Origin of the sequence: Paenibacillus agricola (assembly GCF_011440305.1) — a bacterium.
Classification (GTDB): Bacteria; Bacillota; Bacilli; order Paenibacillales; family NBRC-103111; genus Paenibacillus_S; species Paenibacillus_S agricola.
This window is the reverse complement of record NZ_JAAOIW010000030.1, coordinates 1-45,148: the sequence shown is the minus strand read 5'-3', so window position 1 is coordinate 45,148 and position 45,148 is coordinate 1. Positions and strand designations below refer to the sequence as shown.

The 45,148-nt window shown below is 46.0% G+C and carries 42 protein-coding genes, 1 pseudogene and 1 other annotated feature; of the genes and pseudogenes, 26 read left to right on the top strand and 17 right to left on the bottom strand.

The window, feature by feature from the left end; genetic code table 11:
- Positions 1-292 precede the first annotated feature (292 nt).
- The 3 genes from G9U52_RS36975 to G9U52_RS41165 all read right to left on the bottom strand — a co-directional run bounded on the left by G9U52_RS36975 (position 293) and on the right by G9U52_RS41165 (position 1,351).
- The gene (locus G9U52_RS36975) at positions 293-697 is read right to left on the bottom strand and encodes a CBS domain-containing protein (protein WP_166157897.1); all 405 of its coding nucleotides are present in this window, start codon (positions 695-697) and stop codon (positions 293-295) included.
- 97 nt (positions 698-794) lie between these two features.
- Positions 795-1,151, bottom strand: coding sequence for a DUF6891 domain-containing protein (locus G9U52_RS39585; protein ID WP_375790322.1), 357 nt, complete (start codon positions 1,149-1,151; stop codon positions 795-797).
- A 74-nt stretch (positions 1,152-1,225) separates the two neighbouring features.
- Positions 1,226-1,351, bottom strand: coding sequence for a hypothetical protein (locus tag G9U52_RS41165; RefSeq protein ID WP_279538835.1), 126 nt, complete (start codon positions 1,349-1,351; stop codon positions 1,226-1,228).
- 167 nt (positions 1,352-1,518) lie between these two features.
- Positions 1,519-1,777: a binding site (T-box leader), on the top strand.
- 61 nt (positions 1,778-1,838) lie between these two features.
- Between G9U52_RS41165 and ileS the strand changes: the two genes are divergently transcribed.
- Complete coding sequence (ileS, locus tag G9U52_RS36965) at positions 1,839-4,919, top strand: isoleucine--tRNA ligase (protein WP_166157894.1); 3,081 nt, start codon at positions 1,839-1,841, stop codon at positions 4,917-4,919.
- Positions 4,920-5,078: 159 nt separating this feature from the next.
- On the opposite strand, the gene G9U52_RS36960 is transcribed toward ileS, so the two are convergent.
- Positions 5,079-6,803 (bottom strand): ABC-F family ATP-binding cassette domain-containing protein, encoded by a 1,725-nt coding sequence (locus tag G9U52_RS36960; RefSeq protein ID WP_166157892.1) that lies wholly within the window; start codon positions 6,801-6,803, stop codon positions 5,079-5,081.
- Between the two features lie 319 nt (positions 6,804-7,122).
- On the opposite strand from G9U52_RS36960, the gene G9U52_RS36955 reads away from it, so the two are divergent.
- The 5 genes from G9U52_RS36955 to G9U52_RS36940 all read left to right on the top strand — a co-directional run bounded on the left by G9U52_RS36955 (position 7,123) and on the right by G9U52_RS36940 (position 9,535).
- Positions 7,123-7,887 (top strand): AAA family ATPase, encoded by a 765-nt coding sequence (locus tag G9U52_RS36955; RefSeq protein ID WP_166157889.1) that lies wholly within the window; start codon positions 7,123-7,125, stop codon positions 7,885-7,887.
- Complete coding sequence (locus G9U52_RS40590) at positions 7,884-8,123, top strand: hypothetical protein (RefSeq protein ID WP_243767784.1); 240 nt, start codon at positions 7,884-7,886, stop codon at positions 8,121-8,123. Before G9U52_RS36955 ends, G9U52_RS40590 begins: the two co-directional genes overlap by 4 nt.
- Positions 8,092-8,253, top strand: a complete 162-nt coding sequence (locus tag G9U52_RS40585; RefSeq protein WP_311764986.1) for an HAD family hydrolase — start codon at positions 8,092-8,094, stop codon at positions 8,251-8,253. The genes G9U52_RS40590 and G9U52_RS40585 overlap by 32 nt, the downstream gene beginning before the upstream one ends.
- A gap of 71 nt (positions 8,254-8,324) precedes the next feature.
- Entirely contained in the window at positions 8,325-8,906 is a 582-nt protein-coding gene (locus G9U52_RS36945) for a GNAT family N-acetyltransferase (protein WP_166157886.1), read from the top strand.
- 227 nt (positions 8,907-9,133) lie between these two features.
- Entirely contained in the window at positions 9,134-9,535 is a 402-nt protein-coding gene (locus tag G9U52_RS36940) for a CHRD domain-containing protein (RefSeq protein WP_166157915.1), read from the top strand.
- 85 nt (positions 9,536-9,620) lie between these two features.
- Here the strand turns inward: G9U52_RS36940 and G9U52_RS36935 are convergent, their stop codons facing one another.
- The gene (locus G9U52_RS36935) at positions 9,621-9,938 is read right to left on the bottom strand and encodes a DUF2653 family protein (RefSeq protein WP_166157883.1); all 318 of its coding nucleotides are present in this window, start codon (positions 9,936-9,938) and stop codon (positions 9,621-9,623) included.
- Positions 9,935-10,393 (bottom strand): hypothetical protein, encoded by a 459-nt coding sequence (locus tag G9U52_RS36930; protein WP_166157880.1) that lies wholly within the window; start codon positions 10,391-10,393, stop codon positions 9,935-9,937. The genes G9U52_RS36935 and G9U52_RS36930 overlap by 4 nt, the downstream gene beginning before the upstream one ends.
- Before the next feature lie 211 nt (positions 10,394-10,604).
- On the opposite strand from G9U52_RS36930, the gene G9U52_RS36925 reads away from it, so the two are divergent.
- The 5 genes from G9U52_RS36925 (at position 10,605) to G9U52_RS36905 (ending at position 14,075) form a co-directional block, all read left to right on the top strand.
- Positions 10,605-11,276 carry a YdeI/OmpD-associated family protein gene (locus G9U52_RS36925; protein WP_166157877.1) on the top strand — a complete coding sequence of 224 codons (672 nt, stop codon included), beginning with the start codon at positions 10,605-10,607 and terminating at the stop codon, positions 11,274-11,276.
- A gap of 79 nt (positions 11,277-11,355) precedes the next feature.
- Entirely contained in the window at positions 11,356-11,916 is a 561-nt protein-coding gene (locus G9U52_RS36920) for an adenylate kinase (protein WP_166157874.1), read from the top strand.
- Between the two features lie 154 nt (positions 11,917-12,070).
- Positions 12,071-12,532 (top strand): GNAT family N-acetyltransferase, encoded by a 462-nt coding sequence (locus G9U52_RS36915; protein ID WP_375790321.1) that lies wholly within the window; start codon positions 12,071-12,073, stop codon positions 12,530-12,532.
- 27 nt (positions 12,533-12,559) lie between these two features.
- Positions 12,560-13,600 (top strand): S66 family peptidase, encoded by a 1,041-nt coding sequence (locus G9U52_RS36910; RefSeq protein ID WP_166157868.1) that lies wholly within the window; start codon positions 12,560-12,562, stop codon positions 13,598-13,600.
- Positions 13,601-13,652: 52 nt separating this feature from the next.
- Complete coding sequence (locus G9U52_RS36905; protein WP_166157865.1) at positions 13,653-14,075, top strand: VOC family protein; 423 nt, start codon at positions 13,653-13,655, stop codon at positions 14,073-14,075.
- 83 nt (positions 14,076-14,158) lie between these two features.
- Here G9U52_RS36905 and G9U52_RS36900 read toward each other — a convergent pair whose 3' ends face one another.
- The 3 genes from G9U52_RS36900 to G9U52_RS36890 form a co-directional block, all read right to left on the bottom strand.
- On the bottom strand, positions 14,159-15,211 hold the full coding sequence (locus G9U52_RS36900; RefSeq protein WP_166157912.1) for an LLM class flavin-dependent oxidoreductase: 1,053 nt from the start codon (positions 15,209-15,211) through the stop codon (positions 14,159-14,161).
- A 154-nt stretch (positions 15,212-15,365) separates the two neighbouring features.
- Positions 15,366-15,743: a hypothetical protein gene (locus G9U52_RS36895; protein ID WP_166157862.1), complete on the bottom strand. Its 378-nt coding sequence runs from the start codon at positions 15,741-15,743 to the stop codon at positions 15,366-15,368.
- Between the two features lie 412 nt (positions 15,744-16,155).
- Positions 16,156-17,850: a histidine kinase N-terminal 7TM domain-containing diguanylate cyclase gene (locus G9U52_RS36890; protein ID WP_166157909.1), complete on the bottom strand. Its 1,695-nt coding sequence runs from the start codon at positions 17,848-17,850 to the stop codon at positions 16,156-16,158.
- Between the two features lie 305 nt (positions 17,851-18,155).
- On the opposite strand from G9U52_RS36890, the gene G9U52_RS36885 reads away from it, so the two are divergent.
- Positions 18,156-18,401, top strand: a complete 246-nt coding sequence (locus G9U52_RS36885) for a GlsB/YeaQ/YmgE family stress response membrane protein (RefSeq protein ID WP_166157859.1) — start codon at positions 18,156-18,158, stop codon at positions 18,399-18,401.
- A gap of 84 nt (positions 18,402-18,485) precedes the next feature.
- On the opposite strand, the gene G9U52_RS36880 is transcribed toward G9U52_RS36885, so the two are convergent.
- Together G9U52_RS36880 and G9U52_RS36875 are read right to left on the bottom strand one after the other, a co-directional pair.
- Positions 18,486-19,481: a cation diffusion facilitator family transporter gene (locus G9U52_RS36880; protein WP_166157856.1), complete on the bottom strand. Its 996-nt coding sequence runs from the start codon at positions 19,479-19,481 to the stop codon at positions 18,486-18,488.
- An 82-nt stretch (positions 19,482-19,563) separates the two neighbouring features.
- Positions 19,564-20,361: an undecaprenyl-diphosphate phosphatase gene (locus G9U52_RS36875; protein ID WP_243767780.1), complete on the bottom strand. Its 798-nt coding sequence runs from the start codon at positions 20,359-20,361 to the stop codon at positions 19,564-19,566.
- Positions 20,362-20,669: 308 nt separating this feature from the next.
- On the opposite strand from G9U52_RS36875, the gene G9U52_RS36870 reads away from it, so the two are divergent.
- On the top strand, positions 20,670-21,461 hold the full coding sequence (locus G9U52_RS36870; protein WP_166157851.1) for a sugar phosphate isomerase/epimerase family protein: 792 nt from the start codon (positions 20,670-20,672) through the stop codon (positions 21,459-21,461).
- A gap of 24 nt (positions 21,462-21,485) precedes the next feature.
- Positions 21,486-22,556: a Gfo/Idh/MocA family protein gene (locus G9U52_RS36865; RefSeq protein WP_166157847.1), complete on the top strand. Its 1,071-nt coding sequence runs from the start codon at positions 21,486-21,488 to the stop codon at positions 22,554-22,556.
- Between the two features lie 231 nt (positions 22,557-22,787).
- On the opposite strand, the gene G9U52_RS36860 is transcribed toward G9U52_RS36865, so the two are convergent.
- Positions 22,788-23,192, bottom strand: coding sequence for a VOC family protein (locus G9U52_RS36860; RefSeq protein ID WP_166157844.1), 405 nt, complete (start codon positions 23,190-23,192; stop codon positions 22,788-22,790).
- Between the two features lie 537 nt (positions 23,193-23,729).
- Between G9U52_RS36860 and G9U52_RS36855 the strand changes: the two genes are divergently transcribed.
- The 6 genes from G9U52_RS36855 (at position 23,730) to G9U52_RS36830 (ending at position 30,440) form a co-directional block, all read left to right on the top strand.
- The gene (locus G9U52_RS36855) at positions 23,730-25,109 is read left to right on the top strand and encodes an NAD(P)-dependent oxidoreductase (RefSeq protein ID WP_243767779.1); all 1,380 of its coding nucleotides are present in this window, start codon (positions 23,730-23,732) and stop codon (positions 25,107-25,109) included.
- Between the two features lie 21 nt (positions 25,110-25,130).
- Positions 25,131-26,411, top strand: a complete 1,281-nt coding sequence (gene preA, locus G9U52_RS36850) for an NAD-dependent dihydropyrimidine dehydrogenase subunit PreA (protein WP_166157841.1) — start codon at positions 25,131-25,133, stop codon at positions 26,409-26,411.
- 2 nt (positions 26,412-26,413) lie between these two features.
- On the top strand, positions 26,414-27,841 hold the full coding sequence (hydA, locus tag G9U52_RS36845) for a dihydropyrimidinase (RefSeq protein ID WP_166157838.1): 1,428 nt from the start codon (positions 26,414-26,416) through the stop codon (positions 27,839-27,841).
- Entirely contained in the window at positions 27,841-28,059 is a 219-nt protein-coding gene (locus G9U52_RS36840; protein WP_166157835.1) for a hypothetical protein, read from the top strand. Before hydA ends, G9U52_RS36840 begins: the two co-directional genes overlap by 1 nt.
- Before the next feature lie 88 nt (positions 28,060-28,147).
- Complete coding sequence (locus G9U52_RS36835) at positions 28,148-29,371, top strand: Zn-dependent hydrolase (protein ID WP_166157832.1); 1,224 nt, start codon at positions 28,148-28,150, stop codon at positions 29,369-29,371.
- A 169-nt stretch (positions 29,372-29,540) separates the two neighbouring features.
- Positions 29,541-30,440: an SDR family oxidoreductase gene (locus tag G9U52_RS36830; protein WP_166157903.1), complete on the top strand. Its 900-nt coding sequence runs from the start codon at positions 29,541-29,543 to the stop codon at positions 30,438-30,440.
- A gap of 24 nt (positions 30,441-30,464) precedes the next feature.
- Here G9U52_RS36830 and shc read toward each other — a convergent pair whose 3' ends face one another.
- A complete protein-coding gene (shc, locus tag G9U52_RS36825; protein ID WP_166157829.1) occupies positions 30,465-32,369 on the bottom strand; it encodes a squalene--hopene cyclase in 1,905 nt (634 codons plus the stop codon).
- 267 nt (positions 32,370-32,636) lie between these two features.
- On the opposite strand from shc, the gene G9U52_RS36820 reads away from it, so the two are divergent.
- The 4 genes from G9U52_RS36820 (at position 32,637) to G9U52_RS36805 (ending at position 35,482) form a co-directional block, all read left to right on the top strand.
- On the top strand, positions 32,637-32,852 hold the full coding sequence (locus G9U52_RS36820) for a multidrug efflux MFS transporter (protein ID WP_166157825.1): 216 nt from the start codon (positions 32,637-32,639) through the stop codon (positions 32,850-32,852).
- A gap of 19 nt (positions 32,853-32,871) precedes the next feature.
- Entirely contained in the window at positions 32,872-33,918 is a 1,047-nt protein-coding gene (locus G9U52_RS36815) for an MFS transporter (RefSeq protein ID WP_166157822.1), read from the top strand.
- A gap of 212 nt (positions 33,919-34,130) precedes the next feature.
- Positions 34,131-34,757: a DUF2238 domain-containing protein gene (locus G9U52_RS36810; protein ID WP_166157818.1), complete on the top strand. Its 627-nt coding sequence runs from the start codon at positions 34,131-34,133 to the stop codon at positions 34,755-34,757.
- A 71-nt stretch (positions 34,758-34,828) separates the two neighbouring features.
- Positions 34,829-35,482, top strand: a complete 654-nt coding sequence (locus tag G9U52_RS36805) for a M48 family metallopeptidase (RefSeq protein ID WP_166157900.1) — start codon at positions 34,829-34,831, stop codon at positions 35,480-35,482.
- A gap of 68 nt (positions 35,483-35,550) precedes the next feature.
- Here the strand turns inward: G9U52_RS36805 and G9U52_RS36800 are convergent, their stop codons facing one another.
- The gene (locus tag G9U52_RS36800; RefSeq protein ID WP_166157816.1) at positions 35,551-36,222 is read right to left on the bottom strand and encodes an SOS response-associated peptidase; all 672 of its coding nucleotides are present in this window, start codon (positions 36,220-36,222) and stop codon (positions 35,551-35,553) included.
- A 209-nt stretch (positions 36,223-36,431) separates the two neighbouring features.
- Between G9U52_RS36800 and G9U52_RS36795 the strand changes: the two genes are divergently transcribed.
- Both G9U52_RS36795 and G9U52_RS36790 read left to right on the top strand, forming a co-directional pair.
- Positions 36,432-38,180, top strand: a complete 1,749-nt coding sequence (locus G9U52_RS36795; protein WP_166157813.1) for an ABC transporter ATP-binding protein — start codon at positions 36,432-36,434, stop codon at positions 38,178-38,180.
- Between the two features lie 114 nt (positions 38,181-38,294).
- Positions 38,295-38,969 carry a tetratricopeptide repeat protein gene (locus G9U52_RS36790; protein ID WP_166157810.1) on the top strand — a complete coding sequence of 225 codons (675 nt, stop codon included), beginning with the start codon at positions 38,295-38,297 and terminating at the stop codon, positions 38,967-38,969.
- A 30-nt stretch (positions 38,970-38,999) separates the two neighbouring features.
- Here G9U52_RS36790 and G9U52_RS36785 read toward each other — a convergent pair whose 3' ends face one another.
- The 3 genes and pseudogenes from G9U52_RS36785 to G9U52_RS36775 all read right to left on the bottom strand — a co-directional run.
- A complete protein-coding gene (locus tag G9U52_RS36785) occupies positions 39,000-41,954 on the bottom strand; it encodes a DEAD/DEAH box helicase (RefSeq protein ID WP_166157807.1) in 2,955 nt (984 codons plus the stop codon).
- Positions 41,951-43,510, bottom strand: a complete 1,560-nt coding sequence (locus tag G9U52_RS36780; RefSeq protein WP_166157805.1) for an SWIM zinc finger family protein — start codon at positions 43,508-43,510, stop codon at positions 41,951-41,953. The genes G9U52_RS36785 and G9U52_RS36780 overlap by 4 nt, the downstream gene beginning before the upstream one ends.
- 559 nt (positions 43,511-44,069) lie before the next feature.
- Positions 44,070-44,466 (bottom strand): annotated as a pseudogene (locus tag G9U52_RS36775) (DUF3231 family protein); the annotation flags it as partial.
- Positions 44,467-45,148 lie beyond the last annotated feature (682 nt).

Sequence of the window (45,148 nt, the reverse complement as noted above, 5' to 3'; positions counted from 1 at the left end):
TGCATAACTCTCAGAATTGCTTAAATAACGTTGAACAGCTGATAATTTTTCATCTGAAGTATACTTAGCCATTAAAAAACTGCACCTCCAACTGTTAGATGATGTCTAACAATTGGGGTGCAGTTCAAGCTCTTCGGGCGGTTCTTCATTTAGGCTAAAAAAAGGCTGGTCTTATTGCCTAGTCGTTATCGGCTGAATCAAATCCAAAGTGAAAATGAGGGGTGGAATGTGGAAAATCAAGCTGTTTTTTTAGGCATGAGGGTACAGAGGGATGTTCTGGCTGCGGTATGTGTCAATCAGTTATGTTTCTTATATAGTAAGCAATAATATCTTTTCGACGAATAATACCTATAAAAAGACCTTCTTCATCTACAACCGGAACAAAGTTTTGGTCAGCCGCTAATGCGAGCATATCCTCCATATGTGCATGAATCGAAACCGACTCATTATGAAAACGGTTCTTAATTTCGCTGATCGGCACTTGGTGCATATTATCAAAATTCATGCCAGGGGTATTTTTTAATTTCCATAACAGATCCCCTTCGGACATGGTTCCAACATATTTCCCATTATCATTAATAATCGGAAGTGCCGTGTAGGAGTGGTGCTCCATTTGATCCAAGGCTTCACGCATGGTAGCGGTCGATTTGATAAAGGTGACCTCATTTTTGGGGAACAGAAAAGAGGTAATGTCCATAGTAGTATGCTCCTTTTCTCTAGACGTTTATGTAATCGTATAGCGGACTGCGATTGGCGGTCAGATGTTCTGCTTATGTACAAGGCGGAAGGCGGCGTTATGCAAAGGGTGAGCGTTTACGCCACTGCCCCAGTTCAACCTCGATGCGCGAATGTATATCGCCGTCCCATTCGGCCACAAAGCCCGAGGCACGCAACAGCTCAAGGATGCGTAATGCCACGTTTCGGGTGTTGGCTTCACGCTGCTCAGCCTCAGGAATCATACCGCCGCTGAAGGCGAGTAATAGACGGCCGGTATGGACGACAGTGTCGACGTCCTGGGAGTGGTAAAAGCAGCAGCCACGGATGCTAGAATCGAAGCTGCCTGCTTCCCTCCATAATTCCTGCACATCTTGGTGCCCATCCGTGATTGTGTTGCCAGCGCGATGCAAGGCGATGAATTGCTCGTTCCGCAGTGGGCGAACACAGCTTCAAGCCGATCGTACTCGTCCACACAAATTCGTGGATTCGTTCGCGCGTATCTTCCGGATCAATCGTCAAAGTCATGTTGCTTCATCCCTTGTTTAGTATTTGTTGAATAATAAGAAGCCATCCCCATTAATACCCAAAACTTGTCTAATCCAATCACTTTTTTGCTAAAAAGCGTCCAAAGCATGATTTCTGGCTTCTCCTTCCATTACTGACCGAAAGATGATATTAGAGACAACACAAAATTCGTAAAGCTCATAGAGCTCTAGGATCCTGCTGTCAAATCTTAATGGAGCAGACATTTTGTTGACTTTTTACTGGATCTGGTGTAAAAATGTATTAACTGAATGCTCTACAAATTCATTGACGAGAAAGAGTACGCTAATTTCCTTGATCCCCAGAGAGTTGGGCATGTGCTGAAACCCAACGTTCAAGACCTAGCAGAAAATCCTCTCCGAGAAGGAAAGCTGAAGGATGCAAGTAAGCTGACCCGGGATCCGGCCGTTACCAAGGATGCGTATGATGGTACGTAGTAAGAGGTGTCGTAAGACCATGACTTTCATGGTCGTTATGGAACTAGGGTGGTATCGCGAGATGTAATCTCGTCCCTTATGGGGCGGGATTTTTTTGTTGTTTTGTTCAATTTTATTATCAGAAAAGGGTGGATGAAAGCGATGAGAAAAGTGGATGTCAAAGAAAAAGCAAGAACCCGTGAGCTTCGTGTATTGGAGAAGTGGAACCAACAGAATACCTTCCGCCAATCCATTGAAAACCGCGAGGGCAAGCCCAATTTTGTCTTCTATGAGGGCCCACCGACCGCCAATGGAGAGCCACATATCGGGCATGTGCTAGGACGCGTTATTAAAGATTTTATCGGCCGTTACAAAACGATGTCGGGTTACCGTGTCGTCCGTAAAGCCGGCTGGGATACACATGGCCTTCCCGTTGAGCTGGGTGTTGAGAAAATGCTGGGTATTTCCGGTAAACAGGAGATCGAAAAATACGGTATTGCCGAATTCGTGGAAAAGTGTAAAACCAGCGTGTTCGTCTATGAGAAGCAGTGGCGGGAAATGACGGAGGCGATCGCTTACTGGACAGATATGGAGCACCCTTATGTCACGCTTACCAACAATTACATCGAGAGTGTGTGGCATATTTTATCAACTATTCATAAAAAAGGACTGCTCTACAAAGGTCATCGTGTCAGCCCTTATTGCCCGGATTGCCAGACCACACTAAGCTCCCACGAGGTGGCCCAAGGCTATGAGGATGTCAAGGATTTGAGCGCCACGGTAAAATTCAAAAGCAAAAGCGCTAATGAATATTTTCTGGCTTGGACGACAACCCCATGGACGCTGCCAGCTAATGTAGCCTTAGCGGTAAATAAAGAATTGGAATATGTTAAAGTTAAGCAAAATGGTGAGGTCTACATCGTCGCAGCCAATCTGGTTGAAAAGCTAATGAAAGAAAACTACGAGATTGTATCCACTCATAAGGGCTCAGAATTTCTAGGCACAGCCTATGAAGCACCTTTTGGCTATATCAGCGTAGATAAAGGGCATATCGTTGTAGATGCAGATTACGTCAGCGATACCAGTGGTACGGGTATTGTCCATATTGCTCCTGCCCATGGTGAGGACGATTACCGCACGGCTCGTCAGCACAAGCTGGATTTTGTCAATGTGGTAGACACCGCAGGCCGTTACACGGAGCAGATTACTGATTTTGCAGGACGCTTCGTCAAGGATTGCGATATCGATATGGTGAAAAGCTTGTCAGAGCGCGGCCTACTGTTTGCCAAAGAGCGTTATGAGCACAGCTACCCTTTTTGCTGGCGCTGCAAATCGCCACTGCTCTATTATGCAACGGAAAGCTGGTTCATCCAAACAACAGCGGTCAAGGACCAGCTCATTGAGAACAACAGCAAGATCGATTGGTACCCTGCACATATCCGGGAAGGGCGCTTCGGCAAGTTTCTGGAGGAGCTTGTTGACTGGAACATTAGCCGGAACCGCTATTGGGGCACACCGCTTAATGTGTGGGAATGCCAGGATTGCGACGCTGAATTTGCACCGGGGAGCCATCAGGAGATGCGGGAGAGGTCAGTGCAGCCGATCGACGAAAGTCTGGAGCTGCATAAGCCTTATGTGGATCAAGTCCAGCTCCGCTGCACCTGCGGCGGTACGATGGACAGAACCTCAGAGGTGATCGACGTCTGGTTTGATAGCGGCTCGATGCCGTTTGCCCAATACCATCATCCTTTTGAAAATGAAGCCTTATTTGAGGAGCAATATCCTGCTGATATGATCTGTGAAGGGATTGACCAAACAAGAGGCTGGTTTTTTAGCCTGCTGGCAGTTTCCACCTTATATAACGGCAAATCGCCATATAAAGCTGTGATATCGACCGGGCATGTGCTTGATGAAAAAGGGCAAAAGATGTCCAAAAGTAAAGGCAACGGCATCGACCCTTGGGAAATTATCAATGAGTTTGGAACGGATGCGTTCCGTTGGGCCTTGTTATCGGATAGTGCGCCATGGAACAGCAAGCGATTCTCCAAGCAAATCGTAGCAGAAGCCAAATCGAAGCTAGTGGATACGATCAATAATACGCATGCTTTTTATGCATTGTACGCGACCATTGACCAATATCAACAAGAAGAGCATCCACAGCAGGCTGCTGAGAACCTATTAGACCGCTGGATATTGTCGAGATTAAATAGCACCTTGCAGCAGGTAGAGAAGGGTCTGGAGGTCAATGATTTCCTGAACCCTGCGAAGCAAATCGAGGCATTTGTTGATGAAATGAGCAATTGGTATATCCGCCGCTCTCGCGACCGGTTTTGGGGCAGTGAAATGACCTCGGATAAAATATCGGCATACCAAACGTTGCGGGAAGTCCTGCTGACGCTAGCACGCATGATTGCCCCTTATGCTCCGTTAATTGCGGATGACCTGTACGATAACCTGAGTGGTGAAGGAAGTGTTCATCTTACGGATTATCCAAGGATGAATGTGGCTGCGATCGATAAGACGCTTGAGGACGACATGGAAGCAGCGAGGCAAATTGTTGAATTAGCCCGTAACATCCGTAATGAAACGGGAATCAAGACCCGGATGCCACTGTCCGAGCTGCTCCTTTCGCTTGACCGCGAGTTTAACCTAGGCTCGTTCGAGGACATCATCAAAGATGAAATCAACGTCAAGGAAATCAAGATCGTCCAGAACGATAGCGGCTTTTTACGCTTCAGCTTAAAGCTAAACCTGAAGGTAGCAGGCAAAAAATATGGTAAATTCGTGGGACCTGTACAAAGCCACTTAAAGCAATTGTCCGCATTCGAAACGAAATCCGTTGTCGATAACGGCTTCCTGGATATTACGCTTGACGGTGAATCCCTGCACATCCCATTAGATGAGCTGCTTGTGGAGACACAAGCGAATGCAGGCTTCGCTTCTGCCTCAGGCTATCAAATGACCGTTGCCTTAAATACGGCCATTACCGAAGAGCTGGAGCAGGAAGGGGCTGTGAGGGAGGTCATCCGTGCCATCCAGGATTACCGTAAAAAGCTGGAGCTGCCGATTGAGCGGCGCGTCGATCTTGTGCTCGACGTGGATGCGCAGCTGCAAGCAGCTTTAAGCCGGTTTGACCATGTGCTCCAGGAAAATGTGCTGCTGTCCAGCGTTAGATATGCTAAAGCTCCAGATATGGAGCAAGCTTCGTTTGGGGAGCACCACTTCGGTCTGCTTATCGAATAACCAGTTCAACTATTCGCAGCGAGCTCACTGAACAAAAATAGCAGATAACTCAATAAAAGCCGGCTACCGATTGAAAGGGTAGCCGGCTTAAGCTATTTATGGATAACCGTTTACAATAAACACTCTTGCCAAACGCTGCTGTCAAGCTTGGAGGACAAGCTATTCCTCACGTAATTGGTGCAAGCTTATAATTTGTGCGCTCAACGTCTTGAAACGTTGGTCCAGCTCAGCGATATTGTCGTGTTTCTGTGGGATGGACAATCGCGCAAGAACCGTATTACGTTCAAGCTCCAGCCGTAAAAGCTCCTCTTCGTTGAACACCGTAAGCCGCCTGTATGGTACTTCGGAGCCGCTGTTACTTGCTTGGGCTTTAGCTATTGTTTTAGCGGTCTGTGCTGCCAGAGCCTGTGTATATGCCTCATAGGTGCCGTCAAACCAAACATGCCGCTCGCCATCCAAGCTGAGCACTTGATCGGCCAGCTGGGCAGCAAGCCTTCGGTCATGCGTGGCAAAAAGAATCGTTCCCGGATAGCTCAGCAGCACCTTTTCCAGCTCCTCCTTGGCAGGGAGGTCCAAATAATTGGTCGGCTCATCCAAAAGCAGCAGGTTGCAGTCGCTCAGGAAAAGCTTGGCTAAGGCGGTTTTGACCCGTTCTCCGCCGCTCAGTAGCTCAACGCGCTTGAATACCTCTTCTTGCTTAAAAAGCAGCCGAGCCAGAACGGTTCGCACTGTCGACTCCGGATGAATGCTTGTGCTCATCACGTTGTCCAGGATGGTTGCTGTATCGTCTAAAATTTTCAGCTTTTGATGAAAATAACCGACACGAGCGCTCCCAGCTAGCCTGATGCCATCGGATCGGTCAGCAATCATGCTCAGCAAAGTGGACTTTCCAGATCCATTAGAGCCGAGCAAAGCTACTTTGGCTCCTGGGCGGATCATGAGCGATAGGTCACGGAACAAAGTGCGTGAGTTGTCAGAACTGCTAACAACGTGTGGACTCCAATCGTTTAACTTCGCATCCTTTATAGCAGTACCCCGGGCTGGGACTATGCGGGTAAGCCTTTCTAAACGAATGGCGGCCTTACCGTGGATAGGTACGTAAGCCTGGATATCGAAATGGACCGCTGGAAGCTCGCGTGGCTTTTCCACCAATTCCAGCTTCTCTATCCGGCTTTGGATCGCTTTTGCATTTTTCTCCATTCTGGCAGCTTTACTTGCAAAAAAATCCTTGCCCATCCTGGCCTCGGAGCTGCCCAATCCACGCGGAGCCTTTACCACGCGGCTAGCGCGCTGCTTTTTTTCGGTAATTGCGGCTGTCAATTGTGCCTTTTTAGCTGTATATTTCTCGAACTCCAACCAAGCACGATCTCGTGCATTTTGCTTAAAGTCGATATATTTACTATAATTTCCTGTGAAAAGGTTGAGCTTTCCATTCTCGATCTCAAGAATCTGAGTACATACAGCATCAAGCAGCTCTCTGTCATGTGAGATCAGCACCACGGTACCGGGATAGGCAGTTAGTATACGCTCTACATCCAAGATCCCGTTCAAGTCCAGGTGGGACGTTGGTTCGTCGGCGAATAGGATATCCGCTTGAACACCGAATGCTGCAGCCAAACGCCTTCGTGTTTCTTCGCCACCGCTGTAGTCGCCATCCTCGGGCTCCCACTGGGCAACCACAGCCACGGTGCCGTGTCTTCTAATCGTGCCTGCATCCGGCTCTAAGATCCCAGCCAGCAGGTGGAGCAGCGTTGTTTTACCAGCGCCGTTGACGCCGACAATCCCCAAGCGGTCACCTTGATATAGCTTCAGCGGCTGCTCCATTGTAAACAAAAGTCGATCACCAAATGATTTTTCCAAATTCACACACTCTAAAGTTAGCACAAAAAAACCTCCCTGTTGCCAGAGAGGATGGGTTGCTCAAATAAACCTAGCGCGTTTGTATACCGTCATTCATTAAGAATCACGATCAAAGCCTTCGGATATTTGTGTTAATGAGCATACCAATCCCGTCTGGACGTACTTGTCTCTTTAAATTACACTGAGGGTCCAGTTTGATCAGGATTAGTTCCACATTGGCACAATTACCTTCGCTTTCATCGGATTATTCGGGATTCGTTTCCCGAGCTAGCCCATTATAACATATTTACCAAATTGATGCATTAAGCCTATAATACGTATAACAGAGGAGGTGATAGTCAGGGTGAATATATATTCTTCGATTCCTTTTTTGCGAGGCATAGAATTAGATCGCGACAGAGTTCCCACTTTTGATTCTTATCCGTTTAACCTTGGAGTGATTCAAAGTCTGGGTAGTTTGGAATTCCACCCTAAAGTAACCTATATTGTTGGTGAAAATGGAATGGGGAAATCGACACTGATGGAGTCCATCGCTGTAGCTTGGGGGTTTAATGCGGAAGGAGGCACGCAAAATTTTTCGTTTTCTACGCAATCGACACATTCGAATCTACATGAATTTATTCGTCTGATCCGAGGATTGCACAGGCCTCGTGATGGATTCTTCTTTCGTGCAGAAAGCTATTATAACCTGGCGACGGATATAGAAAGGCTGGATAAAGAGGCTTCCTTTGGTCCACCTATCATTGATTCTTATGGTGGGAAATCGTTGCATGAACAGTCACATGGGGAATCGTTTTTTGCTACCTTTATACATCGCTTTGGAGGTCAGGGTTTATATATTTTGGATGAGCCTGAGGCAGCCTTGTCTCCCTTGCGACAGATGGCCATGCTTGCGCGAATTCACGATTTGGTGCAAAAAAACTCGCAGTTCATTATATCCACACACTCTCCAATTTTGATGGCCTATCCAGATTCAATCATTTATAATCTGACCCCGCAAGGGATGGAAACGATGATATTAGAAGAAACCGATCATTATATGATCATGAAGCAGTTCCTCAACAACAAAGACAAGATGCTCAAACAGCTATTTGATAGTGGGGAATGAAACAGAATAAGGGAGCTATGATGATGAAATTCAAAGCCGTCTTTCTGGATTTTTATGGAACCTTGGTGCATGAGGATGATGATATCATTCCCATTATTTGCGAGCAAATAAAAGTAGGCACGACAGTGAGTTGTAGTATCCAGGAAATTGGCAGCTATTGGTGGAAAGAATTTTCCGATATGTTTAAAAATAGTCACCAACGAAGTGATACATATAGGAGATTCTCTTACAAGTGATGTTGGAGGCGCTCTAAATCTAGGTATAAAGGTGATCTGGTTAAACCGATTAAACAAACCCATTCCGGAACATATTCAACCGGATTATATTTGCAAAAATTTGAAGGAGGCTACAGCTCTTTTATTGTAGCTTATCCTTGTTGATGGCCATAGCCGTTAAGGAACCCATCCCAAACCCATGCTGAAAGGAAGTTAATTTTTATGTTTTCTCCAAGAAAGCTTACGGGCCAACGAATCCAATTGCATCCCCTTGAACTTAGCCACGCAGAAGGTCTGTATGAGAGTGCAAAGCACCAAGAAATATGGACGTATTTGCCGAACAAAATCGAGTCATTGGCAGACATGATCCAATTGCTTGAAAGTGCGCTAAGTGCAAAAGAATTGGGCTCAGAGTATCCATTTGCTGTCTATGACAACGAATTAAAGCGATTTGTGGGCAGCACGCGACTTTTGAATATCTCAGTGTCCAATAGAAATCTGGAAATCGGTTGGACCTGGTACTCTCCTGAAGTATGGAGAACCAGAGTGAATACGGAGTGTAAATACGAATTGCTGAAATATTGCTTTGAGGAGTTCCAGGCAGTAAGGGTGCAGCTTAAAGCAGATGTAAGAAATGCTCGTTCGAACCAAGCTATAGAAAGAATAGGAGCTACGAAAGAAGGCATATTGAGACAAGATCGAATCTTGCATGATGGATTTATTAGAAATTCTAATTTATACAGTGTGATTAACTCCGAATGGCCGGAAGTGAAAAATAGGCTGGAGCACTTTTTAAAAGATTAAACTTTACATGAAACGGGCGTTGTTATGCTAAGAAGCACAAAATTTCCGCAAAGATAGGTCCTAAAAGCGTATTCCACGGTGGCTGGAATTAAACATCCTGCCGAGTATGGACTATAGTTTAATTTGCTGAAAGGGTGATTGTACGGGCTACGTAGGCTAATGCACAATCCTTTCCTTTCTTTCTTGAATACCTTAAAGTATTGTTGAATAGAGAGGAATGAACACTTATCGGAACATTTAGAGCGTTCTTAACCGGACGCAACGAGGTACCTCCAGTAAGAACTGTCGCTACTGGAAACGCGGTTTTTCAGCTTAGCAGTAACGGCAATCAACTAAGATTCCGTCTTGTCGTCAAAAATATCGAAAGAGTTACTCAAGCTCATATCCATCTTGGACGGAGAGGACGGAACGGCCCCGTTGTTGTTTTCTTGTTCGGACCATCCAAATTTGGCATATCCGTAAAACGTGGGATTGTGCGGGGTGTCCTGACCAGCCGCGATTTGGTCGGGCCTTTACAAGGCAAAACTCTCCGTAATTTAATTCGGGAGATCGAAAGAGGCAACACATATGTCAACGTGCATACCATACAGCATCCGGACGGAGAAATTCGGGGACAAATTACTAGGTGATTTGAGACATTGAAACGACGCTGCTTGCTAATAGAAAAGCCCTCATTCCTTCGCGGGGATCGAGGGCTTTTATCGTCCTTAAAAATTAGACCACGGTTTGACTTGATAGGAATTCGATTTCTGCTGAGAATCCGTTCGTTTCCTCAAATAATAATTGAATCAAGAGTTGATTAGGATCAAATTTATGATACTCTTCCAAGTAAATGGCAGATGCATCTATAATATCCTGTTCCGAAAGTTCATAGGTTCTTTGATCCTTTTGAATTTTCAAAGTAGCTGAAATCCCTTTTCCCTCTTCGTGATGTAATTCAGCTTTAATATCCTGGATATCTTCATTGTATGTATGGGCACCAAACACACACGCCGAATCAATTATATCCTGTTCATTGAACCATATTTTCATCTGTTTTTCTCCCTGAACTTTTGAAACAATTTATAACCAACATAGATAATAACCACCCAAAAAAGAATACCAATGAGAGAAAAACCGCCGCCTCCATAACCATAACCACCAAAAGGATGTAATAACGATCCAATAATAGCTCCGGCTGCAATTCCGCCAAATAAGCCACCCCAACGACTTGTTGGATTTGCTTGTTGTCCCGGCTGTGTTCTTGGGTTACGAGTAACATTTGGGGAAGGAGCTCTAGGCCCTGTATTATAACCACCTCTTGGTGCAGCCCTGCTGCCACCAGAAAATGATCCAGAGGGTGAACGGAAGCTGCCTCTTGAATAGGGTTCTATTTGATCTTTATTTTGATCCTGTACTTGGACCGTGAAATCCATAGTATCATTAGCTAAGACGGTTGACATATTGATACATAAAATAAGCGTAAGGAAATATAAACACCTCTTCATTACAAACCTCCACAAGCTTCTTCAGTTATTTTGGTTAAATGGGTATGTGTACAGTTGTCTAAATTATTGTGTATGTATAGATTCCCCTCTCATTTATCGGATTATTCGCACCTCACAGACCAATATTGACAGGAGTTCAGCAACTTTCTATAGTGGAAAATAATAAAACGTAGCGAGACAGTCTCAGAATACATGCAGGGGATGAAGCAGAGTGGATAAATCGATAGTAGAGAAGCTGAATTTACACAGATATACTCAAGCGGCGGTATTGAATCAGCCAGAAGGAACAAATTATTTTTCAGGATTGACAGGCTATGATACTAGTCTCAAGGATTGCGCGTATCAGCTCATATTTGCTTTTGTATTAGATATAGAATCATTGAAGGAACTAGTGAACGGTGTAATCCTCAACCAGCATCTGAATGAGAACGGCTATCTCTTTGTGGCTTATCCTAAAAAGGGAAATAAAGTTTATCCCACCTATATTCATCGCGATGACTTGTTTGGGGCTCTGGTCACCGACGAGAAGGGCTATATCGGAACAAGCGATATTAAATTCGCTCGAATGGTGGGACTGGACGACGTTTTTACGGTTGTTGGACTTAAAGAAGACGCTGCGGGAAAAACCAAAACTTCGTCAAAATCTAGTCAGCGAGTGGAAGATTACATCGTGATGATTCCAAGTGTAGAGCAGGACTTGGAGGATGAGCCTGCGTTGCTTGCCTTTTACCAATCACTTACTCAGGGGTATCGCAAAGATTGGGCGCGTTATGTCTATAGCGCGAAGCAGGAGGAAACTCAAGCAAAGCGGCGGGAAGAGATGAAGATGATTCTCCAGGCAGGGTATAAGAGTCGTGAGCTGTATCGTAAGGATCAAGCTTAGAATAGTATGCAGGTCAGCAGGCAGCGACGATATAACAAAGGTGCCATTCTCAAATATTTGGAAAGTGAAGGAGGTAAAGATGCTATACATAATTGGCGGTGGATCAAGATGCGGGAAAACAACGTCTGCAAATAAAATGTTAAAAGAAAAAAATATCCCTTATTTTTCACTGGATTATCTAATGATGGGAATTGCGAATGGCATTCCTGAATTCGGAGTTTATCCAACTGAAGGTGATTATATAACGGCGCAAAGGATGTGGAAAATAGTAAATCCTTTGATGACAGCCATGGTAGAGAATAGGATCGATTACACAATTGAAGGCGTGCAAGTAGTTCCCAGTTATATGGCACAATTCGCGCAGAAGCATCCAGGGAAAGTGAAATCCTGTTTCATCGGCCTGGCAGATATAGATGTGAAGCTTAGTGTGGAGCAAATTAAATTCTACTCGAGTCAAACAGAAAATGACGGATTTAAACATCTTACTCATACTGAAATCGTGCATCAAATAGAACGAATAAAAGCAGACAGCTTAAAGATAAGGCAGGAATGCCTGAGGTATCATCTTAAATATTTTGAGAGCTCTGGTGATTTCAATAAAACCATAGATTCCGTTGTAGCTTATCTGATTGAATCGTAGCACAATTGCGAACTACAGGGCGAAAATCACGAATTGCAGCATTGTGAGAAACCTGCTCAACGTGTAAAATTATGGGTGACTATATCCTGATTCAGAGGTGATTATATTGGGAAGTCCTTTGAAAATTGAACAACTAGCAGCAATTGGCATACATATGGAGGCGCTTACGGAGCTTTTGGTCCAGGTAGTGGAAGATGGGGCGTCGATTGGCTTTTTACCCCCATTGAAACGATCAGAGGCTGCCCAATATTGGGAGCGTGTAGAAGACCCTGAAGTGCTTTTATTTGTTGCTACATTAAATGACCAAATTGTCGGAACCGTTCAGCTACATCTATGCGGCAAGCAGAATGGGGGGCATAGAGCCGAAATTGCCAAATTAATGGCGCATCCGAATTATCGACGCAGCGGTATTGGACGTGCCCTTCTGCAAAAGGCTGAGGAATGTGCAAAGGAACATGGCAGATCGTTAATCGTTCTCGACACAAGAGAAGGTGACCCTTCTAATAACCTGTATAGCTCTATGGGCTATATACAGGCAGGGCGGATTCCAGGGTATGCGAAATCTGCTAGCGGCGAATTGGATGCTACTATTTTTTATTATAAAACCGATAGCTAATCTGAAGGGAGCCACGAACAACAAACCATGATAAAACCCAAAAGATTAATGCCAGGTTCAAGAATCGCTATTCTATCCCCTTCCAATGGATTACCTTTTTTGTTCCCTGATCTTTATGAGCTTGGCTTACAAAATCTTCGAGAAATAACAGGTTTTGAAATTGTGGAAATGCCCACTACACGGATGTCTCCAGATGATTTATATAAGAATCCCCAGCTTCGTGCACAGGATATGAATCGATGCTTTGAGGATGACACGATAGATGGCATGATAACTTCAATCGGAGGGTATGAATCGATCAGAATTTTACCTTTTCTTGATATTGAAATAATCATGAATCATCCCAAATTCATTATGGGTTTTTCAGATGCGACTACCTTTCTGGCTTATTTAAATCAAATGGGCTTGGTGACATTTTATGGACCTTCTATTATGGCCGGTTTAGCACAGAGCAAACATTTACCTTCTGAATACACACAGCATTTGAAATCGATGTTATTCACCAATGAATTCCCTTACCCCTATACACCGTATAAAAAATGGACTCATGGATACAAAGATTGGAATGACCTTGCTACGCTGGGTGAGTGTCTGGATTTTCATGAAAATGAGCAAGTCTGGACGTTTTTACAGGGAGGCTCTGTGCAGCAAGGGTATCTATGGGGTGGATGTATCGAAGTATTGGAATTTATGAAATCGACCACCTATTGGCCGAGTGAGGGCTTTTGGAAAAATAAAATAGTTGTGTTCGAAACCTCCGAAGAAAAGCCTTCTCCGATGCAAGTGGGATATATGCTACGTAATTATGGGATGCAGGGTCTGTTTTCTCAAATCAAAGGCGTTATTTTCGGAAGAGCAAAGGATTATACGGATGATGAAAAGCAAAGGCTAAATGAAATCATTGTCAATGTTATAAAAGGAGAATTTGGTGGGAATCAAATACCCATTGTTGTTGATTTTGATATGGGCCATACCGACCCCAAATTTATTTTGCCGCTGGGTGGTTCAGTGGAATTGAATCCGGTGACGAATGCTATTACCCTTTTGGAAAGCCCATTCAAAGAATAGAATGATTTGCCAGATTGGACAATAAAAATATGAGGTACGAGGAGCAATGAATATGAAACCACGAATTACGGTACTCACATTAGGTGTGGATGATTTGGAAAGATCCTTGCAGTTCTATCACGATGGGCTGGGGTTCGCTACAGATGGTATAGTGGGCAAGGAATTTGAGCATGGCGCTGTTGCCTTTTTTGACTTACAAGCGGGCTTAAGGCTTGCGATTTGGAGCCGCAAGGATATCGCCCACGATACGAAGCTTAATGAGGCCGCGCCAAGTCCTACGGAATTCACTATAGGGCACAATGTAGGCAGCAAAGAAGAAGTTGACGAGGTTATGGCTCAGGTGGAAAAAGCGGGTGCTACGATAACCGTCTCGGCACACGATACATTTTGGGGTGGCTATTCAGGCTATTTTCAAGATCCGGATGGCCATTTGTGGGAAGTGGTCTGGAACCCTCAGTGGGAAGAGATGGAATAAATGAAAGGCCGCTGGTAACCATAAAAACAGCCAAAGCCTTCAGAACTCGAAGTCTTTGGCTCCACTTTATCCATAAGCTTGGCTTATTCCTTTGCCGCATCCTGGGCAAGCTCCTTGCGGACGATCGGTGCAACCTTGGTACCAAGCAATTCTATCGCTCGCATGACTTCACGGTGTGGCATCGTACCTACGTTTACATGCAGGAAGAAACGAGTAACCCCTAAGTTTTTGCGCAGCAATAAAATCTTTTCCGCAACAAATTCAGGATCACCCACATAGAGGGCGCCGCGAAGCGTACGTGCAGCATCAAAAGCAGCACGGTTGTAATTTTGCCCCCAACCCCGCTCACGCCCAATGACATTCATTTGCGCTTTGGTGGAAGGGAAGAATGAATCGGCCGCCTGCTCGGTGGTTTCGCCAACAAATCCATGCGAGTGGGTCGCAATTTGCAGCTTGTCAGGATCGTGCCCTGCTTGCACGGCAGCCTTCTTATACAGCGCGACCAAGGAAGCAAAGCTCTCTGGCATTCCGCCAATGATGGCGAACGCGATGGGCAGGCCAAGCATGCCTGCCCGCACAGCCGACTGGGCGTTGCCGCCACTTGCGATCCATACAGGCAGCGGGCTCTGCACAGACCGCGGATAGACGCCAAGGTTATGGATCGCGGGGCGATGGCCGCCGCGCCAAGTAACCTTCTCCGAGTCGCGGATCGCCAGGAGCAGCTCCAGCTTTTCTTCGAACAACTCGTCATAATCATCGAGACTGTATCCGAAAAGCGGAAAAGATTCAATAAACGAGCCCCGTCCCGCCATAATCTCGGCCCGGCCATTAGAAATGCCGTCAAGGGTGGAAAACGCTTGGTACACGCGAACGGGGTCATCCGAGGACAGCACGGTTACGGCGCTCGTGAGCCGTATCCGTTTGGTCATGGCAGCGGCAGCCGCCAGCACCACAGCGGGAGCGGTGCCTGCATAATCGGCTCGATGGTGCTCCCCAATTCCATATACGTCCAAGCCGACTTGATCGGCCAATACGATCTCCTCAACCGCATCGCGCAACCGTGCGGCGTGGCTGATCACCTCTCCTGTCACAGGGTCAGCCGTGGCCTCCAAAAATGTACTGATTCCTATTTCCATGGTGCTTGCAAAGTCTGGCAATGTAATTCTCCTCCTTATCCTATTTATAGTTTACTCATTTTTTTATGGTTTCTCAAATTAAGTAAGGAAAAATAACCATGCTCGCTACATATGTAGAAGGCATGGTTATTTTAAGTTCTTCCAAAGGCTAGCTTCAAATCGATTGAGGCAGCCAAAAATGGGCATAGCCCTCAATTTCAATTAACAGAAGCGGGAGCTTCTCTAGGAAGTTATCGGCAGCTGTATCGACATCCAGGACAACCATACTCACATATATATCTTTAATGGCCGTTTCGAAAAATGCCGCTCTAACGCCGTAAGTTTCACCATAGCTTAAAAATTCATAATGCCTTTTAATATCGTTAGTAAGAATCGTGAATTTGTCCTTTATTTCAGTCCAAGCTTCCCAATTGTTCTCGAGCCCCTGATTGTGCTGTTCCTCCAACTGCTTTAGCTCTCTTGCGCCTTTGATATAACGGTCGAGAATTTCCATTGCTTCTTCCTTGGACATTATTTCTGTATTGTTTACCATCGGTTACTCCCCCTTATAAGTTGTTCAAATCTTTAGAACCAGATCGACTATAAGCAATTGGTTCTTATTCACTAAGTATAGAGGATAAATTAGCTAATTATATTAACTAAAAGCAAGATTATTGTAAAAATGGCTTATTACCGCAACAGCAGTACTCACCCTTATATCAGAGATTGGTATGGTGTCCGCAGAGGCGCTGAGTGGAACAACGGATGACCCAATCAAATACTCGAACAACGGACAAGCTATTACGTTAGCAGCTTCGGCGTTTAACAACCAACCTTATCGGCAAGTATGATGACAATTCGACTGTCGGGTAAAACGATCGAACAAATGTCCATCGTAGATATGAAAAAAACCCCGGTTTTGACCACATTGGTCATCCGGGGTTTTTACTGGATCCTGGCTAACATCAGGATAGCCGAGGTGAAGTGGATTTACGAACTACTGTATTGATTCGGTTACGTCCTTCTTTTTTTGCCTGATATAATGCTTCATCGACGGAGACAAACAATTCGTTTAAATAGGCCTTGGGAATATCTGCATATTCATTCGCAAAGTCATCGATGGGCAGCAGCCCGATACTGATTGTAACCGATATGGAAGTGGCGTTATTGTCGGTTAGCACCTGATTGGTCGCCACAATGGTTTTTAATCGTTCCGCTAAAGCTATCGCTTGGGTACGTCCCGTGTTGGGTACATACACCATAAATTCCTCTCCGCCATAACGAGCCAATACATCGCCGTGCCGCAGTGTGCTTTTTATTGCATCCATAGTGCCACATATCACTTCATCCCCAACGATATGGCCATATTGGTCATTAACGGATTTGAAAAAATCGATATCAATTAAAAAGATTGCGAAGGGCATCTGAAGCTTCACATTCTTCATAAGCTCCTGCTCCAGGTATTGCGTCAAATAATGGCGATTGTAACAGCCTGTCAAACTATCCGTGAGAGCCATCTGTTCCAGCTTGCGATTAACTTGGGATAATTCATCCTGAACGACGATTAAGGATTGATTTTGCTCATGCAAGCTCATATTTTGTAGATAAGTTTCATCTACAAGCCGCCGAAACTCGGTCACATCCTGCAAAGTGATAATGCGTCCAACCCTTATTCCTTGTACGATGATCGGCATGACATGAACCATAAAATGCTGGAGCTTGCCTTCAAGATAGGTTAATTCAAATTCCACACGACGCTCAGGAGCTTCTTGGTAGATTGGAAGGAACTTTTTACAATGGGTGATGATGTGCTCTTGAGCCACATAGGTTTTCATATCAAAATGTTCTCCGACCTGCAATTTACAAAGAGGGCTTAGCGCTTGGTTGACCTCCAGTATGGTCTCATCCTCGTCCAACACCAAAATTCCGAGCTCCATTGTATCGATTATATCTTGATGTGCGATCTGTACAACATTAAAGGCATTATAGCGATAAATCGTCATGATAAAGCACAAATCCGATAATAAAATACCCAAAGAGGTTAGACCTGGTATCACGGGAAGCCAACCAGCCATAACAACATTGAAGAAGACGTCAGATAATGCGAAAACGCTTAATATCGCGATGCCAGTAAATAACAGTGTCACTTGTTTCTTGAGACGAGGCGCAGTGTCTTCTGCTACTAGAGTTCGAACCATCAAGTAGAGCGAAACGAGCAGATATCCTAACAGTACCACGATCACAAACCAAAACAGGGTGCCATAGCTGCGTTGAATGAAGCTGTTGTGCACCTGACTGACGAATAAACCGGATGGATTTTCCATTACCGTAAACGCTGCCAATAAAGCGGGTAATAGCAACAGCAAAGATCGTTTATATTGCAGGTAACCGGTTCTTCCGGTGAGGAACATCGTGAACACTAGCCAACCCACCACAAGTAGAGACAAATTGGCAAAGCCAGCTTTCACAAAAAATAATTGAAGGGAAGGACTCTCCATCATTCTGATCGCGAATTGACAGAGGGGCCAGAGCATCATGGACATATGAAACATGAAATAGACTTTGTGCATACTTGTAATTTCAGATGTTATAAACATATAGATGAAAACAATAAACAATAGACATACCAAAACCAGGTCATACGATATTAAAACACCCATCATTCACACCTCTTTATGGCAACTCGTAAAAATTATGTATATATGGTAATCCTAAAAAGATATGTTGATGGTACTACAATAGCATTAATTAGTGCCCCTAGACTATAGAATTTTTTATCTAAAATAAAATTTAGGTCTTGGGTATGAAATTGAGAGGGATCAGGGGGTTGAAGAGGTTGAAATGTTGTGGTGAGCGAGATGCGAGTCGTTTCGCCGAAAGAATTTTCGCTTGGATGGGTGCCACCTGCATAAATCGGAGAGAGGCTAATAAAATAAAGGAAGACTAAAAGAAAGGGCTGATCCTTTTGGAATTTTTATGGATGCTTATCGTTGGAGGCGTTATTGGCTGGTTGGCACAAGTTATTAGTCATAAGAATTTTCCTGGAGGGATAATCGGTAATATTGTTGCTGGTATCCTTGGCTCCTGGTTAGGCGCCGCGCTGCTTGGCTCATTTGGTCCGGTCGTTGGGGGTTTTTATATTGTTCCGGCCATTATTGGTGCAATCATTCTAGTATTTCTGTTCTCCCTCATTATTCGAAGCAGAAGATAATCGTATTAACGTATTAAATCGCCTTCTACATACGGAATACCCTCATCGATGAGATGAGGGTATTCCGTTTTCTATGTGGGCGGCTCACTTCCTGCTAGCCACCTTCCAGTTTTCTATGCCTTCATCCTCAAGAATGCCCAGTGTAACATCTGAAATATCGGGATCCTGAAGAATTTTATCTCGAACGATAAACTTAATATCATCCGCATCAGCTAGTGTTAGCCCAGGTTTCAGCTCAATTAAGCCTTCAACATGGTAATATCGCCCTTCTTGAAGGATGCGCATTTGATAAATATCCGTTACAAAGCTTTCTGCCAGGATGATAGCTGCTACCCTGTCTTCAATTTCCTTGGGAGCCGCCACACCGATCAGGCCAATCATATTGTCATAGCCGACACGGAAAGCAACGGCAACCATGAGAAAGCCAATAAGGATAGTTACGATGCCATCTAACATATGGAAGGCTGTAATGGATATGACCAGGACAGCAATCAAGGTCAAGAGAGCACCGGTAACAGCTACCAAATCTTCATAGAATACCAAGCGGGTAGGCGGTGCTGCTCTTTTCACATTTTTGAAGGCAGCCGAAAATATTTGCATTCCTTTGGCTTCCACCCGGGATTCATGGAGTATTTCCTTCGTCGCTTTTACCAGAATCGCTCCATCAATAATCAGATTGATCAGCAGGACAATCACATTTAACCAAAGGCTGCCGGAGCTAGTGGCAGGATGTTGAATTAAATGCCAACCCTCATGAAACGTTTCATAAGCCATGATGGTAACTACAATAACGGCGATCATACAAAAAATATTGATGACCCGACCAAAGCCGGCTGGAAAACGGGGTGTCGGATTCTTCTCAGCGAGCACACTTCCGACAAAAACAAAGCCTTGGTTAATAGCATCAGCAAAAGAGTGCATCGCTGAGGCGAACATAGCGCCACTGCCACTTACGGAAGCGGCAACAGCTTTAATGCAGGCTAGGATGGCATTTCCAATCATCGCTATAGCTGAAGATTTATTGCCTTTCTTGATTAATTGCAGCAAGGTTTGCTGATTGGATTGGGGTTCCGATGCCATTGTTCCTCCTAAGACTTATGTAATCGTACACTCGAATTTTATCAAGATCAGAGAAACTAAGCAAATATTGTGAGGAATTGCTTTATCTGACAACAAAAATGAAATATAAAATGGCGATTACAAATCGATAGTAAGCAAACCAAGAAAGCCGGATTTTTTTGATCAGCTTCATAAAAGTGACCACAGCAAGCAAGCCAACAATAAAAGAAGAAGCAAGCCCAGTCAAGAAGAAGCCCGTATCGGCAATAGACAGCAATTCTCTGCTTTTGTAAAGATCTAAACCCGATGCTGCGAACATGATAGGAACGGATACCAGAAATGTGAATTCAGCAGCCGCTTTTTGGCTTGTCCCTAGCAGCATACCACCCGAAATCGTAGAACCGGAACGCGAGAATCCAGGCCAAAGCGCTAAGCATTGGAACAGCCCGATCCCAAAGGCTTGACGATAGCTGATATCATCTACGGTTTCCGCGGTTACTTTCTTGCCGAGACGTTCAGCAATAATCATTAGCACACCACCAGCAACAAGGCCAATTAATACCGTTTCGGATCCAAATAAGTAGGTCTTAATGAGGCTGTGTAAAGCGAGCCCAATAACGACTGCGGGGATCATTGCAAGCATTAAATGAACCAAGCTAAGGCGGGCAGCAGAAGATCTGCCTTTTTTCCAATTGCGAAGCATATCCACGTACTTTCTCCAATAAAGAACGGCAACCGCTAATACAGCCCCTAGCTGCACAACAATCTCGAACGTTTTAACCTTATCTCCAGATAAATTCAGTAAATCCGCCATTAAAATCATATGCCCCGTCGACGAGACAGGTAAAAACTCGGTTAAGCCTTCGATTATTCCTAAAATAAGCGCACTCCAAATATCCATTGTCATTCCCTCTCTCTAATAATCTGCATGAACGCATCCCAATTTTAACATGGCAGGATGAAAAAACTGAAATAGCTATCACAGCCAGTTTCGTCTTAGGGGAGAAGCTTAGCGTGATAAGCACATCGTACACTTCAAAAGTAGCCCTCGTCTTAAAGGGCTGCTTTTTCTTTATACATTAGGACTAGCGAAAAGACTAGCGAAATCTGATATATATATATTGATATATCTCAGCAATGAAGGTAAAATCAGATACATTGGAAAAGTGAAATTACCCATTTCACTCAAAGAGATAGGAGCTGGGACAATTGGATTTAGGAATTATTGGACAGCCGAATGAAGAAAGCTTTCGCAAGGCCCGCGCCAAAGGCTTGGACTTTTTGGAATTTTGCATTAATGAAGGTAATGATGGATTAGCCTTTTTCAATGATAAGCTCAATATTCAACAATGGATCAAGCAATATGGAATCAGAATAGCTTCAATTGGTAGATGGAAATCCCAAAGAATTGATGAGCAAGGGCAAGTCATCAACAACGAATTAGAGATCTGCTACAGGCTGATTGATATAGCAAGTGAATTAGGATGTACGAATTTTGTATCTGGATGTAATTATGTAGAAAGCCGTTCTTATTTTGAAAATTGTGTATCAGCCATTGATTTCTTCTCCCAGCTAATCGATTATGGTAAAACAAAGGGCGTTCAGGTATCCTCGTATAATTGTCGCAAAGTAAATTTTGTCCATAATCCGGTGGCATGGAGTATAATCCATGGGCATCTAACCGACTTAGGCATTAAATACGATCCTTCTCACAGCAGATATGCAGGTGGCGACTATTTGCAGGAAACCATGGACTGGGGAGACCGTTTTAAACATGTACATCTTAAAGGCTCGATGATTATCGGTGGCAAAAGGGTGGATGACCCGCCAGCAGGCTTGGACCAAACCGACTGGACAACCTTCATTTCTCTATTGCGTGTAAAAGGCTACTCAGGTGGACTTAGCATCGAGCCCCATTCTCCGGTATGGACTGGAGAGCTAGGCGAAGAGGGAATCGATTATACCATTCAATACATGAACTCCTTATTATTCAAAAGATAATCATTCGAACAGGAGAGAGATAAGATGGAAAAGAAACTGAGATACGGCTTGGTAGGTGCTGGCAGCAATGCAGAGAAAAAACATCTAACGGGATATTTAAACCTTCCTCATGTTGAACTTGTGGCCATTTGCGATGTGAATATGGCTAGCGCCAATCGACTAGCTGAAAAATATAACATCCCGGGTGTTTACAGTGATTATACCGAGATGCTCCAAAAGGAAAACCTTGATTTGATTAGTGTGTGTACGCCTAACTTTTTGCATGCGGATATCTCGATTTGTGCCCTTGAACATGGCGTAAATGTTCATTGTGAGAAGCCGCTAGCGATCAATGGGACGGATGCCCGTAAAATTTCGGAGGCGCAAATCAAATCCGGCAAAAAGCTAATGATTGGACTCAATAACCGTTTTACAAAAGAAGCTCTTTTTGTGAAAGAGTACATTGAAGCCGGACTTCTTGGGGATATTTATGAAGCGAAGGCTGGATGGATCAGAAGAAGCGGCATCCCAGGCAGAGGAACATGGTTTACGAATAAGCAGCTTGCTGGCGGAGGCGTTATGATTGATCTGGGGGTTCATTATTTTGATCTGGTGCTCTACTTGATGGGAATGCCAACGCCTTCCTATATCGCAGGTGCAGCCCACCAAACCTATGCCAATAGCACGACGCGAAATCGCAATGGATACGTTGGAAACCGCAATGGGATTTTCAATGTTGAAGATAGTGCAGTCGGCTATTTAAAGCTTGAGAATGGGGCATCGGTCAGCTTGGAATTCAGCTGGGCCTCCAATATTGAAAAAGATAAAGCTTATTATGAGCTGATTGGTACCAAGGGCGGTATCAAATATGAGAATGGAGAACTGACAATATTTTCAGAGCAGTTGGGTACCTGCATCGATATTAATCCCAAATTGGGCGCATCTCACAAATCCATCAACGAATTCGAACACTTTACGCATTGTATCCTGACTGGCGAGGAGCCTTTGGCCCCTGCCGAGCACGGATGTTACTTCATGAATATTATCGATGCCTATTATAAATCCGTCGAACAAAACAAGCCTGTTTTCTTTCCTGAGCTTGTAGGCGTACGCTGATAAGGTGTTACACTCTAGCCACTTAAAGTCGCCGACCAAGCGGCTTTTTTTGATGAATGGGCCCGGTAGGAGGGCTGTATTAACTCCTTTGTAAGTCCTGTTGACCATCCAGACCTTCACTTTTGTATCTATACGCCGGTATTGCAAAATGAAGCAGAACCCTCATTTATAGGTAGTAATTAATGGCCAAAACCGTCAGGATATCTTTCCTGACGGTTTTGGCCATTAATTTTAAGCAACTATGGTGAAAGTAATGCCGAACTTGTCCAACACGGTACCAAAAGCGGGGCTAAACGCGGTTGCTTCTAACGGCCAAACCACTTTACCGCCTTGCTGCAAAGCATCAAAGATTTGCTTGGCTTTTTCTGCATCATTTGTTGAAATGCTAAGGCTTACTTTATTGCCGGTTTGGACGGGCTGGCCTGGCGAATCGGAGAACATCAGGTGGGATTCACCAATTTGCAGAATGGCATGGGAAACAAGATGCTTGAGCTCCTCAGGGAAAGGCATCGGTGCTGGCATCTCTCCGTAGGTAATCATATGGATCACCTTGGCATCCAGTGCGTCCTCATAAAATTGGATGGCTTCTCTAGTGTTGCTTTCCATCATGAGGTAGGGAGTTATTTTTAAGGACACAATCAATCAGCTCCTTGAATTTGATCTGTTTGCCTATTCACTCTAACACAAAAATAGAGCTATGATTTCTTCTCAATTGCTAGATTGCTAAAAAGAAACCTGTTAGAATATCTGGAGCAAATAGATAGGACCCTTAGACTGCTTTTTGATAAATATGATGCCGAGGTTAATGATTACCTATACACAGGGGATACAATAAACAAAATAAAATAATTTATGAATTATTCATGTCATTAACAATTAATGTAGTTGATAAGAAAGTGTATCGGTTCCCGATATGCTTTTTTTATACTTTCCAATCAGTTAACGGCATGTTAGAACACGCCACTAAGTATATTAAAAGAGCAGTATTTACTTATTCTGGAGCAATTTAATAGCCTGAATATTTACCTAAAAGCAGAAATATCTGAATATTCCATTTATTTGTGGGACAGAGGTAGAAAATATAACACAAAGGAGCTATTATTTATATAGAATGTGTAATCAATACTAACATGAGGCAAATGCTTACTTATCCTATCTTAGGAGGTTATCGGGATGGAATTAAACCGAATGCTTAGCAGGCTGACGACCGAAGCATTTGCCCTAAATTTTGCGGAGACAAAGCCTCCCCTTACGAAGAAAGCAGCGATCGAGGAGTCGAATCGCTGCCTGTATTGTTATGATGCTCCCTGTATAACCGCCTGTCCGACCGGGATCAACATCCCGTCATTTATTAAGCGAATAGCCACGGATAACCTTAAAGGCGCAGCCAAGGCGATCATGACCGCCAATCCGATTGGCGCCACCTGTGCGCGGGTGTGCCCAACGGATGAGCTCTGTGAAGGCGCTTGTGTGCTGAAAGGTGCTTCGGCGCCGATCATGATCGGCATGCTGCAGCGATATGCCACGGACTGGGCTCGCGCCACAGATGCGACCTTATTCCAGCCGGGGCCGGCCAACGGCAAGAAGATCGCCGTAATCGGTGGAGGGCCAGCCGGCCTTTCAGCGGCACGTGAGCTGGCCGTAGACGGCTTCTCTGTCGTCGTTTACGAAGCGAAGCCACTCGCAGGCGGGCTCGATACCTACGGTATCGTCTCCTTCAGGCTGCCCCAATCGATTTCGCTCTGGGAGGTGCAGCAGGTTGAGAAGCTTGGTGTAGAAATTCGCACCGGTATTAAAGTGGGTGAAGATATTGCTGCAGCTTACCTGCTTGAGGAATATGATGCCATCGTATTGGCGGCAGGTATGGCATACGTCCCGCCAATTGGCATAGGCGGCGAAGATCTGCAGGGCGTCTACGATGCCATTGAGTTTGTCGAGCAGACGAAGAAGGAGCTGCCATCCTTTGCATTAAAAGGAGCTCGTGTCGCCGTCATTGGCGCAGGAAATACGGCGATTGACGCCGCAACCTGCTCGGTGCGTCTTGGTGCGGAGCAGGTCAAGATTGTGTATCGCCGCTCACGCGAAGAAATGACTGCCTATGATTTCGAATACGATTTTGCCAAGCAGGAGGGTGTCGAATTCAGCTGGATGACAGCGCCGAAACGAGTGATTGGCGATGCCGCGGGTAAGGTAACACATCTGGAATGTATACGCATGGAATGGTCGGGCAAAGTAGGTCGTGACGGTCGTCCCCTTCCTTCCCAGATTGAGGGCTCGGAGTTTCTGATCCCCGTTGACGCGGTAGTCAAGGCCATCGGCCAGGAAAGGCGCACGACTCTGGTCGAACAGTTTGGCCTGGCGCATAACAACGGCGTTGTGCTTGTAGACGAAGCCACACGGTTGACGTCGAACCCAAAGGTCTATGCAGCAGGTGACATCACCTTTGGGGCAGGACAGGGAGAAGCTATGGTCGTGTCGGCGGCGGAGCAAGGCAAACGTGCAGCCCAAGCCGTCCGTGAACGTTTGTCGGCAAGCTTGAATGTGTCTAACTAACTGAAGAAGGGTAGGATGGCTATGGCAGATTTAAGAATAGACTTGGCAGGCATCAAGTCCCCTAATCCATTCTGGTTGGCATCCGCACCGCCGACAAATACAGGTTACCAGGTACAACGGGCATTCGAGGCGGGCTGGGGCGGAGCCGTCTGGAAAACACTCGGTGATCCGATCATTAATACATCCTCACGTTTCGCCGCTGTACATTTCGGAGGGCAGAGGGTGGCAGGCTTTAATAATATTGAGCTGATATCTGATCGGCCACTTGATGTCAACCTGAAGGAAATCTACGAAACGAAGGAACGTTTTCCCAATCATGCACTCATTGCATCGATTATGGTCGAGCCGACCCGGGAAAAGTGGCATGAAATTGTAAAACGCATCGAAGATGTCGGCGTGGATGGCTTTGAACTGAATTTCGGCTGTCCCCACGGTATGGCGGAGCGAGGCATGGGAGCAGCAAGTGGCCAGCAGCCTGACCTTGTCGAGATGCAGACGATGTTCGTCAAGGAGGTTGCCCGGACGCCGGTCATCGTCAAGCTAACGCCGAACATTACGGATATCACAGCCGTGGCCAAAGGGGCTGTTCGGGGTGGGGCGGATGCCATTTCCATGATTAATACGATTAATAGCCTTGCCGGTGTCGATATCCATACCTGGAACACGATTCCCCATATAGCCGGGAAAGGCGCACATGGCGGCTATTGTGGACCGGCTGTCAAGCCAATCGCCCTCAATATGGTTGCTGAATGTGCACGCCATGCCGGGATTGGTATACCTATTTCCGGCATCGGTGGAATATCGAACTGGCAGGATACCGTCGAATTCATGCTTATGGGCTCGACTGGCGTCCAGGTCTGTACCGCAGTTATGCACCATGGCTTCCGCATCGTGGAAGAGATGATCGATGGCTTAAACAACTACCTGGACGATAAAGGAATTGGCTCGGTGATGGAAATCGTCGGACGTTCGGTGGAAAAATACTCCGATTGGGGCGACCTGGACTTGAATTACGCAGTCGTCGCCCGTATCAATACGGATACCTGTATCAATTGCAATAAATGCCATATTGCCTGTGAAGACGCCTCCCATCAATGCATCGAGCGGGTGGTCGATATTTCGGGCAAGCCCATCCTGCAGGTGCGCGAGGAGGATTGCGTCGGCTGTAACCTGTGCTCGATAGTTTGCCCGGTGGACGGTGCTATCGATATGGTGGAAATAGCAAATGGGCAAATACCGATGAGTTGGAATGAACGACAGCAGTTGCTGGCTGGGCTGAACACCGAAACGGAGGTGGTATAACGATGAAGAAGCTGATAAGTAATGGCATGATTGTAACGGCTGCTGATACTTACCTGGGTGACATTCTAATTGATAATGGCGTGGTTGTGATGATTGGTACCGGACTGGAAGCGCAGGATGCGGAAGTGGTGGATGCGTCTGGCTGTTATGTATTCCCAGGGGGCGTTGACCCTCATACTCATCTGGACATGCCGTTTGGTGGGACGGTGACCGCGGACGATTTCGAAACCGGTACAAAGGCAGCAGCATTTGGCGGTACGACGACAATTATCGACTTCTGCCTGACAACCAAGGGAGAAACCTTGCAAAAGGCGGTAAATACCTGGCACGGCAAAGCGCGCGGCAAAGCTGTGATCGACTATGGCTTTCATTTGATGGTCTCGGAAGTAACCGAAACCGTATTAACCGAGCTGCCCCGCATCATCCATGAGGAAGGCATAAGCTCCTTAAAGGTATTCATGGCCTACAAGAATGTGCTTCAGGCGGATGACGGTACGCTCTACCGGACGCTTCTGCTTGCCAAAGAGCAAGGTGCACTGGTTATGGTGCATGCGGAGAATGGGGATGTCATCGACTTTCTCGTGAACGAAGCCTTGGCGGCGGGGCGAACGGAGCCCATCTATCATGCGTTGACTAGACCGCCTGAGCTCGAAGGCGAAGCGACAGGCCGCGCAGTAGCACTTACGGGTATGGCGGACTCGCAGCTGTACGTTGTACATGTGACCTGCGCCGAGGCGGTTCGCCAAATCGAAGCGGGTCGGGCAAAAGGGCTTCAAATTTATGGAGAGACATGCCCGCAATATTTGAATCTTGATGTCTCCTATTTGGAAAAAACGAATTTCGAAGGCGCTAAATATGTATGGTCACCGCCGCTGCGCGAAGCCTGGAACCAAGAGGTGTTATGGAATGCACTTCGCAGCGGCTCCCTCCAAACAGTCGGCTCCGACCAGTGCTCGTTTAATTTCAAGGGGCAAAAGGAGCTGGGTCTGGGTGATTTCTCGAAAATCCCTAATGGCGGCCCGATGATCGAGGATCGGTTAAGTGTGCTCTATTCTGAGGGCGTGGAAAAGGGACGCATTTCTTTAAATCAATTCGTCAATATCATCTCAACAACAAGCGCCAAGCTATTCGGGCTATTTCCCCAAAAAGGCACGATTGCTATTGGCAGCGACGCGGATATCGTTATTTTCGATCCATCAGTGAGGCGTAAAATTTCAGCTGAAACGCACCATATGAATGTGGATTATAATGCATTCGAAGGCATGGACATCATGGGAGAGCCCATAACTGTGCTTGTGCGCGGGGAGTTCGTGATTCGTGACAAGGAATTTGTTGGGATGCCCGGCTCCGGCCATTATCTACATCGCAAAAAGTTTGGAGCTACGAACGGGATAGCGACCAAGCCATCCTCATCAGAGGGAGTGCTGTAATGGCTGCCTATCAAGCGTTTATGGAAGAGAAGAGCGAAATTGACAAGCTGATGGCCGAAGGATTTGTTGTTGTGAGTATCCATGAAAACCTTGACGGGGCATTAGTGCGTTTCCAATCAATAAGCTCGACAGAGCAGGTCAAGTCCTTGCACCTGAACACGGCTGATGCCCGCAAATATATATCAACGCTTCTTTGGGTAAAACAAAGAAAAATTTAGAACCGTTTGGTAATAAAGATGGGAAACGAGAAGATGCCTGTTTGAACCACTCAGGCAATGGGTTAGTCATGAATGGAGAGTGATCGTATTGCAGGTTCAGAAGCTATACGTCAACAGTCAGAGGCTACAAGAAACCATTGAGCACTTTGCGGCTTTCGGGCGCACAAAAAATCAGGGTGTTACTCGCTTGTCGCTTGCCCAAGAAGATATTGCAGCACGTGACTATTTTTGCTCCTGCTGCGCAGAAATCGGCATGCATATAAAGTTTGACGATATGGGCACGATTTATGCAACCATGGATGGGACCGAGAACATCCCTCCCGTTGCTATGGGTTCACATTTGGATTCGGTGACGAAAGGTGGCAGATTTGATGGAGTCTTGGGAGTGATAGCCGGTCTTGAGATCGCAAGAACCTTGGTAGACCATCAGATCAAGCCGCGGCATCCTCTGACCATTATCAACTTCACGAATGAAGAAGGGGCAAGGTTCGAGCCTTCCATGATGGCATCGGGCGTCCTTTCCGGTAAATTTGATAAAGCAACGATGCTGATGAAGAGGGATATTGACGGCGTTACGTTCGATGATGCACTGACCGCTAGTGGTTATTTAGGAAGTATGGACAACAGGTTAACTGCTGCTGCGGCATACTTGGAGCTGCATATTGAACAAGGACCCGTTCTTGAGAATGAAGCTCTATCTATCGGCGTGGTCGATTGCGTGGTAGGCATGGTTTGTTATGAAATTGAAGTTACGGGTGAATCCAATCATGCTGGCACAACACCGATGCATGTAAGAAAGGATGCATTTTTTGCCGCTCAGGATATGATGGTGGCGCTCCGCGGCAAGCTGAATGAATTGGATCCCGAATTGGTTTACACCATGGGGCGTGTACATGTGTTCCCGAATATCCATACGGTGATTCCGAATAAAACGATTTTCACGCTGGAAGCAAGGCACAAGAACGAGGATGTCATTCGTGAGGTCGAAGCCATTATTGGTAATCTGCCGAATTTACAAGCTGGCTGCGGTGTTAAGAAAACTAAGCTTTGGAGTCGTAATACGGTATGGTTTGATGACGGGATTTGCAAGCTGGTTGAGCAATCGACGCAGTTGTTGGGCTATTCATCTAAAAGAATGGCGAGTGGTGCAGGGCATGATGCGCAATTCGTCGCCGGATTCCTGCCGTCTGCGATGATTTTCGTTCCAAGCACTCAAGGGAAAAGCCATTGCGAAGAAGAGTATACCTCCTATGAAGATTGTGAAAAAGGAGTTAACGTTCTTTTACAGACCGTGATTTCTTTGATCAGTTAGAGTGGATAAGATAGCGACTGTCTACAAGCTGACTCTCTGAGTCAGCTTGTTTAGTTGTAATTAGGTAAATCCAAGCAAAAAAGCTGGCTGTCAATGGTATTAATAGGTACCACTCGGGAACTAGGCGAATATCCTGATGTTAACTACAAAAAGTAATGGAGGTCTCCCTGTGATTCCCATGTATCCGTATTATGGCTATGAGACACGCTGCCGGCAGGTACCTATCACATTTCCGCCGCAGCATCAGGATGTGCAGCCTGGTTTGGAGTATGTAATGAACCCCATTCCAATATCCGACAATCCCGAGTACAAGGGAAGCGGGAAATTGGCAGGTAAAATTGCCATCATTACCGGAGGCGACAGCGGCATTGGGCGCGCTATCGCAATCGGCTTTGCCAAAGAAGGGGCAGATATGGCAATCGTCTATCTGTATGAGCGCGAGGATGCCGAAGCGACCAAACAGATGGTGGAGCAATACGGGCGACGTTGCCTGCTGATCGAGGGAGACTTGCGTAACTCCGTCTTTTCCCAGGAGGTGGTGAGAAGAACGCTGGAATGCTACGGAAGGCTTGATGTACTTATACTGAACCAAGGCGTCCAGTTCCCTCAGGAGAGCATTGCGGGCATTTCTGACGAACAGCTTGAGAATACGTACCGCACTAACATTTTTCCGCATTTCTACATGACTAAGGCCGCACTTCCTTACTTGAGGCCAGGGAGTGCCATTGTATCGACGGCATCCGTAACCGCCTATGCGGGCGCCCCTTTGCTTGTCGATTATTCTTCTACAAAGGGTGCGGTTGTATCGTTTACCCGATCACTATCGCTTCAATTGGTCAGCAAAGGAATCCGGGTCAACGCCGTAGCGCCTGGACCCATCTGGACCCCACTCATCGTGTCCAGCTATTCAGCCGAATATGTAAAAACCTTCGGTCTAGAGACGCCGATGAAACGCGCCGGACAGCCATTCGAGCTTGCACCGACCTACATTTATTTGGCGTCCGATGATTCCTCCTTCGTGACGGGTCAAGTGCTTCACGTCAACGGCGGCGTCATGACGGAAACTTGAGCCGGAATAAGTGAATTCGAAAAATTAGCCGCCGTATTTCTTTCTGTAATGGCTTAATGTAAGAAGCGGCCAAATGTAACGGTAGCTGTGGTAATGAATGTAAAGGGTGCTTGCAAGGCCTGCTCCGGTAGGGTAAGTGGTCGTCCAATCATCTTCGTGCAGGGTGGAGATTAGCCTTCGGATGCCTATTTCCATTTCAGGAATCGGTTTCGGATGAACAGCGATGAGAGCATCTAGCGCCCATGCGGTTTGAGACGGCGTGCTTGCTCCGAGCGGCATATACCGCATAAGCTGATCGCTCTTGCAGGATTCTCCCCAGCCTCCGTCTGCATTTTGAATGCTTAAAAGCCATCCGATGCCTTTTTGTACAGCTTGATGATGGGGCTCTACCCCTGCCGACATCATTCCTGTTAGTGCAGCCCATGTCCCGTAGATATAACAAATCCCCCAACGCCCGTACCACGACCCGTCCGCCTCCTGATGATCAATCAGCCAGTTCGTTCCGCGTCGAATAAAAGAATGGTTCAAGCCAAGACCCGCAGTGCTACCCAAAAATTCCAAGGTTCGCCCAGTCAGATCGGTCGTAGAAGGATCAATAGCCGCCGTTTTGGCCTCATCAACCGGGAGCCAAGTGAGGATTTCATGATCCGTATCTTTCTCGAAGGCGGGCCACCCCCCATCTTTATTTTGCATAGATAAAGTCCAATTCAGCCCTCGGTTCCAAGCATCGCGGTAGGATGGCTTAATCAGGGTCAACCGTTTGATCGCTCTTAATGCCGCTGTTGTATCGTCTACGTCCGGATTAATAGTATTGGAGTCTGAAAAACCCCAACCACCCGGAACAGGATTTCGATTATGGACGCTCCAATCCCCGAATTTCCAGTGTTGTTTGGAGAGCAAATAAGAGGCTGCGTTTTGAATCGCCATACTTCCAGCCGAAGTTCCAGATTCCTGCAGGGCGTGTGATAGCAGGGCTGTATCCCAAACCTCCGAAGGCGAATTTTGTAATAACACCTTCCCATCCGTGTGGCAGAGCGTAGCTACTAAGCCTTGAACCGCGCTTGTGATAACCGGATGCTGTTTGTCATAACCGGAGGAGAGCAGGGCGAAGATCATCATAAACGTGCAGGTTGCATAACTGTAAAGCGTTCCGTCGGGTTCAATCCGTTCCAGCATATACTGCTCCGCCCATTTGGAAGCAGCCTCATGAAGACGCTTAGGGACGCCGACGAGCTTCCCGAGGCTCGTTTTTATTTCCTTCAGCAGATGCTGTAAACCACGGGAATGCTCATGTTGACCATTATTATTGAAGAAAACAGGTTCCAATCTATTGCCCGCCAGATCAGACAAATCAGGTGAAGCATCTGTTGTTATGACAAATTGGCGATCGACTAATAGAACCAGGGGCGCTAGGTGCACCCTTATAAATGCGGAAAAATCGAAGAAATTAATAGGAAAAGAAGTAGGCAGTAGTAAAAATTCTATTGGAATCAGTGTTGAGCTCGGCCATGGGTAATGGCCGGTGGCGGCGAGAAACACTTTGGTCAGCACGTTCGTAATGTTTTGGATGCCGCCTTTTGACAAAATGAATTGCTTTGCTTTTTCCATCGATTCATCCGTTTTTTTACTGTATCCCGAATATAAAAGTGCATAATAGGCTTCCACGGTGGCAGACAAGTTGCCTTCTTCTTCGTCGAAAAAAACTCTCCAAGAACCGTCGGCCTGCTGTGCCGTAAGGATTCGGTCATGCAATTGTCGGATGAGAGTTTCATTATCCATCTGCAAGGTTCGAAGGGTTATTATCATATAAGCATCTGTTAACGTTCCATTCTCAAAGCAAAAACGCCATGACCCATCTTTTTTTTGCATCCGCATGATTTCTTCTGTCAAACGCTGGATTTCCCGGTTTGTCTCGCTCAAGACATCCATCCCAATTCCCCCGTTCCGGCAGCTTCTTATGGAAAAATATCCACAAAATTCAGTATCAAATACATCCGAATTTGAATGGTTTTCTCCATTATATGAAAGGTGGCACTTGCAGATGTTTTTTAATTCTATAATAAAATACTTTCCAACTGCCGAAAGTCTCTATATTATTAATATAAACCGACAGGTTTAACGTGTGCATAACGAACAAGTATAATAACAGTCCAAAAATATAGGTATCTATTTTATCGGAAAAGAAGGTTATTCCTTATGGAAGTCTGGAAACGTAATTTATACATATTATGGACCGGAAACTTTTTAACTTCAGTAGGCATTGGAATGATCATCCCCTTTTTGCCCCTGTATGTGCAGGATCTTGGTGTACACGATGTGAAACAGGCCGCTCTATGGGCCGCTATGATTTTCGGAATCAATCATTTGATGATCGCACTGATATCTCCCCTTATGGGGAAAATTTTCCGATAAGTACGGACAAAAACTGGTCATGGTCATAACCGGTTTAGGCTCGGCAGTTGTCATCGGGGCGATGGGGCTCGTTGATACTCCGTTACAGCTGCTTCTGCTTCGTGCCGCTTTTGGTACGATGGGTGGTTATCCGACCTCTTCTGTTGCGCTATTGGCCATAGAAGCTCCCAAACAAAAGGTAGGTAACGCGTTAGGCACATTGCAAACTGGACAAGTCACTGGTCAATTGTTAGGTCCGCTGATTGGTGGGGTCCTGGCAGAATGGTTGGGGATACGAGATTCCTTCTATATTACGGGCTTCTTTATATTCTTAGCTGCGCTGCTGACGATATTTGGAGTAAAGGAGGCGAATACATACACTAAATTCAAGTTCAGAGGCTTGCTAAAGCTGAGTAATCCGTTTCAATCCAAAATTCGTAACCAGGCTATCCCCGTGAAGAAGACAGCCTTTCGTCAAGTCCTTGGACAATCTCCACTTATTCTGACGCTGTTTATTTCTACATTCCTGATCTCAATAAGCTTTGCGAGTATTAGTCCGATGATTTCGTTGTATGTAAGAAGCATGAATATAGTGGATCACATTGAAATTATGGCCGGCCTCATATTTGCATCTACAGCCTTAGGTACCATGATTACTGCGCCGATACTTGGAAGAATGGGGGATCGGTACGGTCATTCCATTATCCTGCTTATTTCACTAATTTTAATTGCCATTCTGCATATTCCTCAAGGTTTAGTCACAGATCCTTGGGTACTCATGGGCATTCGGTTTATAACCGGTTTATGTATCGGCGGCGTAATCCCGTCTATCAGTTCCTTGCTGCGCAAGTTGACCCCGACCCCTATTCAAGGCAGCGTATTTGCATATAATGCAAGTGCCGGATCACTGGGAAACTTGTCGGGAGCTCTATTCGGCGGATTGGTCGCAAGTAGCTTCGGCATTTCTCTTGTTTTTTATCTGATCGCCGGAGTCTTCTTTGTTCATTTCCTGATGATAACGGTTCAGTTCAAAAGGTTCAGGAAAGCGGAATTGGAAGAGGAAGCAACCTACGAAATGGACAAATGAATTTGACATCATAAAGGAGAACGGCTATGTATGACATAACAATTGTTGAGTCAAGCGGCTGCTAATGGAATTCATGTTGGCCAGAGCTTGTTCGCAGATGGACTACTCATTTGAAATGAACAGATAACTGCATCTGGGGACAGCCTCTCCTGTTTACCTGAAACAAAGAATGTGTATAAATAGATATGAAAAGTTCAGAGAGGAGCGGTTCTATGAACGATCCTAAAAAACATCCGTTTAATGATTACTTTGAATTGGCTCTGTACTTAATATCCGCGGGGTGCATTGTTTATTTTTGGATTCACGGCATCCATCAGAAAGCTTTTCAAGGTGTACTCATCATTGCCGTTTTGACAATGATCCGAGGAGTAGTCAAATTTACTAAGATTGAGCTGTTTCCCGCATTAAGATTTTCAATCTTATTTTTCATTTTTCTCACAATGCTTTTGGCCAACGAGTTCGGATTTTACGGAATCATACCGTATCTTGATAAAATCGAGCATCTCCTGTCAGGGATGATCCTAAGTTTGATAGGCATGGTAATTTATTGGAAACTAAAAATATTAGAAGAAGAACGGCATTCCTATTCTACCACTGCAATTTGGTTTAGCTTCTTCTTTTCTGTAGCAATGGCGGGCTTCTGGGAAATATATGAATTCACTACGGATTACCTATTCGGGCTTAAATCCCAGAATAGCAGCCTAACGGATACGATGGGAGATATCATTTGTGGTACAATCGGTGCTGTGGCTACGAGTATTTATTTAGCATTCAAGGCAAAAAGAAATTCGATAACGTATTTTGACGCCCTCCCAAGGAGCAATGGGTCCGGCAAGTAAATCATTAAGACGTATATCTATAAAGTATAAGAGTTAGTAATAAACTTTTAGAATCGATGGTGTTTATGAAAATTGAAATTGAAATTGAAAATCAACTTATCGAATTTAATGTTCAATATGGAAATACAAAAAAGATTTCAATTCATATAGACGGTTTAGGTCGTATCACGGTTAAAGTTCCCAAGGATACAAGCAAAGAAATGATTGTAAGCGCTGTGGAACCTCATGGTAAATGGATACTGGAAAAAACATCCAGCCTTGCGAAGGCCCGGGAAACCCCCAAGAAAAGAGAATATCAAGACGATGGAACTTTCCTTTATCTTGGGAAAGAATATTTTCTCCATGAGTTAATAACGACTAGTGATTTAAATGAAGAGATACTTAGAAAAAATCTCAAGAAGTTTTATTTCTCAAGCTGTGAGAAGATTGTAAGAGAACGAATAAAGTTATATGAAACACAGCTGAGAGTAAAGCCTAAATCCATTGAGATCGTTGAGTCTAAAACCAAATGGGGAAGCTGTAGCTCGGATAAAAAGGTAACCTTTAATTATCGTTTAGCCATGGCTCCAATTGAAGTTATAGATTATGTGATTGTCCACGAATTATGTCATCTGATTCATATGAATCATGATCGATCATTTTGGAGACGTGTTGGAAGCATAATGCCGGATTATAAACAAAAGCAGGCGTTTTTAGCTAGGCATGGGGAGTTTATGACACTTTAAAAGTTTGTTTTCCTAACCAACCAATTGCATCAGCAAGCAGAAACTTATAGGGGAAGCAACCCAAACTGTTATGATACTTCTTTAATATTTTCAATTGAATCGTTCTTCACATTACCGACTTCTTTTCTTACCGGATAAACTCTCATTTCAGAGTCGGGATATGGTTTTTCAAGCAGCTCCTGCAGCAGCCGAACGTCCTGGATGCTTCGATCCAACCAGGTGGCCTCGTCTTGCGTTCGCAATATGATGGGCATACGGTCATGGATGCCTTCCATTGTCTTGTTTGGACCGGTAGTGATGATGGTGCAACTGCTTATCTTTTTCCCTTCAGGGCTCTCCCACGTATCGTATAAGCCTGCCATCCCAAATAATTCTCCGTTTTTTAAAAGAATTCTCATCGGCTGCTTGCCATCCTTCATTACCTTCCATTCGTAAAAACCGTCTGCCGGAATGATACAGCGTTTGCTCTTGAACGATGCTCGGTATGCTGGTTTGCTTGCCACGGTCTCGACCCGTGCATTGATCATTTTATAGCCGATTTTTGGATCATCTGCCCAAGAAGGGATGAATCCCCAACGGAGCTGGCCCAGCTTATTTTGTTTTCCATCATTGATGATCGCCGGAACCATTTGGCTTGGCGCTATGTTGTAGCGCGGTTCATAGAATGGAGTCCCACGTTCAAGCATAAAGCGAAGCATTAGTTCTTCTTCAGTTACTGTGATCGTATATCTTCCACACATTACGAGCCCTCCCTGATGTTTATATGTAATTCATTTTACCTCAATTATTCTTGCACTCAAACTGAAATTTGTATGTAGCCAGTAGGTGGAGTTCGGTTATATAGATAAGCATACTACCCTCCAGCTTTACATTCGGTTTAAATTAATAGAGTATCTTATTAGTAATGCTTGTGTCGCTATGGATTTTACTTGGAAAAGGTGGTTGGGATATGAAACAAATAAACCGCAAGGGTGGCTGGCGTGATTTTGTACAGCTCATTTGGCAGACGAAGCCACCATTGCTTATAATGGGAATTGCGCTCGCGATGAGCATAGGCTCTACATTGGTCGGATTGAGTATTCCGCTGTTTACGAAAAATTTGGTGGACAGCTTTTCGCTCGAATCGCTGAATCGACTCCATGTTATTGGGCTTTGTGTGGCCTTTATTATGCAGGCGATTGCCGGAGGCATTTCGATTTATTTATTAAACCGGGCTGGACAGACTGTGGTTGCCTCGCTGCGCGATCGATTGTGGAAGAAGCATCTGCATTTGCCTATCTCCTTTTATGATAAGAACCAAACCGGTGAGATGATCAGCCGAATCATTAATGATACAGGCATTGTGAAGGGATTGATTACGGAGAATCTGACCAATCTGGTTACGGGCTCGATCTCGATCCTTGGCGCTATAGGGGTACTGCTTTACCTGGATTGGAAAATGACCATGCTGATCGTATTAGTCATTCCCTTGTCGCTGCTGTTTTTGCTGCCGCTGGGGCGTCGAATGTACAAAATATCCAAAGGGTTGCAGGAGGAGACCGCTAAGTTTACTGCCGTCCTGGGGCGTGTGCTATCAGAAATTCGGTTGGTTAAGGTCTCCAATGCAGAGCACGTTGAATACGGCAATGGCAAAGAGGGCATTAACCATTTGTTTCAATACGGCTTGAGGGAGGGCAAGATTCAGGCTGTCATTGCTCCGCTGATGTATTTTGTGCTCATGTTGCTGTTCGTCATGATCGTTGGCTATGGTGGGCTGCGGGTATCCTCGGGCGAGCTGACATCCGGTGATTTGGTTGCCTTTCTATTATATTTGTTTCAAATCATTATGCCCATTACACAGGTTTCAAACTTTTTTACCCAGTTTCAAAAGGCAATGGGCGCTACCGAGCGAATTATAGCGACACTTCAGGTGGGTGAGGAGGAGCTGTATCTGGGAGGCAAGCTTGAGGATAGCCATAGGACCATTCAATTGGAGCACGTCTCTTATGCTTATGAATCGGGCGAACCGGTGCTTACTGATGTAAGCTTGAAGGTAGAGCCGGGTAAGGTGACAGCCATCGTGGGACCAAGTGGTGGTGGTAAAACGACGCTCTTCTCGCTCTTGGAGCGGTTTTATGAGCCAAAGAGCGGTTTGATCCGGATGGGAACAGAGGCGATAGGCGACTTGTCACTGCAATCGTGGCGAAGCCAGATCGGCTATGTTACGCAGGAAAGCCCATTGATTGCTGGAACGATCCGCGAGAATATCACCTACGGTACGGAGCGTGAAATCAGCGAGCAGGAATTGGCGGAAGCAGCGCAGCTTGCCTATGCGGATGTATTTATTAATGAGCTTCCGAAGCAATATGAGACGGAGGTGGGAGAACGTGGCATTAAGCTCTCCGGCGGACAGCGGCAGCGGATTGCCATTGCCAGAGCGCTGCTGCGCAATCCGCAAATTCTGATGCTGGATGAAGCCACTTCCAGTCTGGACAGCATATCCGAGGTCATCGTCCAAAAGGCGCTGAAAAATGTGATGCAAGGACGGACGACGATTGTGATCGCCCATCGGCTGTCGACCGTGGTGGATGCCGATCAAATTATATTTATTGAAAAAGGCAGAGTGACTGGAAGTGGGACACATGAGTACTTGTATGAGTCGCATGCGTTGTATCGGGACTTTGCCAACCAGCAGCTGCGGATGCAGCCTTCGGTCTAGGCCTCTTTATGAAAGGTCAGGTGTTTACACGGATATCCATGGGGTTAGACAAGTTCAACAAAAGATGGATTATCCATACAATAGTAGATATCAAAATAAAGAGGGGGATCTACAATGAGCAAGCTGTTGTTATTCGTTGCACTCATCTGGCTGACCGGAAGCCCGATAATAGCCATCATTGTATTGCTAATCGTATTTTATGTACTGGAACGGCGGTTTATTGGATTGTCGCCCAGTGTTCTCAAGCCGTTAAAAAGGGCAAGGAAGCTCTCCAGGCTCCACCAGGAGCTGCGGCTAAGCCCTCATCAAACCTCAACTAAGCTCGAAATGGCACGGCTATGGATCGAGCAGAAGAAATATGCACAGGCGTATGAATTATTGCTCCAGATCGCTAAGGTGATGGAGGATTCAGCCGAGGTGCGGGCGGAGCTCGGCATCTGCGAATTAAAGCTCGGACATTTGCAGCAGGGTGAGCAAAGTATCCTGCAAGCTTTAGAGCTGAACCCGCACGTGAAATATGGAGAGCCTTATTTGCGGCTGGCTGAAGCTTGGGCTGATCAGGATCCGCATAGATCCATCGCTTATTTGCAGCAGTTCCAGAGCGTCAACTCGTCCTCTTGCGAGGCTTATTATCGGCTAGGCCAGCTGTACAGCCAGCTTGGCAGCAAAGCCGAAGCACGCGAGGCTTATCGAGCAACTGTCGAGCTGTACCGCGGGCTTCCTAAGTATAAACGCCGTTTTGAACGCCGTTGGGTGTTGCTGGCAAGGATTAAGGGACTTGCTAAATGAGCTAAGAGGAGAGCAAGGGGATAAGCTGCCTCACCAAGCCTGCCTGAGCGCGAACAAATCGCGAAGCCCCTCGTTGGACAGCTCAGTAATCCAGCTCTCGGAGGTGGAGATCACATTATCGCTCAAGCTCATCTTGCTCTCCAGCATCTCGTCGATCTTTTCCTCAAGGGTGCCAAGAGAAATAAACTTATGCACCTGCACGTTGCGCTTCTGTCCCATCCGGTAAGCACGGTCGGTGGCTTGATTCTCGACGGCGGGGTTCCACCAACGGTCATAGTGGAACACATGGTTGGCTGCCGTCAGGTTGAGACCGACTCCGCCAGCTTTTAGTGACAGGATAAAGATGCCCGGACCTGTCCCGTCAGTGGCCTGGAAGGCTTCAATCATCCTGTCGCGCTCGACCTTGGGCGTGCTGCCGTTCAAGTACAGCACGGGCTCGCCTTGCTGTACCCCCAGAACGTCGGCCAGCATACGGCCCATGCCTATGTACTGGGTGAAGATCAAGCACGAATCTCCCGCTTCCCGGAGCTCGCTGACCATGGCAACGATCCGCTCCAGCTTCGCGGATCGTGTGATGAAGGCTTCACGGTATTCTTCGTGAAGCAGCATTTCCGCGGATGGCAAAGCCTCCTTCATCAGCAGTGCGGGATGATTGCATAACTGCTTGAGCTGGGTCAGGACAGCAAGAATGGCTCCTTTTCGCTCCATCCCCTCCAGATTTTTCATCTTTTCCATCAAATCCTTGACCACCTGCTCATAGAGCGCTCCTTGCTCTGAGGTAAGGTTCATATAAACCTTCATTTCCTGCTTCTCCGGCAAATCCAGCTGGATAGCGGGATCGTTCTTTTTACGGCGCAGCATGAAGGGCTTGATCAGCTTCTGGAGCTGTGAGGTTAACACCTGGTCCTGGTGCTTTTCGATCGGAATGGCAAAACGATGCTGGAACCCGCGCTGGGTACCCAGATAGCCAGGATTAAGGAAGTCATAGATGGACCATAGCTCTGACAATCGATTCTCGATTGGCGTCCCGGTCATCGCAATGCGGTGCCGCGATTTGAGTGAGCGGACAGCTATCGATTGTTTGTTTTGTGCATTTTTGATGTTCTGGGCTTCGTCCAGGCAGAGGGAGCTCCAAAGAGTCTCTTGCAAGGTTTCTTGATCCAGCAGAGCGGTTGCATAAGACGTAATAACAATGTCTGTATCTGAGAGAACGGCAGAGAGCGCATCGCCATGTAATCGACCCTTCCCATAATGGAGCCAAACCTTTAAATCGGGTGCAAAGCGAGCCAGCTCTTTTTGCCAGTTGCCAAGCACAGAGGTTGGACAAATGAGCAGGGCAGGGGACGCTGATTCTGCTTGGTGATGCAATAAATACGTGATGAATTGAATCGTTTTACCAAGCCCCATATCGTCGGCTAAACAAGCGCCCAACCCGAATTTCCGAAGAAAGCTTAGCCAGGTAAAGCCTTCTCGCTGGTAGCCGCGCAGCTCTGCACGCAGCCCCTCAGGCACAGCAAGCTCTTGTAAGTCTGACGGCTGCCCCATTTGGCGCAGCAGCTCCAAGAGGTGCGAGTTTAACTCTACCTCAAGCTTAATCCGTGCTTCTGTTTCTTCTGTCTGTTCTCCTGTACTTTTTCCTGTTGCAAGCCCAGGCTCTGAAGGCTTCCCAGGCTCTAGATCATTCAATAAATGCAGCTGTAGGACGTCCTGCAAGGATAAGCCCTCTTGCGGGTCTACGCTTTCCATAAGCCTGCGGATCTGCTCAAGCAGGGCAGGATCCAGGTAGACCCATTCACCGCGGAAGCGGATCAGCTTATCCTTGCGACTAAGCAGCTCGGCGAATTCGGCTTCGTTCAGCTCTGTATCGCCGAGGGCGATACGCCAGTCGAAATCGACAAGGGCGCCCAGCCCGAATAGCGACTTGCCATTGCTGCCGCTACCGCCGGCTTCTGGCGCAACCTGTGCACGCAGGCGGGGCTTGCGCTTCGAGGCAGCCTCCCACCAGCCCGGCAGCATCACGTTCCAGCCGTCGTTCAGTAATTGGCGGCTGTCCGCCGTCAGAAAGCGCCAAGCGGCGTCATCGGTCAGTGGCTCAGCGAAAAAAACGCCGCCGCGATTCCGGCTCGGAAGCGCCGCCGCTAGCCTTGCTGCCCATCCGGGAGCTCGCTCACGAATATACGGGCTCCAATCGCTGGGCCATTCGCCGGAAGCCTGTCCGTCCGCCGTCAGACGCATAGGCACCAGTATGGAGCCTTCGCTTTTATCCTGCAGCACCAGGCGAAGCTGCCAATCATACTGCTCCTCATCCGGCTCGAGCAGCTGCAAAGCAGGGCGGAAGGGAGCGGTGTCCGGCTTCCACCCGAGTACATCGAGCCACTCCTCCTCCGCTAGCGTATGAGCCGAAGCTATATCCGCCTGAGGCTGTTTAAATAAAGCGGGATAATCGCTCCTAAGCGCCGATAGCGCAGCTTCATCCGAATAATGCTCTGTGTAGACGGCCGCGGAGAAGGCCGAGCGCAACCCGGACAGCTCCTCGCCCAAGACATCCAGATGGATCAGCGATTCCCAATCGAGCTCTTGCAGCCCTTCAGCGCGAGCCTCCCATGTCCATTGCAGCCTTCCATCCTGAAAGGAGCTGTAGCTTGGCAAATAACCACCCGCTTTGGCTTCCTTGTAGAGAAGCGGCGCTGCCTCAATTAATGCGCGGGTGGCTTCATTGCCGCCTTTGCAGTGGAGAATGTCCATGAAGTTTGGCTCGGCGAAGAAAGGAAGCACCAGTTCTGCAGGGAGGACGGTCACGTCGAGCTCCCCGGCCTGCCGAAGCGCAAGCGTCGTTCCATAGCATGACGGCTCATGCCAAGCGAACAAAAGATTACGGAATGTATCGCCTGAAACCTCGGCTCCATCCTTTAGACCCCATAGTAAGGCATCCCCGCTTTCCGTGAGAATCGCAAACAAAGTCAACTCATACAATTTTATACTCATTCGACTAGCTTTCCTTTCTTCATTTCCTCTTGCAGCGCCCGCAGCCGACCGTGTCGTGCCATAAAACCAGTAAAAAATCGTTCCCAGCGCTCGGGCTGCTTGATGTTATGATATATTTTTTCCAGTTTTTTCAGCAGTCTGACCGCTAATTTGTAATGCTCGCGATTTTTAAGGGCGATATATTGCTCGACGGCTTGATGGTAATAAGGCAAAAGGAGGCTTGGTGCTTCCTTCTCGATCGGCTGCAGCACGCTAACTGCGTGATAAAGGGGATCCTGTCCTTTAACAATTTGCATTTCCAACCAAGGCTTCCATTTGCGCTGCTCATACAATAAATCCTCAACAATCAGAGCTGAATGGGGCAGCATGCCCTCCAGCACCTTCCATAAATACATTTCGGATTCAGGCTCGTGGGCAATCGCTTCTTTCCAGTAGCCCAAATAGGTATCCAGCTCCTTATTTCTTGAACCATAAAAGGTAGAGGCCGTTTTTAATAGCCATTCCACCAAAATTCCCCAATCCCCAGAAACGGAAATCTGCTGCAATAAAGAAAGAAACAGGCTCGCTGGCGCTTTTTTTAACGTATCAGTCGTTTCTAAAGCTTTCCATGCTTCACTGAACCTGGATTGTTGTAGGTATAAAAAAGCCTTCGCCGCTGAAAGAGAAGTAGAAAAGGAGTCGGTCGTTTGCTGCTCTATGTCGTTAATCTCCTGTGATACCCATTCGCTGGCATCGGGAAAAGGGGCAATCCAATACTTCCACATCGCCATATAAAGGCCGTAGTCCAGATACGTATATCCCGTTTCTTCTACCACTTGCTGCCTTAAAAAACTTACCGTTTGTTTAAGTCGCTCACTTGAAGAGGCAAAGTTGCTTACAGTCGATTTCTGGTATAGCCAGGCATGAATTTCATCATACCTCTTGTATAGGGCAGAAGAAGTATAGTTATTTTCACGACCTGGGACTTGATGTTCTTTTATTTTTCGCAAAATAAATAACTCTTGATGCAAGTCAAATAAGATCCAATCCACTTCTGAAAAAGGAATGGAGGCTTTACGGATTTTTTGCAGCTCATCCCGCATCGCATTTGCGTAAATTCCCTGATCCTTAGCTGATTGAACATCGGCTGTATATTCATCGAGAAACTCATGCCAGCCGACAATATCCCGACCAGGTAATTGCTTGAGCAGCAGCTCGGGTGAACTCATGGCATGGACGCGCTTCACATGATGGCTGGCATTCACAATTTGCGAAGCCGGGTAACCCAATCGGTCAGCAAGCTCCATAATAACAGCAGCCACATGCTTGCAGCAGGCTTGAATCGGGCAGGTGCAGGAGCTAGTTCCAAGTTTGTTTAAATCCAACGTCACATTATAGTCTTCATGGTCACTGACCTTAGCTTGAACGACACGCTGTTCAGAAATGCTCAGGGCTACTACGCTCTGTTGTTTAAAATAAGTAAACCCCCGACTAAGGGTAACCTCATTAAAGGTTGAAGCCACTTGCTCAAGCAGCTTCAACCATTGCTCATCGTTTAAAGCAGGAATCGAACCCATCGCAAAGCTCCTTGCTAACCCATATTAGAATCTAACTCTTCTATTATAGAGCGATACGATAATAAATACGATATTTTCATGAATAAACATAGTATCTAACTCCAAGCTGAGAGATCCGATGATCTGATGAGTTATGTCCACTACCAGACCTGTTGATTAACCATTAAATGGTAGAAAAGGCTCCATGAGAAAGTCTACCATGATTTTATCATCCTTCAATCCGTTATAACTCCGGAATTCAAATTCGTCGTTCAAATTGCTGGTTACGAAGAAAAGGCTCGCAAGTTTACCGTGTATCAGCTGCTTCAATATTGGTGCATGGATGCATTTGGACTTCTATCAAGATAGTAGACACAGATTTTATTCTCACACAGCCAGACTATGGTACAAACGTTCATAATCAGAGGGCGTGTTGTACCCAATCGAAGAATGGATACAGCCATTGAACAGGAATCTCGATGCACTGCGGAACATACTGCCCGGATTGGTTCAACAATAAGGGGATTCTATGAAAAGGGCTAATAATAAAAAAATCCCACCCATGGGTAGGATTTAAATTTTAATTAAGCATTAACAGTCTCAGCATTTTTACTTGAAGTGGAGGAGGGATGAGGAATCCCTTTTCTTTGCTCATTTTGAGTATTTTAACGCCTATTGTTGTTTTAATAGTATGATATTTCGCAAATAAAGTGCCAATATCCTCTCTAACTGATTGGCCCATAACTTGGCTACAAGCAACCGGTTCTAAAGAGGCATCAAGTTCAATTTTCGCTGCTATTTCAGGGTAAGCAAATCTTGCGTCGATAGGGATGTCTTCTAGTTTTACAGGGGTGGTTCTTCAGGCATCATTGGTGCGGGTGCAATTCCGTTGACCATGAGCAATGCATCGTATTTTTAAGCTTTGCCTGATCAATAAGATCGTCCAGTACTTTTTTTAGGTCTTTGTCGCCGAGTGGAGTAAGAATGCTTGTAGCAGGATACGGCGCGTTTGGTATTTTTTTATTTTGGACTGGATTATTGTATCCAGTTGTACAAAGTTAATGTAGCGAATATTTTATTATGTGTCTCGATTTGCATGACGTTGAATGTTTAACTTATTTGGAGGAAAACAATAGATCTCTATAAGATTTTTGGGCAAATGTCTTATCGCAGAAAAGATCTGCAGCAACAAGTTCACTCCCAATCATTCACTTATCCCTACGGGTCTTAATTATGCGACAGAAACTAAGTTCGGAATTAGACATAACCCGGTCGCCATGACTGGTGCAGGACATGAGTTGAATGGAATTTCTGGGCTTGGTTTCAAGAATGGAAAATAATTGCACTTGTAATGTTATAGTTATCATGATAAATTATTAACCCGGTCATCATTATTGTAGCCGGATAATTGAATTGAATGCTAGGTTCGTAGGGCAATTGCAAGTATGGAAAAAATTGCACTTGCATTACAAAACGAAAACATGATATATTACTCGTCCAGCCATTCAACATGCTGGGTAAAGCAAAACATCATTGTCCTTTGAAAACTGAATCAACGAGTGAGTAAAATAGAGAATGCAAGTTCTCGCCAGATGTAAAGAATGAGGCAACTCAAGTTCTACCTTAATGGAGAGTTTGATCCTGGCTCAGGACGAACGC

Bases quoted from the DNA above. Each gene is read 5' to 3' on its own strand.
- G9U52_RS36975 (WP_166157897.1), bottom strand. From the start codon at position 697: ATGGACATTACCTCTTTTCTGTTCCCCAAAAATGAGGTCACCTTTATC.
- G9U52_RS41165 (WP_279538835.1), bottom strand. From the start codon at position 1,351: ATGCTTTGGACGCTTTTTAGCAAAAAAGTGATTGGATTAGACAAGTTT.
- ileS (WP_166157894.1), top strand. From the start codon at position 1,839: ATGAGAAAAGTGGATGTCAAAGAAAAAGCAAGAACCCGTGAGCTTCGT.
- G9U52_RS40590 (WP_243767784.1), top strand. From the start codon at position 7,884: ATGAAACAGAATAAGGGAGCTATGATGATGAAATTCAAAGCCGTCTTT.
- G9U52_RS36945 (WP_166157886.1), top strand. From the start codon at position 8,325: ATGTTTTCTCCAAGAAAGCTTACGGGCCAACGAATCCAATTGCATCCC.
- G9U52_RS36935 (WP_166157883.1), bottom strand. From the start codon at position 9,938: ATGAAAATATGGTTCAATGAACAGGATATAATTGATTCGGCGTGTGTG.
- G9U52_RS36930 (WP_166157880.1), bottom strand. From the start codon at position 10,393: ATGAAGAGGTGTTTATATTTCCTTACGCTTATTTTATGTATCAATATG.
- G9U52_RS36920 (WP_166157874.1), top strand. From the start codon at position 11,356: ATGCTATACATAATTGGCGGTGGATCAAGATGCGGGAAAACAACGTCT.
- G9U52_RS36915 (WP_375790321.1), top strand. From the start codon at position 12,071: ATGGAGGCGCTTACGGAGCTTTTGGTCCAGGTAGTGGAAGATGGGGCG.
- G9U52_RS36910 (WP_166157868.1), top strand. From the start codon at position 12,560: ATGATAAAACCCAAAAGATTAATGCCAGGTTCAAGAATCGCTATTCTA.
- G9U52_RS36905 (WP_166157865.1), top strand. From the start codon at position 13,653: ATGAAACCACGAATTACGGTACTCACATTAGGTGTGGATGATTTGGAA.
- G9U52_RS36900 (WP_166157912.1), bottom strand. From the start codon at position 15,211: ATGGAAATAGGAATCAGTACATTTTTGGAGGCCACGGCTGACCCTGTG.
- G9U52_RS36895 (WP_166157862.1), bottom strand. From the start codon at position 15,743: ATGGTAAACAATACAGAAATAATGTCCAAGGAAGAAGCAATGGAAATT.
- G9U52_RS36890 (WP_166157909.1), bottom strand. From the start codon at position 17,850: ATGGGTGTTTTAATATCGTATGACCTGGTTTTGGTATGTCTATTGTTT.
- G9U52_RS36880 (WP_166157856.1), bottom strand. From the start codon at position 19,481: ATGGCATCGGAACCCCAATCCAATCAGCAAACCTTGCTGCAATTAATC.
- G9U52_RS36875 (WP_243767780.1), bottom strand. From the start codon at position 20,361: ATGGATATTTGGAGTGCGCTTATTTTAGGAATAATCGAAGGCTTAACC.
- G9U52_RS36865 (WP_166157847.1), top strand. From the start codon at position 21,486: ATGGAAAAGAAACTGAGATACGGCTTGGTAGGTGCTGGCAGCAATGCA.
- G9U52_RS36855 (WP_243767779.1), top strand. From the start codon at position 23,730: ATGGAATTAAACCGAATGCTTAGCAGGCTGACGACCGAAGCATTTGCC.
- preA (WP_166157841.1), top strand. From the start codon at position 25,131: ATGGCAGATTTAAGAATAGACTTGGCAGGCATCAAGTCCCCTAATCCA.
- hydA (WP_166157838.1), top strand. From the start codon at position 26,414: ATGAAGAAGCTGATAAGTAATGGCATGATTGTAACGGCTGCTGATACT.
- G9U52_RS36840 (WP_166157835.1), top strand. From the start codon at position 27,841: ATGGCTGCCTATCAAGCGTTTATGGAAGAGAAGAGCGAAATTGACAAG.
- shc (WP_166157829.1), bottom strand. From the start codon at position 32,369: ATGGATGTCTTGAGCGAGACAAACCGGGAAATCCAGCGTTTGACAGAA.
- G9U52_RS36820 (WP_166157825.1), top strand. From the start codon at position 32,637: ATGGAAGTCTGGAAACGTAATTTATACATATTATGGACCGGAAACTTT.
- G9U52_RS36815 (WP_166157822.1), top strand. From the start codon at position 32,872: ATGGTCATAACCGGTTTAGGCTCGGCAGTTGTCATCGGGGCGATGGGG.
- G9U52_RS36810 (WP_166157818.1), top strand. From the start codon at position 34,131: ATGAACGATCCTAAAAAACATCCGTTTAATGATTACTTTGAATTGGCT.
- G9U52_RS36800 (WP_166157816.1), bottom strand. From the start codon at position 36,222: ATGTGTGGAAGATATACGATCACAGTAACTGAAGAAGAACTAATGCTT.
- G9U52_RS36795 (WP_166157813.1), top strand. From the start codon at position 36,432: ATGAAACAAATAAACCGCAAGGGTGGCTGGCGTGATTTTGTACAGCTC.
- G9U52_RS36790 (WP_166157810.1), top strand. From the start codon at position 38,295: ATGAGCAAGCTGTTGTTATTCGTTGCACTCATCTGGCTGACCGGAAGC.
- G9U52_RS36785 (WP_166157807.1), bottom strand. From the start codon at position 41,954: ATGAGTATAAAATTGTATGAGTTGACTTTGTTTGCGATTCTCACGGAA.
- G9U52_RS36780 (WP_166157805.1), bottom strand. From the start codon at position 43,510: ATGGGTTCGATTCCTGCTTTAAACGATGAGCAATGGTTGAAGCTGCTT.